Raw genomic sequence first — 56781 nt, forward strand, 5'->3', positions numbered from 1 at the left:
TCTTATTGGGTGCAGTAGTTGTTTGTGCGATTGTTACGATGGTTGCTGCTGGGAAAACAGCAGAAGGTGTCGAAGCAGCAATCAACTATTTACAAGAGCGGAAAATTCAAAAAAATGAAGTGGAGGATAACCAAGTTGAGTGAGTTTCTTAAAAACCCATTGTTTGGTCTTAGCCTAACTTTAGGTGTGTATGTATTATCAGATAAATTTTTGCGGAAATACAAATTGCCGATTATCAATCCTTTAGTGCTATCAATAGTTGTTATTATTTTCTTTTTACATTTTACAGGAATTAGTTATGCAGACTATAATGTCGGCGGGAATTTTTTAACGATGTTAATTACTCCTGCAACAGTTGCATTAGCGATTCCTTTATACAAGAATCTACATTTACTCAAAGAAAATTTCTTTCCGGTCATTTCAGCGATTTTGGCTGGAATTTTGGCGAATTGTTTAGTTAGTGTTGGAATTGGCTCTCTTTTTTTGTTGAAGAAGGAAATGGTCATCTCTTTATTACCAAAATCTGTGACAACAGCAATCTCCGTTGATCTTTCTCATACAATGGGTGGCGTTAACGCAGTTACTTTAGCAATTGTTGTATCAACGGGTATTTTTGGTTCATTGATTGCAACACACATCTTTCGTTTGTTTAAAATCAAAAGTCCAGTTGCACGAGGTGTCGCTTTAGGTAGTACCTCACATGCCATTGGGACTGCAAAAGCGATTGAGATTGGTGAAGTGGAAGGGATTATTTCTGGGCTTGCTATTTGTGTTAACGGGATGCTCACAGTTTTCTTACTACCGTTGATTTTCCAACCCTTTGCTAGTTGGTTTTAATGCGGGAAATGGCGTTTTGTGCTACAATAACCAAAAAGTTCTAGCACAAAGGAGCATAGCAAATGTATTTGTCATCAGATTATCTCAAGACGTTTGATAAAGACTTATATTATCAGATTCTCCTGCTGGAAAGCTTCGAGGATCATGAGTGGCACACTGCGGCTCAGCTTGCACAAAGTGTACAGCTTGACGCGCGGAGTGTCACAAAATATTTAAGTGAATTAACAAAAAGTTATCAGCGCTTCAGCGGAAAAACACAAGCGCTCTTTCGTAAAAATCGGCGATCAGGTTACAACTTTTCAACGACGTTGGATCCGATAGAACATGAACGATTTTTAATCTATCTCGTGCAAAGTACGCTGAAGTTTCAGTTATTGCACGACATTTTTTTTGAAGAGTTTCGGACGATGTACCAGTTTGCTCAAAAAAATTATATCAGTGAGTCAACAGCGCACCGAAAAATCAATGAATGGAAACAAGAGTTACATTCATATGGAATCACGTTACAACGGAGAAGTTATGTCGCAAAAGGGGAAGAAGAAATCATCCGCTTATATTTACATATGACTTTTTGGCAATTGTTTCGCGGAAAAATCTGGCCATTTGAGACCATTTCACAAACAGATGTCAAAAAAATCGCAGATCAAATTATTGATTTTTTCCACGTTCAACTTAATGAAATCAAAAAAAGAAGACTCGAATACATGCTAGGTGCATTCTTTTTACGGAAATCACAAAAACATTTTGTTATTTTAAATCGCAAGAAGCGCGAGCTTATTTCTAACAATTTGTTATTTAAACGTTTTTGTCAAGCAATGGCACCAGTGTTCCCAAATTATTTTCAAGTTGAGGATGAATTAGGTGCATTGTTTTTAGTGTTGATGACTAGGGAAGAGTACTACTGTAATCCTCAAATCAGAGAAATGATCTACTCGTTTCATCATTCAGCAGAAACCCCGCCATTTAAAGCTTTGCGGGAAGCGGAGCGTGCTTTGCTACTTTATCAAAAAGAGCAGCATCTACCTGAGGAACCTTTGTCATTGGAAGCAGAGAATTATTTATTTAGTAGCCATATCTTTACTTTTTTATTTCCAGATGCAAAGGCGACGATTGATGGCAACAGTAGCGATTTTCATAATCATCTGATTGTGAGAAATCCTAAATTAAACCAATGGCTGCTCTCTTTTTTTGAAGACGCAAGAGAAACGGAAGCTAGTTTAGCGTTTCAAAATCAGGGGTTTTTGATGGCTCGTTATCTAACGGTCATGAAAACGTTAGGTGCGTTTATGACACAATTACCAGAAATTACTGTTTTGTTAATGACTGATTTCCCCGTTTTTGAAGAAGAATTGTTGATGGCAAGTCTTCATAATTTTTTCCGTAATGATTATCGACTGGTTTTTCTACCGGCGAATTATCGTGGGCGAGAAGCTGATTTACTGATTTCGACGAGCAAGGTGCATAAAAAACCTTGGGCAGACCTAGATTATTTTATTGTTGCTCAAGAGTTACAGTTGACAGATTATATTCAGTTGACTCAAAAATTACAGACAATTCAAAAAGAAAAAAGTGAGAAGGGGTACAACAATGACATTTGAAGAAATTTTACCAAAAGTGAAACAAGGTGCGAAAATGATTCGCAAAGGCTGGAGCGGCTTTGAGCTGTATGTCGTTTTAGTCACAGATGATGAATTTGATGGTTGTCCAGTAACGCCTTATTTTCTAATCAAGACAAGTGATGAAGGATTCTCAAGTTTTGCACCGACTGTGTGTGATATTTTAGCAGATGATTGGGAAATAGTTGAATGAGCAACCAGTATCCGGACTTAGCAAGACAAGTCGTTTTTGTCACCGGTGCGGCTTCAGGGATTGGTGAAGCACAAGCGCACGCTTTTTTAGCGCAGGACGCTTTTGTGTTTGGGTTTGATCGACAAGCAGGGAAAATGGCAACAGTAGCGCAACATTTCCCTGATCAGTTTGATTTTTTTGTAGGTGATATAAGAGAACAAGCTTCAGTAGAACAAGCAGTTAAACAATGTCATGAGCATTTTGGCACTGTGACTATTTTGTTAAATACTGCCGGCATTCTGGACGACTATAAACCACTACTTGAAACAAGTGAAGAATTGTGGGAAAACATCTATGAAACAAATGTAAAAAGCATGTTTCGCGTGACGAAGGTATTGTTACCTGAAATGCTCGCCCAGCAAGCTGGTGTGATTATCAACATGGCTTCCATTGCCGGCTTAGTAGCTGGCGGCGGTGGAATTGCTTATACGAGTGCCAAACATGCAATCGTTGGTTTTACGAAACAGCTTGCTTTAGATTATGCTGCAAAAGGGATTCGGATAAAGGCGATTGCGCCAGGTGCAATCGAAACACCTATGAACGCAGCTGATTTCGCAGGAACAGGAGAAATGGCTCAGTGGGTAGCAGATGAAACACCAGTTAAACGTTGGGCGAAACCAGAAGAAGTGGCAGAACTGACTTTGTTCTTGGCGACGCCCCAAGCGAGTTATATCCAAGGAGCAGTTGTGCCAATCGATGGTGGCTGGCTGCTAAAATAATCTTGAGTTTTTTCTTGATTCCTGTATGATAAATGTAGCGGAATTTCCGCACTACGGCACTTCAGTTGGAAGAAGATTCCCATCCTTTGGCCGTAGTTATTACCAAGATGTTGATCTTGCAAAGGAGAACAATTATGGAACAGAAAAATAGCCAGACTGCTAGTCGCTGGACGACGACAGAAGTGGCAACAATGGCGTTAGTTACTGGACTTTATGTGGCAGTGACCGTCTTTTTAGCTGTCATTAGTTTTGGTGCAATCCAAATTCGTTTATCAGAAATGTTTAATTATTTATCGTTGTACAATAAGAAATATATTATTTCAGTAACTCTTGGTGTTGCCTTGGCCAATCTGGCTTCGCCATTGGGACTCGTCGATGTCGTCGTTGGAAGTGTCAGTACATTGATTGTTTTGCTAATTAATTATCAAGTAACCAAATGTGTCAAGAATATGAAAATAAAAATGGTTATTACTGCATTGATTTTTGCTTTTTCAATGTTTACGGTGGCAGGTCAGTTGACTTTTTTCTATCAAGCTCCCTTTTTCTTTAACTGGGCAATCATTGCTTTAGGAGAGTTGGTGTCAATGGCAGTCGGCGGTGTGATTATCTATTGGATGAGTAAAAAAATTGATTTAACAAAATAAATGATTCGTCTATTGTGAGTTTGATGGGAACTTGCAGTGGGGACGATTACGTGAAGAGCTTACGGGAGTGTCTTAAGCTCTTTTTTTATTTTGGAGTTAAAGTTATACTAAATAGAACGACAGGATAAAAATGAAAGAAGTTTTGTGTATGGAAAAAAATCAGACGAAAGATAATTTCAATGAATACATAGAGAAAAGAATCAAACAACCAATTATTCATCTACGCAAAAAAAGAAAACGATTGAAGAAAGTCATCTTTGTTAGCAATGCATCGAAATTGATTTTGTCTTCCTGTATACCCGTTCTAGCATCAATGGTGCCTGAGCACATGTATCTATTAACGGTCATCTCGATTATCAGTGCAATCGTGGCTGTACTTCAGGGGTTGCAAACGTGGAAAAATTTTGAGGAGCAGACGTTAGCCATCTCTAAGTTTATCAACGAGTTGGAAAAAGAATATTTTCTCTTTTATGTAAAGTGGGAAGAGGGAACAAGTACGAAAGCTGAGGTTGAAAAATTTGTCGAAAGCGTTGAAAACTTATACGACGAACAAATTAATGAAATGCTTGATTCTAGTTCAAATTAAACACAGAAAAAGAGTGGAACGAAACGCTAAGCCGTTTTGTTCCACTCTTTTTTCTGCTGAAAGTTGCTCTGCTTTGAACTTTTTTGAGTCAATGATATGAAGCAAAACCTCTATTTTATGACTGTGGCTGTTCAAATGAAAAATATTTTGGTAAACGATGACGAATGACTGTTCCTAGGTAACCGGCAGCAACTGCTTTGATGATTCCTGGTAAAATAAATGGAATGAATCCGCTAACTATGGCTGTATTCCATGATAAATCGCCACTAGCTTTTAGCCAAATGACACCAAAAATGAGTGTGACAAATGAACCAATCACGTTAGCAAAGATTACCCAAGTATAACTAGAAACATTTTTTTCAACGAGGTAACCAGTAAGCCATGCTTGAAAAATGAAACCAATCAGATAGCCACCAGTGGGTCCAAAAACAATACTCAATCCACCTGATAGTCCTGCGAAAACAGGTAGTCCAATAGTTCCTAATAATAAATAAATTAAGACAGAAAGTGTCCCACTACGTCGCCCCAATAAAGTAGCCGTTAGTCCAATCGCGAAAGTTTGCCCAGTCAATGGAACAATACCTAATGGAATCGTAAATTGAGATAAGATAGCAATAATAGCTGAAAATTCTGCAGCAATAATAAGTGGCTTCAATGACGTTTTCATAATTCCCTCTTTTCGTTAACTTCGTTTTTTATATTGGTTAACGATAGTTTAGAAGAAAAAATTTAATTTGTAAAGTGTTTTTTGCAAAAAAAAACCAAAGCCAACCATCCGAAGATAGTTGCTTTGGTTTTGAAGCCATGAATTATAGGCTTTGGTTGTAGTATTCAACGACAAGAGCTTCGTCGATTTCTGGATATAGTTCGTCACGTTCTGGTAAACGAGTTAATGAACCTTCCAATTTTTCAGCGTCAAAGCTTACAAATGCTGGACGTCCAACAGTAGCTTCTACAGCTTCTTTAACAGTTACGATGTTTTGTGATTTTTCACGAACACCGATTACTTGACCGATTTCTACGTGGTATGAAGGAATATCAACACGTTTGCCATCAACAGTAATGTGGCCATGGTTAACTAATTGACGTGCTTGACGACGAGTAGTTGCAAGACCTAGACGATAAACAACATTGTCTAAACGTTGTTCTAGTAAGATCATGAAGTTAACACCGTGTTTACCTTCTTTGATTTTGCTAGCTTTAACGAACAAGTTACGGAATTGACGTTCGTTCATTCCGTACATGTGACGAAGTTTTTGTTTTTCAGTTAATTGCATACCGTATTCAGATTGTTTGCCACGGCTGTTAGGTCCATGTTGACCTGGTGCGTAAGGGCGACGTGCTAATTCTTTACCTGTGCCTGATAATGAAATACCTAAGCGACGAGAAATTTTCCATGATGGTCCAGTATAACGAGACATTGAGATTTCCTCCAATAAATTAAATTTAGTTTTTGGAGTAAAATAATCCGTTAAAAAATTCATATTCGTTTAGTTTGTTCTTCAATCTTCACCTTTGCAGCCGCGGTTACACAATTGAACCCGAATCGGGGCAACAAACTAGGGACGAGCTATTATTTTCCTGCTGCATTATTTTACACAAACTACAGTATAGTTGATTTAAATGGCAAGTGTCAAGTAGATAAACACGTAAAAACGCTTTACAAACAATCATATGCTCTATAAAATGAGAAGGTGTCTGTTAAATCAATTTAGCTGACAGTAAAGAAAATTTTTAAAATAAGCATAAATCATGAAATGGTAAGGGAACGGTAAAGGAAAATCGCTTATTATTTTGAGCGGAGGAGCTAACTTGGAAGAACTTATTTTTCCTAGGAATGAAGAACAAGCTGTGCCTATGGCAAAGTATATGAAAAATCATTTTCCGTTTGCGGGCGTGCCAAAGCCGGAACGTGCGCGTTTACAAAAAAAGTTTTTGGTACAAAGCAAACAACTAGAAGTGACAGAAGTTTTGTCACTTGCAAAAAAATATTATCAAAAAGCAGAAAGAGAATATCAATATGTAGCAATTGAGTTGATTCAGCTCAATGTAAGGCGTCTGGCATTCTCTGACTTGGTAATGCTGTTATCACTCGTGCAAGAAAAAGAGTGGTGGGACAGTATTGATTCTTGGCGTAAAGTATACACGACGTGGTGTAAAGCTCACCCAGATCAGCTAGAGCAAGTATTTAACTTGTTCATTCAACAAGAAGATTTTTGGCTGCGAAGGATCGCAATTACTTTACAGTTGGGATTAAAAGAAAAGGTAAACCAGTCGCTATTGAAAAAAGCAATCCTGCAAGATCGAGAAACAACAGAATTTTTTATTCAAAAAGGGATTGGCTGGGCATTACGCGATTATAGCAAAACGAATCCTGGTTGGGTAAAAGATTTATTAGAACAAGAAGCATTAAGTAAGTTAGCAGTAAGAGAAGCCAGTAAATACTTATAAGAAAGCGAGACGATCAGACATGAAACGAGGCTTATTTGCCTTTGATATTGACGGAACGTTATTGGACACGAACAAGCAAGCATTGGATAGTACAAAAGAGGCATTGCAACAATTGCGTCGAGCAGGACATTTAGTGACAATTGCAACAGGGCGTAGTCGTTTTCATGCGCAAGAAATTATTCGTGAGTTAGAATTTGAAAATTATATTTTATGTAATGGTGCAGCTGGGTTCTTGGATCACGAACAAGTTTACAAAAATCTGTTGGATCGTGACCAGCTAGATACGTTTGTTGAAGAAGCGCAGACAAAAGAAATTGATACAGCCTTTGTTAGTTTGGACAATATGAAACGATCTTCTTCTAATGATGTTCAAATCATGGAAGAGGCGATGCATTCATTTGGCGCTGTGTTGCCTGAGTTGGATCAATTTTTTGTTGAAGACCAAGACATTTATCAAGCTTTAGCATTCTTCAATAAAAGCTACGACACACAATTTCAAAAATATGACAAACTTCGTTTTGTTCGTTGGCATGAAAACAGTGTAGATGTTGTACCACACGATGGTTCAAAAGCTGCAACGATTCTTCATTTGGCAGACCAAGTTGGAATTCCTCGCGAATCTATCATCAGTTTTGGTGATGGACTGAATGATCGAGAAATGTTACGTGAATCGGGGATTGGTGTGGCAATGGGAAATGCGTCAGCAGAAGTTCAAGCTACAGCTAATTTGGTAACTGACACGAATGACCAAGATGGCATTTGGAAAGCACTGAAAAAATTAGCTGTAATTTAAACACAAATAGTCAATTCGTGATTGTTGACCCTTGATAAAAAAGTTCGAGACTTTCTTTCGTCTCGGCCTTTTTTTGTTCAATCGTTTGTCTTACGCCTCATAGTTACAACCTTCTCAGAGAGCTTTTCTTTCTTAAAAAAAACTACTATAATAATAGAATGATGTTAAAAGAGAAGAGGAATCAATGTGCGGGTATTGTTTATTGGTGATGTAGTGGGTTCGATGGGGAGAGAAATGATTACGGAATATGTCCCTCGTTTAAAGAAAAAATATCGTCCACAAGTAACCATCGTGAATGGTGAAAATGCAGCTTCTGGAAGAGGTATCACTGAAAAAATCTATAAAAAACTTTTACAAGATGGTGTGGATGTTGTGACTATGGGAAACCATACATGGGACAATCGCGATATTTTTGAATTTATTGATGACGCGAAAAAAATGGTTCGTCCAGCAAACTTTCCAGAAGGAACACCAGGTCAAGGAATGGTATTTGTCAAAGTCAATCAAGTGGAACTTGCTGTTATCAATATGCAAGCTCGTTCATTTATGACGGATTTGGATGACCCATTTCGTAAAATGCAAGCATTAGTTGCTGAAGCAAGAAAAAGAACGCCAATCATTTTTGTCGATTTCCATGGAGAAACGACTAGCGAAAAACAAGCAATGGGCTGGTTTTTAGATGGTGAAGTGTCAGCTGTTGTTGGAACACATACACATGTCCAGACCAACGATGCACGGATTTTGCCAAAAGGAACCGCGTACTTAACGGATGTCGGTATGACAGGACCATATGATGGTATTTTAGGTATGCGTCGGGATGTAATTATCGAAAAATTTTTAACGGCAATGCCAAAACGTTTTGAAGTTGTGGAAGAAGGTCGCGCTATTTTATGTGGTTGTTTGTTAGAAATTGATGATGCAACTGGAAAAGCAAAAGATATCCAATTGATCCAAATCAATGACGACCGACCATTTATGGAATGAGGCAGATCAATGGCTTTTTTAGAAAATGAACCAGAGATACAAGAAACAGTTGAGCAACTGACCAAACTTCTAAGCAACAATGAAATTATTATCCGCTATAAAGAGTTAGAAGAAAAGGTCCATCAAAATAATTACTTAAAAGAATTGACCGAAGAGATCAAAGTGGCGCAAAAAGAGGCAGTCCAATTTGGTCACTATGGAAAAGTGATTGCTGAGCAAACAGCAATCACTCGGGCGAATCAATTGACGAAAACATTTGAACAGCACCCTTTAGTGGTTGCCTATCGTCGCCAATTGCTCGAGGCAAATGATCTCTTGCACCATTTAACTGGGTTGATTCAAGATGAAATCAATGAATTATTAGAGGAGGAAAACGATGCCTCAAAAAACGAAGAACACACCAATGATGGAACAATATCTAAGCATTAAGGCGCAATACCAAGATGCTTTTTTGTTTTATCGTCTTGGTGATTTTTATGAACTATTTTATGAAGATGCAATCCAAGTTTCACAGCTATTAGAGCTAACACTAACGAGTCGAAATCGTAACGCAGATGATCCGATCCCAATGTGTGGCGTTCCGCATCATGCAGCCCAAGGGTATATCGACAGTTTAGTGGAAAAAGGTCATAAAGTGGCGATTTGCGAGCAAGTTGAAGATCCGAAAACAACGAAAGGTATGGTCAAACGTGAAGTTGTTCAGTTAATTACACCAGGAACAGTCATGGACAGTAAGGGACTTTCTGCAAAAGATAATAATTACTTGACTGCTGTTGTACAAGAAGACAATGAATTTGGTTTTGCTTATGTTGATTTAAGCACAGGTGAGTTAAAAACAGCGCATCTTTTTGATGAAGAAGGCGTTTTAAATGAAACTTCTGCATTACAGACAAAAGAATTAGTTCTGGGTACAGAAATTTCTGCTAGCCTACGTGAACAACTAAGTATTCGTCTGGGCTTAGTTTTTTCTTCTCAAGAAACACTAGAGGAAAATGCCGAATTTAATTTTTTGACTCGCGAAATAACGGATGGTCTTGAAAAAGAAGCTACAGGTAAGTTATTAACTTACTTGGCAGTGACGCAAAAGCGGAGCTTAGCGCATATTCAAAATGCGGTGGAATATCAACCAGATCACTATTTAAAAATGGATTATTATTCCAAATTCAATTTGGAATTAAGCCAGTCGATCCGAACGGGTAAAAAACATGGCACTTTATTGTGGCTATTAGATGAAACAAAGACCGCAATGGGCGGCCGAATGCTAAAACAATGGCTTGATCGACCATTGATTCAATCGCATGCGATTAACGCTCGCCAAGAGATGGTGGCCTCCTTAGTTGATAGCTACTTTGAACGAATTGATTTACAAAGTGCTTTGACCAAAGTTTATGATTTGGAGCGCTTAGCTGGCCGAGTGGCATTTGGAAATGTTAATGGTCGTGATTTGATTCAGTTGAAGACGTCACTTGAACAAGTGCCGATGATCCGTCAACTGATTGAAGGAATCGACCAAGGACAATGGCAATCGCTATTAGAAAAAATGCAACCAATGGAAGGGCTAGTTCAACTAATCAGCCATGCAATTAAAGAAGACCCTCCATTACAAATCACAGAAGGTAACGTGATTCGTGATGGGTTCAATGAACAATTAGATGCCTATCGTTCAGCCATGAAAAACGGGAAACAATGGTTAGCCGAACTAGAAGCCCGTGAACGAAAAGAGACCGGCATCAAAAATTTAAAAGTTGGTTTCAACCGTGTGTTTGGGTATTATATCGAAATTACAAAATCAAATTTAGCAAACTTAGAAGAAGGAAAGTACGAGCGTAAACAAACGTTAGCAAATGCAGAACGCTTTATTACGCCAGAGTTGAAAGAACTAGAAACTCAAATCCTTGAAGCAGAAGAAAAATCTGTTGATTTAGAATATCAACTATTTTTAGCTGTTCGCGAAGAGGTCAAAAAAGCCATTCAACCTTTACAAACGTTGGCAAAATCAATCAGTGCGGTGGACGTGTTGCAAAGCTTTGCAACAATCAGTGAACGTTACCAATATGTTCGTCCAATCTTAACGAATAATAGCCAACAATTATGCATTCAAGATGGCAGACACCCAGTCGTTGAAAAAGTACTGGGACATCAAGAATATATTCCAAATAGTGTTGAGATGGATGAACAAGAGATGATTTTATTAATCACAGGACCGAATATGTCAGGGAAAAGCACGTATATGCGCCAACTTGCATTAACCGTCATTATGGCACAAATGGGTTGCTTTGTTCCGGCACAAAAAGCCATTTTGCCGATTTTTGATCGAATCTTCACTCGTATTGGGGCAAGTGATGACTTGATTGCTGGCCAAAGTACCTTCATGGTTGAAATGATGGAAGCCAATCAAGCATTGCGAAATGCTACACCCAATAGTTTGATTCTATTTGATGAGCTTGGTCGTGGGACAGCGACATATGATGGGATGGCGTTAGCACAAGCAATCATTGAATATATTCATCAAAATGTTCAGGCAAAAACACTTTTCTCGACGCATTATCATGAACTAACAGTCTTAGACCAAGAATTATCTCAATTAAAAAATGTTCATGTAGGAGCAGTCGAAAAAGATGGAGAAGTCGTCTTTCTTCATAAGATGATGGAAGGACCAGCAGATAAAAGTTATGGGATTCATGTAGCGAAAATTGCGGGACTACCAATCGATTTGTTGAAACGAGCATCAACGATTTTAGCAACACTTGAATCTGGGGAAGAAAAACATCATCAAATCCCTGTTGAACCAATTAAATCTGTTGTGAAGGTACAGGAAGAGCCTGCACAGACTTCGAAAGCACAAGTGAATGAGGAAACACAGCAACTTTCTCTATTCTCTGAGCTGACTGATGAAGAACAAGGGGTTGTTACGTCATTAAAAGAACTTAATTTATTAGAAATGACGCCAATGGACGCACTGAATAAATTATATGAATTGCAAAAACAACTTTAGAAAGAAGGCGTAGACCCATGGCGAAAATCCAAGAACTATCAGAACGTTTAGCCAATCAGATTGCAGCCGGTGAAGTCGTCGAACGACCTGCATCGGTTGTGAAAGAATTGGTTGAAAATGCGATTGATGCAGGAAGCAGTCAGATTGATATCTTAGTGGAAGAAGCTGGTCTGCGAACAATTCAAGTGATAGATAATGGTGAGGGAATTTTGACCGATGACGTTGAAAGTGCATTTAAGCGTCATGCAACAAGTAAAATTCATAATCGAGATGATCTATTTCGGATTCGTACACTTGGCTTTCGTGGCGAAGCGCTTCCAAGTATTGCCTCTGTTTCTGAATTAACGATCGAAACAGCTAATCAAGAAGAAAGTCAAGGCACTTATGTAGCGCTAAAAGGTGGCGAGATTATGGAACATCGTCCAGCACCATTACGCCAAGGAACGAAGATTACGGTAAGCAATCTTTTTTTCAATACACCTGCTCGCCTCAAATATGTCAAAACGTTGCATACAGAACTCGCAAATATTGGAGATATTGTGAATCGCTTGGCGTTAAGCCATCCAAACATTGCTTTTCGCCTCGTTCATGATGGCAATAAAATGTTAGCAACAGCGGGAAATGGGGAACTCAAACAAACCATTGCTGGTATTTATGGTTTAGCTACTGCCAAAAAAATGCTAAAAATTGAAGCAAAAGATTTAGACTTTGAGCTGCTGGGTTATGTCTCGCTTCCAGAGGTAACTCGTGCCAGCCGAAACTATCTATCAACGATTATCAACGGACGTTATATCAAAAACTTTGCTTTGAATAAAGCAATTGTAGCTGGTTATGGCTCAAAATTGATGGTTGGTCGATATCCAATTGCTGTTTTAGAAATCAAAATGGATCCACTATTAGTTGATGTGAACGTTCACCCAACAAAGCAAGAAGTTCGCTTATCCAAAGAAAAAGAATTGACTGATTTGATAGCAAATGCAATACAAGAAGCACTGAGTCAAGAAAATTTGATTCCTAGTGCTGCAGATAATTTACGATTTAAAAAGAAAGTAACAGATCAGCCAAAAGTTGAACAAACAGAAATTGATTTATCTTATGCGTTTGAAGATGAAAAACCACAAAAACCACAAAGTTTAAATTTTGATCGAGAAACAAGTAGTTTTTACGTGAAAGAAACCGAACAAGCTAGTTTTGGAAAAGTTGTTGATAACTCTGTGGAAAATGTTGAAAACTTTGCTCCGTTTTCTGAAGAATCGACAAATTATCCAGAAAATAGTGGGAAAACGGTGGATAAACACGAAAACTCTGTGGAAAACTTTGTAGAAAAGTCTGTTGATAAAATTACAGAAGAGACATTATCCACTGTGGATAATGTTGAATTTCAAGAAGAACTATTCCCAACTGTTGAAATGAACGCCTCAGAACAAGTTTACGAAGACGAGCTTGCCTTGCATCCAGAATTTGGTCAAGGGAATAGCCGGGCATTGGATCAAGCCATTCAAAAATTAGAAACAGAAAAAGTAACTGAACGTTTTCCCCAACTGGAATATTTTGGACAGATGCATGGCACTTATCTATTTGCACAAAGTAGTACGGGCTTATACATTATCGATCAACATGCGGCACAAGAACGTATCAAGTACGAATATTTCCGTGAAAAAATCGGTGAAGTGTCAAATGACTTGCAAGAATTGTTGGTACCTTTTGTTTTGGACTATCCCAACAATGATGCATTGAAGCTAAAAGAAAAGAAACATTTACTTGAAGAATCCGGTATTTATTTGGAAGAATTTGGGCAAAATAGTTTCATTGTACGGGCTCATCCAACATGGTATCCAAATGGAGAAGAAGAATCAATCATCCGAGAAATGATTGATATGTTGCTGACGACAGGCAGTGTTAGCGTGAAAAAATTCCGTGAAGCAACGGCAATCATGATGAGCTGTAAACGTTCAATCAAAGCAAATCATTATTTGAATGAAGCACAAGCTCGCGTATTGCTAAAAGATTTAGCACAATGTGAAAATCCCTTCAATTGCCCACACGGCCGACCAGTATTGATCCATTTTACTAATTCGGATATGGAACGGATGTTTAAACGTATCCAAGATCCACATTAAAAAATAGGAAAGAGGCAGAAAATGAAAATAGTATTAGCTTCTCAATCTCCTAGAAGAAAGGAACTGCTTGGTCGTTTAGTTTCTGAGTTTGCAATTCAACCAGCTGCTATTGATGAGACGCCGATTAAGGGTGAAGATCCTGTCACGTATGTTCAGCGAATGGCATATGAAAAAGCACAAGCAGTCGTGGAACAGCAAACGGAACAAACATTAGTAATTGCTAGTGACACAACGGTTGTTCATCGACAACAAATTTTAGGGAAACCGGTAGATTTAGCGGATGCAAAAGCAACGCTTCAATCATTAAGTGGGGAAACACATCAGGTATATACTGCTGTTGTCTTAAAATCAAAAGAACGTGAAGAAAAGATTTTAGCACAAGCAGAAGTAACCTTTTATCCACTAACAGAACAAGAAATCGATACGTATTTGGCGACAGGAGATTATCAAGACAAAGCAGGTTCTTATGGCATTCAAAGTTTTGCGGGTGCATTTGTCAAAGAAATAAGAGGCGATTACTACAGCATTGTTGGTTTTCCAATTGGCGCAGTTAATCAGTCGCTGAAAAAATTTGTGTTTTAAAGAAATAAAAAAATAAGAGCCACGACAATTGTCGTGGCTCTTATTTTTTTACTATTTATGAATCAAAGAGCGAAAGACTTAGCGAACTTCAGCTTGACCAACTTGTTCTTCTGGGCGAACAAGTCCAGTTTTATCAAGTGAGAAGCTGTCAATTTTTTCGGTGTTTGTTAAGACAACAAGAATGTCTGTTTTCTTGCCTGCTTGTTCTACTTGTTCGACAGCCATTTCTGCAATCAGTGAACTTGGTGTTACTAACTCGCCTTCTTGAACATGAACAGTGAACGGAGTGCCTTTTAACTCAACTGTATCTAAGCCCATGTGTACTAAAACTTCAATACCTTCTTTAGAAAGAATACCAATGGCGTGTTTGGTTTCAAAAATGTTAGTGATTGTTCCAGTAACTGGTGAGAAAACTTTATTGTTAGCTGGTACGATAGCATAGCCGTCACCCATCATTTTTTGTGAGAAAACTGGATCATCTACGTGAGTGATTTCTTTTAGTTCACCTGCAGCAACTGCAAATAATTTTTCTGTTTTAAGCGCAGTAGTAGTAGCTTCAAATTGCGTTTTTTCTGGGACAGCTTTTGTACCGTTTGCCGTTTCAAATTGTGCACCGATAGCTTCAGTAGCTGGCGAAACAGGATCAATTTTGTTTAAGATTCCTTGGCGTCTGAAAATAACTGTTAAACCAAATGGAATAAAGATGGCGATAATCATTGCGATAATGAACGGTACCCAAGACTCTGCTTGAATTGCTAAAATTCCTGGTAAGCCACCGACACCAATTGCATTTGCGCGAACGCTCATCAATGTGGCAAACATGCCAGCTAAACCAGAACCAATCATTGCGGCAACAAATGGATAAACATATTTTAAATTGATACCAAACATAGCAGGTTCAGTAACTCCTAAGTAACAAGAGATCATAGCAGGAATCGAAATTTGTTCTTCTTTCTCGTTTCCACGATGCAAGAAAATAATTGCTAAGACGGCTGAACCTTGTGCAATGTTTGACAGAGCAATCATTGGCCAAAGATTTGTTGAGCCAAAGTCTGCAATCAATTGCATATCGATTGCATTCGTCATGTGGTGAAGTCCTGTAATTACGAGTGGTGCGTATAAGAAACCAAAGACAGCACTGAATAACCAGCTGATTGAAGAAGTTAAACCAGCATTAACGACAGTTGAGATCCAGCTTCCGATTGTCCAACCAATTGGCCCTAAAATTACATGAGCCGCTAAAACAGTTGGGACTAAAGAGAAAAGTGGAACAAAAATCATCGAAATCGATTGTGGAATAATTTTTCGGAAAAAGATTTCTAAGTATGCAAGCATGAATCCGGCCAACATTGCAGGAATAACTTGTGCTTGGTAACCAATCATATCGATTTGTGCAAACCCAAAATCCCAAAATGGAATATCTGCAGCTGCAGTAGAGGCAACGCCATAAGCATTTAATAATTGCGGAGAAACTAAGGTAATACCTAAAACAATTCCTAATATTTGCGTAGTGCCCATTTTTTTCGCGATGCTCCAGGTAATTCCGACTGGTAGGAAATGGAAGATTGCTTCACCAGGTAACCATAAAAACGCATTCACGCCACTCCAAAACTGTGAGTGCTCAACGATTGTTCCACCAAGGCTATCAAATTGGATTCCTTCTAATACATTTCGAAATCCTAAAATCAGTCCACCAACAATAATTGCAGGAATCAATGGAGTAAAAATTTCAGCTAAGACAGCGACTGCTCGTTGAATAGGATTCAGATTTTGTTTTGCATATGCTTTACTTTGTTCTTTTGAAACGCCTTCTACACCAGATACAGCAACAAAATCATTGTAGAAAGTTGCTACATCGTTCCCAATGATAACTTGAAACTGTCCAGCATTAGTAAACATTCCTTTTACGCTTGGAATATCTTCTATTGCTTCCTCATTTGCGACTGCTGGATCATTTAAAACAAAACGCATTCGAGTGGCACAATGGCTGACTGCAGCAATATTTTCTTTTCCGCCGATTTCTTTTAATAATTTCTCGGCATCTGCTTGGTACTTTGTCATAAGAAAAACTCCTTTCGTTCAACTTGTCTATGCAAGTTTCTTGAGTCAACTATACTGGAATCAAAAATAAAATGCAAGCGTTTTATTCCAAATGTTGTCATTGGTCGCCGGAATCGGTTTCTTTTCTGTTAAGATGCGTCTTTTTTCGTCTTTTTTGAACGTTGAAATGAAAACAAAGCTATAGTATAGTGAAGCAATAATCGAAAAAATAATTGGGTGGAGGAATCAAAACAATGAATAAATTTAATGAAATTTTTTTGGATCTGGAGAAAAAAATTTTAGCAAAGCAGTATCCTCCGCACACACTTTTACCAAGTGAAAATCAATTAATCAAAATTTATGGCGTCTCTCGAGAAACAATTCGAAAAGCATTACAATTATTGACAACAGAAGGTTATATTCAAAAAAAACAGGGAAAAGGATCGATTGTCTTAGAGCGAAGTCGTTTTGATTTTCCAATTTCTGGTTTGACGAGTTATAAAGAATTGCAAGAAACCCAGAATATTCCAAGTGAAACGATTGTTCAAGAACTAAGTGAAACAAAAGTGGATAAGGAGTTAAGTGAAATTACTGGGTGGAAAATTGGGACACCAGTTTGGCATTTAGTTCGGCAACGAAAAATTGCAGGTGAAGTTGTCATTTTAGATCGTGATTACTTGCTAAAGGAAGTCGTACCAACTTTGTCAATTGAACAAGCAAAGGCATCTATCTATGATTATTTTGAAAATGAACTTGGATTGACGATTGCTTATGCCCAAAAAGAAATCACAGTAGAACCTGTGACACCAGAAATCCATGAAGCCATGACCTTAAAAGACGATCCGTATGTGGTAATTGTCCGAGGATTAGTGCATCTGGAAGACACGCGTTGCTTTGAATACACAGAATCAATTCATCGATTAGATAAATTTCGTTTTGTTGAATTTGCTCGTCGCCGCAAAGTTTAATTCTTAGCAAGAAGTGAGCAGATTAGTTGCCTCTTCTCGTTGTTAGTCAGTAAGATTGACAAAAAAGGGGATGACATCAATGTCAAAAGAAACAAATCCAGTACCTGATGAAGAATTAAAACAAAAATTATCACCAATTGCTTACGCAGTGACGCAAGAAAATGCGACTGAACGTCCATTTAGCGGAAAATATGATGACTTTTATGAAAAGGGAATTTATGTTGATATCGTGAGTGGTAAACCTTTATTCAGTTCAACAGAAAAATATGACGCAGGTTGTGGCTGGCCTTCTTTTAGTAAGCCAATTAGTGAAGAGGAAATTACTGAAAAAACCGATCGCTCACATGGAATGCACAGAGTAGAAGTTAGAAGTCAAAGTGCCGATTCACATCTCGGTCATGTTTTTGATGATGGTCCGGTAGAAAAAGGTGGATTGCGTTACTGCATTAACTCGGCTGCATTAAAATTTATTCCATATGATGAAATGGCTGAAAATGGTTACGAAAAATATAAATCACTTGTTGAATGATTCAACTAACGAAAGAAGGAGAAACCTCGGAATAGGTAAGACCAAACGAGGTTTCTTTTTTATTCGCATTTTTCAGTTTTTTGTTTGAACTCGCTTAAGAGGAAGCTACTTTTTTCAGCCGTTGAAATGTGCTACAATAAAGCGAACGTATGTGTGTGAAAGAAAGAGGAAAATGGAATGTATGAATATCTAAAAGGGACGGTTACATTTATCAGCCCTTATTATATTGTGGTAGAAAATCAAGGAATTGGTTACCAAATCGCTTTAGGAAATCCTTATCGTTATAGTAGTAAGATGAACCAAGAAATCACTATTTATATCCAGCAGGTTATTCGTGAAGATGGCCATCTACTTTATGGCTTTTCTAGTTTAGAAGAGAAGCAACTTTTCTTAAGACTGGTGAGTGTTTCAGGAATTGGCCCAAAAAGTGCGTTAGCAATCATGGCAAGCGATGATCATTCAGGTTTGATTCATGCAATTGAGTCTGGTGATGTCACTTATTTAACGAAGTTTCCCGGTGTGGGTAAAAAGACTGCACAACAAATGATTCTGGATCTAAAAGGAAAACTAGGTGAAATCAGTATTGAAGCACCAATCAATTTATTTGATGAAGCAAACACGCAAGATACAACGGCATTAGCTGAAGCAATGGAAGCTTTAAATGCGTTGGGGTATAGTGCCAAAGAAGTGAAACGTGTAGAAAAACAATTACAAGCACAAGATAACTTGACTACCGATGAATACTTACGCCAAGCACTGAAATTGATGATGAAAAAATAGGAGGGAACTATGATGACAGACGAACATATTCTATCACCAGAAACTGGCGAGAATGAACTTAGTTTGGAAAAATCTCTCCGACCACATTTATTATCACAATACATTGGACAGGATAAGGTGAAGCAGGAACTCCAAATTTATATCGAAGCTGCTCGTAACCGCGAGGAACCACTCGATCATGTTCTATTGTATGGTCCGCCGGGTTTAGGAAAAACGACAATGGCAATGGTGATTGCAAATGAGATGTCTGTAAACATTCGTACCACAAGCGGGCCAGCGATTGAACGACCGGGTGACTTGGTCGCGATTTTGAACGAACTGGAAGCAGGGGATGTATTGTTTATTGATGAAATCCATCGCCTACCACGAGTAGCAGAAGAAACGCTCTATTCAGCAATGGAAGACTTTTACGTGGATATCATGGTTGGGCAGGGACCAACAGCACACCCCGTACATTTTCCTTTACCCCCATTTACATTGATTGGGGCAACGACGCGTGCAGGAATGCTTTCGGCACCGTTACGTGACCGCTTTGGAATTATTTCACACATGGAATACTACGATGAAGGTGATTTACGAGAAATCGTTCAGCGTTCTGCTTCTATTTTTCAAACGGACATTGTCGAAGACGGGGCAATTGAAATTGCACGTCGTTCGCGAGGAACCCCACGAATTGCGAACCGTTTATTAAAAAGAGTACGTGATTTTGCACAAGTCCAAGCAGATGGAAAAATTGACCGAAATATCGCCGATCAAGCACTGACTCTTTTACAAGTCGATCATGCCGGGTTAGATTACGTTGACCAAAAATTATTACGAACGATGATTGAATTGTATGGCGGTGGACCAGTTGGCTTGAGCACGTTGTCTGTAAATATTGGAGAAGAGCGTGAAACGGTTGAAGATATGTATGAACCATTCTTGATTCAAAAAGGTTTTTTGAAGCGAACACCTCGTGGAAGAATTGCTACTGCATATGCCTATGAGCACTTTGGTTATCCGTATAATAATTAATCGAAGTAACAAGTTTATTGAGATGGGAGGAGAAAAAATGGGTGACTCCATTCACACAAAACAAGTAATCAAACAGGCATTGATTCACCTATGCCAACAAAAAACATTTCGTAAAATAAGTGTTCAGGAAATCGCGCATGAAGCGAACATCAACCGTCAAACATTTTATTATCATTTTACAGACAAGTATGACTTACTTCGTTGGGTGTACTTTGAAGATGCCTTTCACTTTTTAGATCCTCATAATTTATCATTAGATAATTGGGAAGAACAGGCACTAAAAATGCTGAAAGTTATTGCTGATGACAAAGAATTTTATAGCAATACGGTGGCGTCAGACCAAGAAGTATTGCAACAAGAATTTTCGACAATCATCCAGCAATCGTTTATCAGCATTTTTAACCAAATGGACCAAGAAAGACAATTGTCGCAACAAGATAAACTTTTTTATGCCCGCTTTTTCTCTTACGGTTGCAGCGGTGTTTTAGTCAATTGGATAACGCATGATTACCAGGAAACACCGATGGAAATCGCGATGCAACTATTTCGCTTAGCAAAAGACACGGAACTCTATTCTTACCGTCTATATGCACAGGAAGAATCAGAGTCGGATGAGTAAAGAAATAGTTGTCTTTTTATAAAATGGAGGGGAAAAAATGACCAAAGTTTTATTTGTTTGTTTAGGAAATATTTGTCGCTCGCCAATGGCAGAAGGTTTGTTGCAAAAACGAGTACAGAAAACAAAACAGGCTGCTGAATTTTTGATCGATTCTGCTGCTACCAGTTCTTATGAAATTGGTTCTGCACCGCATCCAGGAACGCAAAGAATCCTTGACGAAGAAGCGATTGATACAAGTAATATGATTGCTCGCCAAATTACGCCAAAAGATTTTGAAACGTTTGATTGGATTATCGGTATGGATCAAGAAAATGTACGAGAATTACAACGAATCGCACCTGAAAATGCACAAGATAAAATCAAATTATTTATGAGTGTTGTCCCTGGAAAAGAAATGGAAGATGTTCCTGATCCTTACTTTACAAATAACTTTGAGGAAACATTTCAGTTGATTAATGAGGGATTAGATCATTGGAACTTCACATCAAAAGCAAACATAAAATAACAAGTTGTATATTAAAAAATGAACGAGAAGGTTTTAATCAGAAAGCTTATTTTCTTGTTTTTTCCATTAGATTTAGGTAAAATAAAATTACTTAATTCATTACTTTCTTAGCAAAAGGAGGAGTACATTCGATGGACGAGGAAACAGTATCACCAATGAAGAAACTTACCAAGTTAGTGACGCATACGTCGTATCAGTTTTTTGATTCTTTTGTCAATGATACAGAAGAAAAGGCCAAGAATGTACGTAAACAAGGAGAGTTTGTTCTTGAGCTTCAAAAAGCTGCGGTACAAAATAGTCTAGTTGTTTTGCAAGTGAGAGAAAATCGTTTAAGTAATAAGCATGAAACAGTATCTGGATGGGTAGCGACAAAAATCGTTGAAAAAGAACGTGTCATGATTCGTTTACGAAATGAAGAGCAACAAATTCGGATGATTCCCATTGAGCAAATTGAAAAAATCACGAGCTTATCGCCAAGTGGAGAGCAAGAACGTTTATCACGTTAAGATTGGTGTTTTATTTTAAGGAAACTAAAAGAGCTTTTCTATCAGCTGATAGAAAAGCTCTTTTTTGATTTGTTTTATAAAAAAAGATCCTGCTAGCTGGGGGGCTAGCAGGAAAGGAGTTAAAAATGAAAAAGTGTTGTTAGGGTTGTTTGTTGGTATGTCTATATAATAGAGTGAAGTTGTGAATATTTTGTGACGATTTTTTTCGAAAGTTGTTAAGTTTTAGCTATAAAAAAATGTCTTTCTAATTTCGCACGTAAAGTAATCAAAAAAGTGTTACTCATTTACTGATGTGACAGTTTCTTTTTTTATAAAGCTCCAGCCTAATCCAATAACGAAACCGATAATTGCTGGAACAATCCAGCCCATGCCAAAGGAAAAGAATGGCAAATAGCTTTCAGCAAATCGTAAAATCGTTTGAACAAACGGTGTATCCTTGATGACAGCAGGTGACGCATTTAATGCGTCAAGAACAGATGCGATCAAAGTAAAGTACGTAGTCATTCGATAAACACATGCTCGTTTTTTGAACAAAGACTCGCATAATACCAATAAAATCAATGTCATTGCTAAAGGATAAATAAACATTAAAACAGGTAAAGAAATCTGGATAATATTTGTCAAGCCGACATTAGCAACCAAGCAAGCAAGGACACTTGCTAGTGTTACGAAAAATAAATAGCTTCTCTTTGGAAAAAGTTCTGAAAAAGTTTCGGCAAATGCCGTGATTAAACCAATGCCAGTTTTTAAACAAGCAAGAATGACAATCAATGCTAGCAAGATACTTCCGTAAGTTCCTAAATAATAATCAGCGATTTGAGCTAGAGCGATTCCGCCATTTTCACTTAAAGGAAACATACCTAAACTCATCGTTCCTAAGTAAGAAAGCAGAGTATAAATGATTCCCATCAAAAGAACACTGATTGCACCCGATTTGATTGTACCTTTTGCAATATCTGATGATTTGGTAATGCCCATTCCACGAATCGTTGTGACGATAATGATTCCAAAAGCTAGAGAAGCAAGTGCATCTAACGTATTGTAGCCTTGAGTGAAACCAGTGAAGAAGGCATGTGTTTGATAATGGGGTTGGATTGGAGCATCAGCAACGGAACCAAGTGGATTCAAAAATCCTAATAAAAGTAAGATTCCTAGTAAAACTAAAAAGATTGGATTTAAAAACTTACCAACGTAATCTAAAATTTTGGTTGGTCTACGTGATAACCACCAAGCAGTAAAGAAGAATAAGATACTAAAAAGTGCTAGAAAAAGTGATTGCTGCTTTGGTGCAATGAAAGGTGCCAAGCCAATTTCAAACGAAGTGCTGGCTAACCGTGGTAAAGCAAAAAAGGGGCCAACTACTAAATAAAGTAAAATAGTAAAAATAATTGCATATTTCCGATTCACGCGTTGGGCCAGTTCATAAACACCAGAGCTTTTTGATACACCAATGGCAATAACACCCAAGAAAGGCAAACCGATTCCGGTAACTAGGAATCCAAGATTTGCCCAAAAAACGGCTGAGCCAGCCTCTTGTCCCATATGAACAGGAAATATTAAGTTTCCTGCTCCAAAAAATAATCCAAAAAGCATTGAACCAATAAATATACTTTCTTTAAATGACAGTTTTTTTGTCATAGACGAGTCTCCTTTAAAATTCATTTTTTTTAAGGTAACAGAAATTGTGTGTGTACGCAACAATTTTCTGAAAATTTATACAGTATTATTGGTAAGTATTTTTGCAGAACCAGTGCTAAAATGAAATCAGCGTTGAAGTAAAGGAGAAAAAAATGACAAAATCAAGGTTAGAGGCATTTACAGATGGTGTGGTAGCCATTGTTTTGACCGTATTGGTGTTAGATATTGAAATTCCTGATCCTGCTAATTTTCAATCATTGTGGGGAATTAGAAATACTTTGCTTGCGTATTCAATCAGTTTTCTCTTTGTTGCAGTGATTTGGGTTAATCATCATCGCATCTTTCAAATGGCAGATAAAATTAATTATCGAGTAGTGTGGGCAAATATCTTTTGGCTGTTTTGGCTGACGCTTTGTCCGTCAGTTACAAGTTGGGTCGGGAGAAATCCGACAGCATTTTGGCCTGAGATGTCTTATGTCATTGTTTACACAATGTGGAGTCTATCTTTCGGCATTTTAATCAAACAAGTTTTGAAAGCAAATAGCAAAGATTCTCATGTAGTCAAAACAGTTTCTAAGGATCATCGAAGTATGATTTCGATGATTATCAATATTGGTTTAATTATTGGGGTCTTTTTTCAACCATTGATTGGCTTGTTTGGACGTTTCCTTGTATCTGGTTTATGGGTATTGTCCTATAAAAAATCAGACTATTACTATCAGAAAATCTTTTTACACAAAAGAAAAGAAGTGAGCAAATAAAGAAACTCTTTTTCCAAATCTAATTTCTTTTGGAAAAAGAGTTTCTTTATTTTTTTCGTTCATATTTCAAATGATAAATGGTTAATAAAGCAATAAACCAAATTGGAGTTAAGAAAAATGCCAGTCGAGTATCTTCACCTAAGATCAATACACCGCAGACGAATAACATGTAGAGAAAGACAAGATAGTTACTAATCGGATAAAAAGGCATCTTGAATGAATGTGACTTCTTCCCTAAGATACTCCGACGATATTTTAAATGAGTATACACAAGCATGCTCCAGATAAATAAGAAACAAGTGGTTGCAATACTACTGACTAAAGTAAAGACCTCACTAGGCATAATGTAATTAAGAACAACTGAAATAAAAATAATAATTGTCGAAAAGACCAATGCTTGTCCTGGCACATGATGAGTGGTTAATTTTTTAAATCGTTTAGGTGCGCTCCCTTCTTGTGAAAGAGAACGAAGCATTCGTCCAGTGCTATAAATTGCACTATTACAGGCAGATGCCGCAGCACTTAAAACGACCAAATTGATGATTGAAGCAGCCATCGTAATACCAATTTCAGAAAATACTTCCACAAACGGACTTTCATTTGCGTTTAGACTGTTCCAAGGGTAGATTGACATGATGACAAATAGAGAACCTAAATAAAATAAAATGATGCGAATTGGAATATTATTGATTGCTTCTGGCAAGACTTTTTCCGGATTCTTTGTTTCACCAGCAACCAAACCAACTAATTCGATACCAGCGAAGGCAAAAGTAACCATTTGAAAGGAAAGAATAAATCCTTTTGCACCTTTTGGAAAAAATCCTCCATGTGACCACAGAGTTGAAATAGCAGCAGGGCCAGTACTTGTTTGATAATGGGTGAGAATCATGTAGACACCAACAAGAATGAAGGCAATAATGGCAACCACTTTGATTAGTGCAAACCAAAATTCTAGTTCACCAAAAAGTGAGACAGCGACCATGTTCAAAGCAAGCAGTAAAATGAGAGCAATTAGTTCTGGAAGCCATTGAGGAACACCAGGTGCCCAATACCGAACGTACATCCCAATTGCGGTTAAATCTGCCATAGCAATTGCAATCCAACAAAACCAATAAGTCCATCCTGTAACAAACGCCGCTTTTTTTCCAAGATACTCTGCAATAAAATCTAGGAAAGAGTGATTGTTTGTGTTGGATAAAAGCAACTCACCTAGCGCACGCATAATGAAAAAACAAATACAACCAGTAATCAAGTAAGCGAGTAAAATGGAAGGCCCCGCTAACTGAATCGTCTTTCCGGAACCTAAGAAAAGGCCAGTCCCAATTGCTCCCCCAATTGAAATCAGTTGGACATGCCGATTCTTAAGTCCCCGCTGTAGTTCTTGTTCATTTTCGTCCATAAAATAATCATCCTAACTAAAAAGTAATTATCTTAAGTTTAAGAGAGTTTTCAGAAAATGACAACTTTGTTTTCTAAATAGGTGGAAAAAAGTTCCTAAAATAAACAAATAAGCTCCGTCAAAATAGGGTATAGCTATTCAAAAAAGTTTTCTGATTGTTAGAAATGAAAACGCAGGTTAATCAACTATCTTTGGACTTCAATGAAGGATGACAACAAAAAAACTAGGATCTTGCTTGATCCTAGTTTTTTGTTTGAAGATTTATTTGTTTAAAATGCGTGATAAAAATTCTTTTGTTCGATCTTCTTTTGGATGAACAAAGATATCTTCAGGCGAGCCTTCTTCTGCGATGATCCCTTTATCCATGAAGATGACGCGATCCGAAACATCTTTTGCGAATTCCATTTCATGTGTCACGATAATCATTGTTAACCCAGTGTGAGCTAAATCTTTCATTGTGTTTAGAACTTCACCAACCATTTCTGGATCTAATGCTGAAGTTGGTTCATCGAATAATAAAACATCCGGATCCATAGATAACGCGCGTGCGATAGCGACACGTTGTTTTTGACCACCAGATAGTTGAGAAGGTCTCGCTTCGATGTAGCGATCCATGCCAACTTTTTCTAAATTTTCAATGGCGATTTTTCGTGCAGATTCTTTATCTCGTTTTAAAACGGTCACTTGACCGGACATACAGTTTTCTAAAACATTCATATTATTGAATAAATTGAACGATTGGAACACCATACCTAAGTGTGTACGGTATTTCGGCAAATTATATTTAGGGGCTAAGACATTTTCACCTTCGTAAATAATTTCGCCACCGGTTGGTTTTTCTAGAAGATTGATACAGCGTAAGAAGGTTGATTTACCTGAACCAGAAGATCCGATAATCGTTACAACTTCACCTTTATTAACCGTCACGTTAATGTCTTTTAGTACTTCGTTTTCACCAAAACTTTTTCTTAAATGATTGATTTCAATAATTGTTTCGCTCATGTTTCTTCCTCCTTATTCTTGCAAGTTTGAATTTTCGACTTCTTCAATTTTTGTGTAAGCTGAAGGGCCATCGATTTTCTTTTCAACAAAACGCAAGATTCTCGTAATTGTAAAGGTCATAACTAAGTAAATAATCCCTACAATCGTAAAGGTTTGGAAGAATTGGAAGTTTGCCCCGGAAGCAGAGTTCCCTTGGAAGAACAAGTCTGCTACACCAATTACACTCAATACAGCTGTGTCTTTAATGTTGATTACAAATTCATTACCTGTTGCTGGTAAGATGTTTCGTAGGACTTGAGGAATCACAACTTTACGCATCGTTTGTCCATGTGTCATCCCGATTGCTTGTGCGGCTTCAAACTGGCCTTCATCTACGGCGAAAATACCACCACGAACGATTTCTGTCATATAAGCACCTGTGTTGATTGAAACAATAAATAATGCTGCAATTGTCCGGTTCAATGAAATACCAAATGCTAAAGCTAATCCATAGAAGATAACCATTGCTTGTACCATCATCGGTGTCCCGCGGAAAACTTCGATATAAATTGAAAGCAGACCGTTTGCGATTTTTTGGAAAAACTGCGTAACTTTATTATCTGATTCAGGGATTGTACGGAAAACACCAATCAATAAACCAAGGGTTGTTCCGACAATTGTACCAATCAATGCGATGAATAATGTAAGACCTGCACCGCGAAGAAACATTTCCCCATATTGGTTCCAAATATTTTTGAAATCGGTAAAGATTCCTGATTGTTCTTCTTCATCAGTTGAAGCAGGCTGGTCCTTGATTGCTTGATCCATCATTACAGTACGCTCATCTTGTGAGATACCTGAAAGAATTTCATTGACTTTTTGAATATCAGTATCATTTTTGCGCATCCCGATGGCAATTTGAACATCTTCTGCATTTGTTTCAAAATCATTTTCGCCTGTGAATTCCAACATTTTTAGGTCTTTATTCACGCTAGTAGCTGTGACACCTTCAGGTCGCTCGCTGACGTAACCATCAATCATTCCAGAAGCTAAGGCAGTCCTCATAGCAGAGAAATTATCCATTGCTTGTTGCTTTTGAACATTTGGAATTTGGTCGATGACACTATAGTGGAAGGTATTTAATTGTGCAGTGATTTTCGCATTTTCTAAGTCAGCTAGTTTTTTTGCATTCGCAAAGTTGCCGTCTTTTTTAACTACCACAACTAATTGAGACTCATAGTAAGGGTCGGTGAAATCAATTTCTTTTTTTCTTTCCGCAGTCGGGCTCATCCCTGCGATGATTGCATCAATTTTTCCTGATTGAAGAGCAGGGGCTAAACCATCCCATTTTGTTTGGACGATAACTAAATTTTTTCCTAAGCCGTCAGCAACTTTTTTTGCGATTTGAACATCATAGCCACCAGCGTAACTTTTTTGTCCGTCAATTGGTAATGCGTTGTTCTTATCCGTTTGTTGAGACCAGTTGAATGGAGCGTAACCTGCCTCCATCCCAACGCGAAATTCGTTGTCGGGTGTTTTTTCATCGGCAAAAGCAGATGTGCTTACGCTAAATAATGAAAAGATAAATGCAAATAATACGGTAACTGAAACAAAATTTTTATTCATGTTCTTTCTCCTCTTCTTTCTGATACATCTTGAACGAGCGGTCTGATTGAACAATGAGTTGCAGCTGCTTATCTAAAAAAACAAAAAACGACCATCAAGCTTGTAAATACAAAATGGTCGTTAAAATTATCGGTCGATAAACCCCACACAAACCATAGCGCAACTTAGCATCACTGCTAAGACAGTCCGCAAGCTGTTAACTTGCGTCCCAACGTAAACTTTAAGCAAAAAAGAGTACATTTCGGCGATCCTCCCTAGTCCTGTTTCAACATGTTTGCTTCACTCCACAGGGGTAATGATTCTCGCGACCTCTACCTCATTGATTGAGGTAATCCCGTATTCAGTTATTTATACAAAAAGAAGTTTACGTTATTCTGGGGGCTTTGTCAATCAATTACCATTATTTTTCTGAAAATTGTTGATAAATATAGGGAATATAGGATGAATTTAAATGTTTTATGAAAAGAGGAGGAGAAATGTATGTTGTTGAAAGAGAATAAATATGCAATGAGTGAATAGGAAGAGACAAAAAAAGAAACTACGGCAATCATCAAAAAACGAAAATTGCTGTAGTTAGTCAAACTAAATTGATCGTTTATCAATTGTTAGGCTGCGGCTTTTGGTTCGCGACCTAAGATTGCTTGTAAAATAACTGTTACACCATAAATTGCTAACACTAAATAAATCAGGCTAGAATACTGAGTGATTCCCCAACCCCATGTGCGATAAACAGCTAATGTAATGGCTAAAACAATTGCAGCGATAACGTTAAATAACGCGAATGCCCATAGATTGCCGTTTTCTTTACGTACGAAATAGAAGATAGAGAAAAAGACGCTTAAGGCTAACCAAGCGATGCACGCTAAAATAACGCCCCAGTAAATGAAAAATGGTACCATATTGATTCACCTCTCTTTTATACAGCCTGTATTGTAGCACGTTTTCATTTCTTTGTCAGTTGTCATTGTGATAAAATTCGCAAGAAATGGAATCGTTTTACTTTTAGTACGTGTTTTCATGTTAAAATTTAATTGTTTACCAATCAAAAAATGGTAGGTGAAATGTAGCAAATTGTAAATAAAAGAAGCACACATTTTTGAAAACGGGTGTGTATCGATAAAAAGATGATTGTTGGTATAAGTATTCAACAAATTTTTTAATCATTCTTTTCTCGTGCTTTCTTTTTTGTTGAATTCAGTATAATAAAGATGAGGTGAGGAACATGAATGACCAAATAATGGATAAAATAGTTCAAGAAGTCTTATCTAGTCAGTCGATTACTTTTTTAACAGGAGCAGGCGTTTCGACACCTTCGGGAGTTCCAGATTACCGTTCGTTAAAAGGTGTGTATGCAGGAATGGAACAGCCAGAGTATTTATTAAGTACTCAAGCGCTAGAACATGAACCAGAAAAATTTTATTCGTTTGTAAAAAAATTATATCATCCTCAGGCAGAACCTAATATTATTCATTTGGAAATGGCACAGCTAGCGACGAATAAGCAAGTTGCTGTTGTATCACAAAATATTGATGGTTTGCACGAGCGAGCAGGAAGCAAGCAGCTAGTCAATTTTCATGGGAGCTTGTATCATTGTCATTGTCGAAAGTGTGGTAAGAATGTGGCATGGCAAGCTTATTTAGAAAGTGATAGACATCAAGCGTGCGGTGGGCAAGTTCGCCCAACTATCGTTTTATATGGTGAAGGATTCCAGCAAGCGACGATTGACGCAGCCGTTTTTGCTGTGGAGCAAGCTGATTTAATCGTTATTGTAGGAACAAGTTTTCAAGTACATCCTTTTTGTGATTTGATTCAATACCGAAAAAAAGGTGCTCAGATAATCGTCATCAACCAGACACCAATTTTACTTTCCGCAGAACATTCGTTTATCCAAGAAGATGGCGCAAAAGTATTTCAAAAAATTCATGAAGCGAGGATTAATAATGACAGAGTTTAAAACAGAAAAAGAAAAAATGATTGCGGGTGAACTTTATTTTGCAGGTGATCCTGAATTAGTGGCAGATCGAAGTTTTGCACGAGAACAAGCAAAATTAATTAATCAAGCAGAAGACTCAGCGATCCGTTCACAATTAGTTAAGGAAACTTTTGGTAAAACAGGTGAAAATATCTACGTTGAACCAGCAGTCAACTTTGACTATGGATACAATATTTTTGTTGGCGAAAACTTTTATGCGAATTTTAATAATACATTTTTAGATGTAAGTACGATTGAAATTGGTGATAATTGTATGTTTGCACCGAATGTTCAACTGTATACGGCAACGCATCCGCTACACCCAGTCAAAAGAAATAGTGGATTAGAGTACGCAAAGCCAATCAAAATTGGGAACAACGTATGGCTTGGTGGAGGAGTTATCATTACACCTGGTGTTATTTTGGGGAACAATGTAGTCGTTGGTGCAGGTTCAGTTGTGACCAAGTCTTTTCCGGATGATGTTGTAATTGCGGGAAATCCTGCCCGTGTAATTAAAACGATCAGTATTGAAAAAGCAGCACCGTCATTAGCAAATTTACGTGAACAAGTGGATATTATCGACGAAAAATTAATTGAGTTGCTAGAAAAACGATTGGATGTAGTTACCGAAATCAGTCAGTTAAAACAAGAAACTCAGCAAGCCATTTTCGATGAGGGCCGTGAACGAGAAGTTTTAGCAAAGGTCAAAAAATGGGTAAAGAATCCAGATTATGAAGAAACAGCAGTAGCTATGTATACTGATTTGATGCAGCAATCCCGCGGATATCAAGCGAAATTACGTGGGGAGGAGTGAAAATGGTAGAAGGAGAATTACGGCGACAACAAATCATGCAGACATTAGCAAGTGCAGAAAAACCAGTTAGTGCAAGCAAATTTGCTAAAAAATTTGGGGTTAGCCGCCAAATCATCGTAGGAGATATTGCCTTGCTCCGCGCAGCAGGAGAAGAGGTGGTTGCAACAGCACGTGGGTACATTTTGGAATCAAATGAAACAAATACAGGCTTTGTTAGCAAGATTGCTGTACAACATGAGCGCCAACAAACGGAAGAGGAATTACAAATTATCATTGAACATGGTGGAGAAGTAGTGGATGTTATTGTAGAGCATCCTCTTTATGGTGAACTTGTAGGTATGTTGCACTTGAAAACGAAGCAAGACATAGCTTCTTTCATGAAACGTTATGAAAAAAGCCAAGCAACGTTACTATCAGAGCTAACCGCAGGCATTCATCTACACACCATTCGCTATCCTGATGAAGCCACGTTAAAAAAAATCAAACGTGCATTGTCAACTGCACATATTCTTTATGAGGATTAGTTAGAAATGAAAAAAGTTCGCTTAAACTCAACTATTTAAGTTGAGATTTTAAGCGAACTTTTTTGTTAATTACTTAAATAATTAGGTGAAGCCAATTGTTGCTTGATAATTTTGGTTGGAATCACAAATTCAGGTGTTCCCATGTAATAAGGAGCTATTTCGCCTTGCGCAAAAGTGATAATCAATTGGTGTTTGGTGTTGATATAGAAAGTTTGATTAGGCTTGATTTGTTTGAATGGTTGGACATCAGTTGGTTGGTCAGCTGCTTCAGACCAATAAATTTGATTCGGATCAGCTTTCATTTGCTCGTTCATCTGTTGCTTGATTTCCTCGCTGATTACAGAAAGGTAGTCTTCATTTTTAAAAATCAATGGTAAAGAAACCACGACATTCAACTTTTTATCAATCGTATCGTATTGGGTCGTTGTGGCAGAGCTTCCTTGAATCTGAGTCAACGTTCGTTTGACTACTAAGAAACGAGAGTCATCCACAACTTTTTCAAAGTCTCCAGTAACAGAAACACGTGAGCCATCAAAGAATTGTTTTTTGACTTGTTGAAATTCAGCTTGAGCTTCTTTCAAGTATTTTTTGTTTAAAGCAGTAGCAACTTTTGTTGGTGTAGCTGTTTCGATTTTTGGTACGTCAATTGCTATCTCACTAGCTTCTTTTTTTGCTGTTAATGTTTGCAATGTAACCAACTGAACTAACTTATCGAAGCCTGGAAGGACACTAGCAGCTTCACCAACGCCCGGAAATAAGTTGACAGCCAGTATAAATGTCAGGGCGAGCGCTAAGGCACTTTGAGTGGCACGATTTCGGAAACGTCTCCAGGAATATTTTTTCTTTTCTTTATGAAAGAGGTTGGTCACTTGTGTGTGTAAGTCTTCTGGTAATGTTTGTTGACGATATTGCTTGGAAAAATTTCTGATTACGGTTTTTACAAAATCCTTCATGAAAATCTTCTCCTTTGATTATTCTAGTTTGCTTCTTAATTCATTCAAGCTTCGATATAGTTTTGTTTTGATCGTGTTCTCATTCAGCGCTAAAATGACAGAAATCTCTTTGAGGGTAAAGCCTTCAAAAAATTTTAATAAAATAATTTCACGATTAGGGCTGCTGATTTGATTGATGATTTCTTCTATTTCGAGATAACTATGTTGCGAGTCGTTCAAGAAAGACCATGACTGTTCATTTTGATCGAGATATTCGGCTTCGCGTTTGTTTTTTCGCCAAAAATCAATAGAAACAGAAATGAGGATTCGAAAAAACCAAGCATTAAATTCTTCGATTTCATGGAAATTTTTCTTTTGAATAGCTTTCAATGCTTTTTCAAAACTTTCTTGGATAATATCTAGTGCATCTTCCTTTGAATGGGAATAGTTAAAAGCTAGACGATACATTTTTTCATATTGTGTGTCCGCCAGTTCTTCTAACGCTTTTATATATTTTCTTCTCTTCCAACCATCGAAAACCATGTGTCTGGGTCACCCTCCTTTCTCATCTACTTATATAGACGAATTAGATTGCTAAAAAGTTTCATATTTTTTCATTTTATTTAAGCTGAATTGATTCTATGTAACGGGCCAAGCAGCATTAGGACAGAAAGACTTGTTCTTTGATAATAAAAGACAAAAAAATAAACTCGTCAACCAAAAATGAGGTGAGGCGAGTTTATTTTTCGACGATAAATTTTTCTGTTGAAGCAAGAAGTGCTAGCTAAAATCTGCTATCTTAGTCGATAACAAGCACGCCTTCTTTAAGAGAAAATGGATTAGCTTCATTGATGTGGTCATAGAACATAACCCCGTTGATGTGATCAATTTCATGTTGAACAACAATAGCTTCGTAGTTTTTTAAACGAATTTTTTGTTTTTGTCCGTCTGCGTCATAATAAGAAATCGTTACTTTTGCGTGACGAACGACATAACCCGGAACTTCACGATCAACAGATAAGCATCCTTCACCTTCACCAAGACAAGCATCTTGAACAGAGTGGCTTAAAATTTTTGGATTATACATCACTGTACTTAAAGTGGGTTCGGCTACTTCTGGATCTGCACTAGGCACATGAACAGCGATGATCCGTTTTGAAATATCTAATTGTGGCGCAGCTAGACCAACACCTCCACGTAAGTTTAATTCTTCCGCTTTAATAGGATCTTGGCTGTTTTTTAGAAATTCCATCATTTCTTTTCCTAATGCGATGTCTTCCTCACTAAGTGGAAGAGAAACTTCGCTTGCTACTTCACGTAAAGTTGGATTGCCTTCACGAATAATATCATCCATTGTAATCATGGAAAATGACTCCTTTCATCTAAGACTTGAATATGACAAGTCACTTTTCGCACTATAGTGTAACATAAAATAAAAAAAGTAGTAGTTAGATTGTTTGAAAACTATTCTTTCTTAATGATTCTTTACTTGATTTATAGCATCATTTCAGGTAAAGTATAGCTGTGTGTTTAAGCACGCGTCCTGTCACTTGGTTAAGCGAATCACCAACGTTTTACTCAGTCACAGGGAAATATTCGAAAGAGGTGGAAACAATGGCAATTTCAAAAGAACGTAAAAACGAAATCATTAAAGACTATGCACGCCATGAAGGAGATACTGGTTCTCCAGAAGTACAAATCGCTGTATTAACTGAAGAAATCAATCACTTGAATGAACATGCACGTGTTCACAAAAAAGATCACCATTCATACCGTGGCTTGATGAAAAAAGTTGGTCACCGTCGTAACTTGTTAGCTTACTTACGTAAAACTGACGTTCAACGTTACCGCGAATTAATCCAACGTCTAGGTCTACGTCGTTAATTTAATTTAAAGAGAGTGAGGTTCACATGAATCTCACTTTTTTTACTGTGAAACCAAAAGAATCTGTGATTAAGCATGATGGACTCCTACTAACCAAATGAAAGTTGCTAACTCGCCAAAAAGGATTGGCGGTTTTCATTTGTTTAGTAGCGTCTTGCTTTCACGAAATGGAAAAGGAGAAGTTATGTCAGAAAAACAAGTATTTAAAATGACATGGGGAGGCCGTCCCTTAGAAGTAGAAGTCGGTCAATTAGCAAAACAAGCGAATGGAGCTGTTTTAGTTCGTTATGGTGACACTGTAGTATTAAGTGCAGCAGTTTCTTCTAAAGAAGCAAAAGATACAGATTTCTTCCCATTAACAATCAACTATGAAGAAAAAATGTATGCGGCTGGTAAAATCCCTGGTGGTTTCATCAAACGTGAAGGTCGTCCAAGCACAGAAGCAACATTGACTGCACGCTTGATTGATCGCCCAATCCGTCCAATGTTTGCGGAAGGCTTCCGTAATGAAGTTCAAGTGACAAACATCGTAATGAGTGTTGAAACAGATTGTTCACCAGCCATGGCTGCTATGCTAGGTTCATCTTTAGCATTATCAATTTCTGATATTCCTTTTGATGGCCCAATCGCAGGTGTTGAAGTTGGTCGTGTAAATGGCGAGTATGTCTTGAACCCAACTGTTGAACAAGCAGAACAAACGGATATCGAGCTATCTGTTGCAGGAACAAAACAAGCGATTAACATGGTTGAAAGTGGCGCTAAAGAAGTTTCTGAAGAAGATATGCTAGGTGCATTGCTTTTTGGATTTGATGCAATCAAAGAATTAGTTGCTTTCCAAGAAGAAATCGTTCAAGCTGTCGGCAAAGAAAAAATGGAAGTTACTTTATTGCAAGTAGATGCAGATCTTAAAAACGAAATTTTTGCTGCTTCATACGAAACAATGAAAACTGCCGTTATGACGGAAGAAAAACTTGCACGAGAAGACAATATCGAACAAGTAAAAATTGATATTCGTGAAGCATACGCTGAAAAATTTGCCGATCACGAAGATGAAGCACATCTAGCTAAAGAAGTGAAACAAATTACAGAAGATCTAGAAAAAGATGTTGTTCGTGAATTAATCACGATTGACAAAATTCGTCCAGATGGTCGTAAATTAGATGAAATTCGTCCACTTGCTTCAGAAGTTGGCTTATTACCACGTGTCCATGGTTCAGGTTTATTTACTCGTGGACAAACGCAAGCATTATCTGCTTGTACACTTGCGCCGTTAGGAGAACATCAAATCATTGATGGCTTAGGGGTTGAAGTGAGCAAACGATTCATTCATCATTATAATTTCCCACAATTTTCTGTTGGTTCAACTGGTCGCGCAGGCTCACCAGGTCGTCGCGAAATTGGACATGGGGCTTTAGGTGAACGTGCATTGGCACAAGTTATTCCTGCTGAGGAAGACTTCCCTTATACAATTCGTTTAGTAGCAGAAGTTTTAGAATCAAATGGTTCTTCTTCTCAAGCAAGTATCTGTGCAGGTACATTAGCATTGATGGATGCAGGTGTTCCAATTAAAGCGCCTGTTGCTGGTATTGCAATGGGACTTGTTTCTGATGGCGAAAACTACACAATCTTAACTGATATCCAAGGGCTAGAAGATCACCTTGGCGACATGGACTTTAAAGTTGCTGGAACAAAAGACGGAATCACTGCCTTACAAATGGATATCAAAATTCAAGGGATCACTGAACAAATCCTAAAAGAAGCATTGGCTCAAGCAAAACAAGCGCGTATGGAAATCTTAGAAGAATTGACTTCAACGATTGCGGCACCACGTGAAGAGTTAAGCCAATACGCACCGAAAATCGAAATGATCCAAATCGAACCTTCTAAGATCAAAGATGTGATTGGTAAAGGTGGCGACACGATTAACGGAATCATCGAAGAAACAGGTGTTAAAATTGATATTGATCAAGATGGTAAAGTAAGTATTGCTTCCGCTGATTCAGAAATGATCAAAAAAGCCATTAAGATCATCGAAGATCTTACAAAAGAAGTAAAAGTTGGCGAAGTTTACTTAGGTAAAGTTGTCCGAATTGAAAAATTTGGCGCATTCGTTAACTTGATTAAAGGAAAAGATGGCTTGGTTCATATTTCTCAATTAGCAAACGAACGTGTCAACAACGTTGAAGATGTCGTTAAACTTGGTGACGAAGTTCTTGTGAAAGTAACAGAAATCGACAAACAAGGTCGTGTAAACTTATCTAGAAAAGTTTTGTTGAACGACGATGAAGCTTCAAAAGAAACGAAATAAAAACTGATTCATTAAAAGCTGAAAGCGAGACATTATAAATGTTTCTGCTTTCAGCTTTTTTATGTGAGAAAACAGAAATCGCCGGTAGAATTTTTACTGAAAAAAGCTTATCCATTGGTAAGACTAACTAAATAAGCGTAAAATCAAGTATATAAAGACTGAAGGAGGACGCGACATGTTAAGCTTTTTGGGTGCGCTTGTTGTTGGTAGCGTATTAGGAATGATTGCCGGAGCGATTTTGGGAAAAGATGTTCCCGGTGGCTGTACAGGAAATATTGTCGTTGGTGCTCTGGGTAGCTGGTTGGGTGAATTGATTTTAGGTGAATTTGGTCCAGTAATTATAGACGTTTATTTAATTCCAGCTTTGCTTGGCGCAATTTTGTGCTTAGTCATTTATTACTTCATTATTGAGCGATTATTTCGCAGTTGAATCACTTACTAAAAGTGGTTGACACGTAGGATGTTTCCTAAGATAATGAGAAGAAGTTTAGGAAATAAACGATAAAAAATAATGATTTTAGGTTACTAGCGTAGCAAAGATATCGCTGGTTTGATGCTTTTTATCAGATTCAAGTGATAGTTGTTTTGGCTGTTGCTTGAATCTTTTTTTTATTTTGTTTTCTAAATGCTAATTTGGGGACAGAAATGAGGGAGAGAAGTTGACAACAAAAAAGAATGTCAAAAAATTGTCAGCTGCAGGTCTTTTGGTAGCAATGGGTGTGGTTTACGGTGATATCGGAACTAGTCCATTGTATGTAATGAAGGCAATTGTAGGTGATAACGGGGGACTGCAAGGAATAAATCCTGACTTTGTCATTGGCGCAGTTTCACTAATTTTTTGGACATTGACTTTATTAACAACGATTAAATACGTTGTGATTGCACTAAATGCGGATAACCATGGAGAAGGTGGTATCTTTTCTTTGTATACTTTAGTGAGAAAAGGTGGCAAGTATTTAATTATTCCAGCAATGATAGGTGGAGCGGCATTACTTGCTGACGGTGTCTTAACGCCAGCAGTAACAGTTACAACCGCAATTGAAGGATTAAGAGGTATACCGCTGTTTTTTGAACGGTTTGGAAATGATCAAACAATTATCGTAATCATTACTTTAGTGATCATCTTGACTTTATTTATGGTTCAGCGCTTTGGTTCTGAATTAGTTGGGAAAGCATTTGGCCCAATCATGTTCTTATGGTTTACTTTTTTGGGCGTGATGGGTGTCATGAACTTTAGTCAAGACTGGACAGTTGTGCGTGCAATCAATCCTTATTACGCAATTCAGTTATTACTTAGTCCAGATAATCGGCTAGGTTTATTTATTTTAGGAAATGTTTTCTTGGCAACAACTGGGGCAGAAGCATTGTATTCAGATTTAGGTCATGTTGGTAAACTAAATATTCGTTTGAGCTGGCCATATGTCAAGCTTTGCCTGATGTTGAATTATTTTGGACAAGCAGCTTGGTTAATCAACGTGTATCAAAATCCAGAAATTCAAAAAATTGAAAATCTGAATCCATTTTTCCAAATGATGCCAAATAGTTTAACTGGTTTTGGCGTTGTATTTGCTACAATTGCTGCGGTGATCGCTTCACAAGCATTGATTTCAGGTTCGTTTACGTTAGTCTCTGAAGCAATCAAATTGAAACTATTACCAAGATTGAAAATTATGTACCCCGGAAGCAGTATTGGTCAAATGTACATTCCAGCAGTGAACTTTATGCTATGGCTGGCTTGTTCGATTATCGTGATTACTTTTAGAACATCACATCGTATGGAAGCAGCATATGGGTTATCAATTACGGTTACGATGTTGATGACGACAGCACTACTTTATTTTTATTTGATTCAAAGTGGACATAGTCATTGGTTGGCGCATCTTGTAACATTTTTCTTTGGAGCGATTGAGATAGTTTTCTTTTTATCAAGTATTGTGAAATTTTTCCATGGTGGTTTTGTGGCAGTTTTGATTGCGTTACTTATTTTGACTGTCATGTTTATTTGGGAAAGAGGAAATATTATTCGAGAGTCAGTGGCTGAAGATGTTCCACTTCGCGAATATATTCCTCAGTTAGCACAATTGAGAAAAGATACGTCGTTACCTGTTTATCAAACAAACGTCGTCTTTTTGGTACCTAACATGGAAGACGATCAGATTGGGAAACAATTTGTTTATTCGATTTTAGATAAGCGACCAAAGCGTGCGGGTGTCTATTGGTTTGTGCATGTAGAAGTTACGGATGAGCCTTATACTAAAGAGTATCAAATCGAAATGATGGATACTGATTTCATTGTTCAAGTAAAACTGTTCCTTGGTTTTCGTGTAGAGCAGGAAATCAATGTTTATATTCGTCAAATCATTCACGATTTGATGAAGGAAGGCCGATTACCGAAACAACCACAACGTTATTCACTCACACCAGGCAGAGAAGTGGGCGATTTCCAATTTATTTTGATTGATGAAGTTTTGTCGAATGTCACATCATTAAGCAAGTGGGATCGACAAATTATGCAAGCAAAATTAGCTATCAAAAAATACACGACGTCACCAGAAACATGGTTTGGTTTAGAATATAGTGAAGTCAAACATGAAACAGTCCCATTATTTATTGGACATACACGTAAGACTTGGTTGAAAGAACGAAAAGAAAACGAGTAAAAAGGTTGGGACAAAATTTTGTCCCAACCTTTTTTGTTTCTATGCTTCTAAAGTACGCTTTAATTGTTGTTGCTCATCCAATTTTCGTAGCTTTTTGATTGCTTTGAAATAAGAATAAAGTAATACGGCAACAGAACCAATCCATGCTAAAGGTGAAGCCGCAGCAGCACCAGGATAGCCCCACAAAGCTGTTAGAAAAATGGCTGCGAATGAACGCATAATAAGCTCCATAATCCCAGCAATTGTTGGAATCTTACTTTGACCAAGTCCTTGCAACGTGTAGCGTAAAATAAATAAAATGGCTAGTATCCAGTAAAGCGAACCATTAATATTAAAATAAATTTGTGCTAACTCAAACACACGCGTCTCGCTGGCATCGACGAATAGGTGGACAAAAGAGTGACCAAAGATAATAACGACTGCTCCTGCAATGATACTAAAGCCACCACTCATCAGGAGACACTGCTTCACCCCTTTTAATATGCGGCCATATTCTTTGGCACCATAGTTTTGGGCAGTAAATGTCGCCATTGTGATTCCAAAAGACATCATTGGTTGCGTAGCGAATTGATCAATCCGACCTGCTGCGGCTTGAGCGGCAACAACATCTGTCCCTAAACTATTGAGAGCTGATTGTAAAATGATTGCCCCAATAGCGATGATTGATGCTTGAAAGGCCATGGGTAACGAAATATTTAAATGAGTACGAATTTCTTTTTTATCAAAAACAAAATCTTTTTTGCGTAATTGAAGTAACGGAATCTTTCTTTTGATATAAATCAAGCAAAGCAAGCTCGACGCAACTTGAGCAATCACTGTTGCAATCCCAGCACCTTCTACGCCCATGCCGAAGTGAATAATAAAAACTAAATCTAAAATCACATTGATAATCACAGCGATAATCAGGAAAAAGAGGGGTGTACGACTGTCACCCAATGCACGAATGACATTTGATAATAAATTGAAGCTCATGGATGCGAAAATCCCCATTAAGATGATTGAAATAAATGCTTGGGCTTGATCAATGATTTCTGGAGGAGTTTGCATGAGCTGTAACATCGGACGAATGAATAAGAGACTGAGAACGGTTAAAATGATTGTAACGACGAGACTAATGATGATGCTGGTAGCAAAACTTTTCTTTAGACCACGATAATCTTGGGCACCAAAACGTTGAGCCGTAATAATTGCTAAACCTGCTGTTAACCCTTGAGCAAAACCAATAATCAAAAAAGTTAAGCTTCCGGTTGAACCAACAGCAGCTAAGGCATTCTTTCCTAAAGTTTGACCTACAATGATCATGTCGACCATATTGTAAAATTGTTGGAAAATATTCCCAATCAAGAGGGGAATCGTAAAAATAAAAATTAGTTTCGCTGGATTCCCTTTGGTTAATTCACGCATCTGTACAACTCCTATTCGTAACATATTTAGTTAGTAGTATAGAGTTTTTATCGTGGAAATACTATAAAAAATTCGTGAAAATAAAAAAAGCTAAGGCTTGGAATTTTCTCCAAGTTCTCAGCTTTCTTTTTTCATTAAAACCTAAACTATTTTTAGACTAGTATTGTTTGATTTCGCTAGGTAAAAGAATCGTTTCTCTTGTACCATCATCATAAGCATAAACTTGTGTAGGAAACTGACTAGAATATGCAAAAGGCAAATCAATGTCCATCTCAACAGAACTTCCTGGTTGAGAAAAGTGCATAGTTACTTTTCCATGGTTGTTAACAATATCAAAGGCAAGGATATTGTCTAACGGAATAACTCCTTTGAGGTCTAAGTCAATAATAAACCAGATACTGTCGATCAATTCACCGGGCATACTCGATACTACACCGACAGAGGCATAACGATTGCGTTCGCTGTCAAAACTTTCAAACATCTGTTTAACCTCCTTTGTTTCTTCAATCCTTCTATTAAATAGTATAAGACAAATTGAAAAAACTTGCTTTTGTGAGGATTTATTCTAATAAAGATTAGTTAAAAATGCAACAATAAGTAGTCAGTTTGTCTTAAAGGATGTTTTTTTTAATGATTTTTAAAAAAGTAGAGGAGGTCGGACGTGTTACGTCGACCTCCTCCGAAATGTGTGTATTGTTCAAAGTAATCTTCAAAATAAGTCTAAATTTCACAAAAATTTGAGAAGTGATTTCTGGAAATTTATTTTTATTTATTGGAGTTGAACATTTCTTTTATAACCTTTTTCCCGGTGTTTTCCAAGTAGCTTCTTCGGCAACAAGTCCTCTTTTCATAAAAATATGAAAAATTATTTTTAGAAAAGCATCCTTATTGCTTGAAGCTAATCGCTTGGAACCACAATTTTATGCACGGTGTTCCCCAAACAACTCCTCGAGCTAGCTTGCATTCACTTCAAAATATGAAAAGCTATTTTGAGTGATTACTCACTAGCTTGTCGGAGCTGGCCGTTTGGAGCCACAACCTTTATTCTTCAGTTGAACCAATTACTTCTGGTTCGCTTGCTTCAGCTGGTTCAGCTTCTTCTTCCACTTGTGCTTCGATAACTGCTGCAATTTGTTCTTCTCCATCAGTAATCACTGCGTAGTCTTTGTTTGCAGGAAGGTCAGCAACTGTAATTGAGTCACCGATATTCAAATCAGTTACATCAACTTCGATGCGTTCTGGTAATTTATCTGGTGTAGCTGAAACAATTACTGTATACAAGTTTTGAGCTAATACACCACCAGATTTAACACCAGCAGATTCACCCACAAGAACAACTTCTGTTTCAACTTCGGTATCTTCTGTCATGTTGACAGATAAAAATTCAACGTGTTCAAAATGATTGTTGAATGTATTTGTTTGAACTTTATGAACTAAAGTGTTCACTTTTTTGCCGTCAACGTCCATGGTAATAACTGTGTTAGCACCATTTTCACGCAACATTTTGCTGAAAATTTGTCCATCAAATGAAATAGGGGTACTTTCCATTTGGTAGCCATAAACCACTGCAGGCACCTTTCCTTCGTGACGCAATTGATTTCTTAATGAACGGGGACGTACTGCTCTTTTACTTACTTCTAATGATACTGACATAACCTAAATTCCTCCTTAAAATGTGATTGTCTTAGGTCATAAGACAAGTTTTATTTAAGTGAATTTGCATGGCTAATCTCTTGCACATTATTGGGTTGTGCGTTTGAAAAACGCAAAAAGACAGATGCGTACATCTGTCTAAGGAAAGTTATGATTCAACTTTTCTCCACCAGGTCATTACGCTGTGTATGAGAAATCCGATTCACTTTACCTCTTAACCGTAGCGCGAATCAAAAGTTAAGTCAAGGGATAAGGTGTTTGTTCATTTGCAAGCGACTGATTTCAAGTTATAATGCTTTTTAGTAAGAAAGGAACTTGTATGCGATTAGATAAATTGATTGAGAAAGAATTACAAACAACGAGAAAAGAAATGAAACGCTTGTTTACGACGAAAAAAGTCAAGGTAGACGGCGTAGTCGAATTTCAAGAAAATCGGAATGTCGATAGTTTATTGCACGAAATTGAAGTAGCGGGCGAGCGATTGCAAACAAATGAAGTGTATTATCTTTTGAATAAACCAAGTGGTGTCGTAACTGCTGTGAAAGATCCAAATAAGGTAACAGTCATCGACTTGATTGCATCGGCAGATCAACAACCGTCACTTTATCCTGTTGGCAGGCTAGATCGAGACACGACAGGATTATTACTGCTGACATCCAATGGTCAACTGGGTTATGAATTACTTTTGCCTGATAAAAAAGTAGAAAAAACATATCAGGTTACGGTAAATGCTAAATTAGGTGTAGAAGATATTCGTGCTTTTGCTTCAGGAATTCGTTTTGCAGATGGAACAAAGTGTCAACCAGCGACATTAACAATTAGTTGTGTTACTTCAAAAGGAAGTCAGGCATTCCTGACGATTCAAGAAGGAAAATTTCACCAAGTGAAGAAAATGTTTTTGGCGCAAGGGAAAAAGGTGAGTGCATTGACCCGAATTTCAATGGGCCCTTTGACGTTAGATGAACAATTAGCACCAGGCGCTTACCGTGCGCTGACATTGACTGAGCTACGACAACTGAGCAATTATTTTAAATGAGAGAGGAAGTCAATCAAATGAAATATACCACTTTATTATTTGATGTAGATGATACTTTATTGGATTTTCAAAAAACAGAAGAACGTGCGCTCAATGAATTATTCGCTGAACAAGGCATTATGCTTACGCCAGAAGTAAAAACGAGTTATAAAGCATTGAACCATCATCTATGGCAAGAATTTGAAAAGGGAAACATGACGAGAGAAGAAGTAACAGGAAATCGTTTTGGCTTGTTGTTCCAACAATTTGGTCAAACGGTGGATGGTCCTCAAATGGAAGCAAGATATCGTCATTATTTGAATCAAGGTCATGATTTAGTAGCAGGCAGTCGAGAGCTGATTCATTCTTTGGCACCAAAAGCGGATCTTTATATTGTAACGAATGGCGTCTCACAAACGCAGTATCAACGTTTAACGGATGCTGAATTATTGCCTTATTTCAAAAAAATTTTTGTTTCTGAAGATGTAGGCGCACAAAAACCGATGAAAGAATTTTTTGATTATGTGTTTGATCGAATTCCAGAGTTGGATCGAGAAAAAACTGTAATTATTGGTGATTCACTAACCTCAGATATCCAAGGAGGTAATCAAGCTGGGATTGATACGATTTGGTTCAATAAAAATCAATTACCAGAAAGCGAGAAGATCACACCGACTTACCGAATTGATTCGTTAGCTGAAATTTATACTATTTTAGAGAATGGAAATGAATAATTTTCAGAAAAATCGTAGCATTTTCATATTTTTCCGCTATAATAGATAGGAATGAAAAATAGGATATGAAAGAGGTTTTAGTTAATGACAAAAAGCAAGCCAATTATCATTGGTGTGACGGGCGGATCAGGAAGTGGCAAAACGAGCGTCAGTCGTGCGATTTTTAGTAATTTCCCAGACCACTCGATCATGATGCTTGAACAAGATTCGTATTATAAAGATCAAAGTCATCTTAGTTTTGAAGAACGATTGAACACGAACTATGATCACCCATTTGCTTTTGATAACGACTTACTAATTGAGCATGTCGAAAAATTATTGAATTATGAAGCCATTGAAAAACCCGTGTACGACTACGTAGAACATACTAGAAGTCAAGTAACGATTGTTGAAGAGCCAAAAGAAGTCATTATTCTTGAAGGAATTTTGATTTTGGAAGATGAACGTTTACGTGAGTTGATGGATATAAAATTGTATGTTGATACGGATGATGACATTCGCATTATTCGCCGCATCAAACGAGACATGGAAGAACGAGGCCGCACGTTGGATTCTGTTATTGAACAATATTTAACGGTAGTGAAACCGATGTATCATCAATTCATTGAACCTACTAAACGGTATGCGGATATTATTGTTCCAGAAGGTGGCGAAAACCACGTAGCAATTGATTTAATCAATACAAAAGTAGCTAGCTTCTTAAACCATAATTAAGTAAGACTTTTTAATACACAGCAGTTGACTGAATCAACATTTCCGGTTGGGTTTTGACTAGAAGATTCAGCAGCTGCTTTTTTCTGTGGAACTTTTTTCTAAAAACGTAGGTATAGGAAAAAACAAAATTTAAAAGAGATGGAGACCTGCTATGGAAAATTATCGATCAACGATTCGGCGAATCTTTCAAATTTTACCTATAATTGGTTTTAGCTTATTTTTCATACTTGCCATCTATGCGTATCGCCATGGAATTTTTCAATCAACGGATTCGTTGCAAGTATTTATTCAACAATTTGGTCAATATGCGGTATTGATTTTTATTTTGTTACAGATTATCCAAGTAATCATTCCCATTTTGCCTGGTGGTATTTCATCTGTTGTAGGGATGCTGATGTTTGGCACTGGGTGGGGCTTAGTTTATAGCTACATTGGATTAGTAATCGGTGAAGCACTTGGCTTTTTACTTGTGCGTTACTACGGCGTAAGCTTCGTTCAATTGATTTTATCACCAAAAAAATATCAAAAATTTGATCAATTATTGACTGCACATACCCAAAACATCCGCCGTTTTTTGATTTGGACGTTGATTTTACCTTTTGCACCAGACGATCTCGTTTGCTTAGTAGCCGGCTTAACAAAAATGTCTTTTCGTGAATACATGCGAATTATTTTGATTTTAAAGCCGTGGTCAGTGGGAATATATGGACTTATGATGCTTTATTTATTTAGAAAAGCACAAGGTTTGTAGCATTTGTTTTTTCATGGAATAATAGCAACAACCTGTACGGAAAGGAAGTTAGTCAATGTTAGAAAAAAAGCGTGTGACAACAGAAGAAGAGCTTGATCAGCTTTTACCAATCATTCATGATGTTTGGCAAGAAGCGTTTGTGCCAATTATTGGTCAAGCACAAGTGGACTACATGCTAGCCACTTATCAATCAAAAGAACAAATTCAAAAAGAATTAGGCAATGATGTGTATTATTTTTTATTAATAAAAGATGATCAACCTGTTGGATACACAGCCTATGAAAAATTTGAGTCTAGCATTTACTTAAGCAAATTATATTTATTGGCGAGTGTGCGTGGTCAAGGGCTAACTTCAGCCGTTTTCGATTGGTACGAAGAACTTGCCAAAAAAGAAAAAGTCTCCGAAATTTTTTTGCGTGTGAATCAAGATAACCTTCATGCAATAGATGTTTATAAGCATCAAGGCTTTCAGTTGGAGGAAGAATTAATCTCAGATATTGGCGAAGGTTTTCAAATGGTTGACTATAAAATGAAAAAAGAACTCGCATAACAGTGTAACTTGTGATAAAGTAGTCACATGCGACGGGTCGAGAAGGTCTCTGGTTTACAGAGTACCTAATTGATTTTGGAGGCACGCGATGATTTTCATCACCTACCGGATGTAGGCAGTGTCGGGTAAGACTTTTGTGGAGAAGGGCTTATCTACTTGATTATTCAAGTACCAGTTGAGGCACGACATTTTGTCGTGCCTCTTTTTTTTAATCAAGATTATTTTGGGTGTGATCAGAGGTTGATAAGATTGGTTTGTCCACTCTTTAATGATAAACTTGAACTAACTAAAGGTCGACAAACTTGTCATTGACCATTCGAGGAGTTTTGATTATGTTAGACAGACTGAAACAATTTGGTCGTAATTTTACTGAGACAACCCCTTTTATTTTGAGTAATACGGTGATTTTTATTCCGTATCTTTTATTTTTGAGTTTGAATAACGGTTACAATTGGGCAACCGTTTTGCCATTTACTTTGTTTTACACGTTCCGAATGACTGGTTTGTTTTTGATTCGGGGAATTCATGCTGGTTTAGATAGTTACACTTTGCTGATGATCTCACTTTTGGTTGGAGGTGCAGGTTCACTGCTTGGCTTGTTCGGGTTATTGTCGTTCCCTTTGTTTTATCTTTCGGCGATTTGCCTAGGGCTTAGTGCTGCTTGGCTCGTTCCCGCAAATGTCACTGTTAACTTCCATGAAAAACAACAGGGATTCATCAATATTAAAGGTAAAAAATATATTTATGCGTTAATTATGCTGGCACTTCTTTATGAAGTTGTTCGCTTACCAATGCCTTTACAATTAGCAGCAACACTAGGTTTTTATACGTTGCTTTACGTGATGGCTTATCACACAGTCAAACATTACCCACGTTATGAGTTAGATTTTAAAGACGTGCAAAGAAATTTGATTGAAAAAAAGGAATTAATTTTATTTTTTGGCTTTTTTATTTCTCTTTTTTTGTTGCGAACTGCGCGACTATTGATGGATACGGTATTATTTGATGTTGCTCTTTTCAGTATCTTATTGTTGTATATTTTGATTACGTTCTACTTAAGCCGAAAGAAGCAGACATGGGTATTACCTAGTTGGCTGAATTTATTGACGTTTTTAGATGGAATGCTTGGCAATTTTTTATTTTTATTCGGCACTTTTTATCTAGGAATCATTGCTGGCTTTAATCAATTAGCTACGACGCTCTATTTTCCATATATCGTTGGGCTGATTTTGGCAAAGATAGTCAGACCAGTTGTAACAAAAAAATTACCTGAAGATTATTCGATTGCTAGTTATTGCTTAGGACTACTTGTTTCATTTGGCGTATTATTTAGCCCCAATGCTTTCTCAATTGGCATCCTTTTACTGAGTTTGGTACATACGTTACTTGGTAGTCACTTAAATCAATTGTATGAGCAGTTGGAAGAAATTTCGCCAGATCAACGTTTAATCGTGAAGTATACGACGCAAAATAAAGGGAGTTTGACCCATCAATTTTTCTTGATGGGTGTCCTACTTTTCTTAACGAAACAGTTGGGGCAGCCTATTCGTTTCTTACTACGAATGACAGGTACCATGAGGCAATCTGCTGAAAGTATTCAACTAGTAGAGCAGGCAAAGTGGTTTAACCTAAGTGTGCTGATTCTGCTGACAGTTATTGTTTATTATTTATGGAAGGAAGCGAAAAAGAATGCGACTATTCATTGATGGAGATGGTTCACCAGTCAAAGATGATGCGATTCAAGTAGCACGAGCTTTTAATCTAGAAGTCGTAATTGTAACGAGCGTGGATCACTATACGACGAAAGAATATCCGGAAAATGTGCGCTTTGTTTATGTTGATCGTGGTGCAGACAGTGCAGATTATAAAATTGTTGGCTTAATCCATGCAGGAGACTTTTTAGTGACACAAGATTATGGATTGGCTTCTCTAGTATTAGCTAAAGGTGTTCGTGTATTTCACCAAACAGGTAAAGAGTTTGATGAAACAAATATAGATACTTTATTAGAACAACGTTATCACAGTAGCAAATTAAGGAAGGCGGGTCTGCGAACAAAAGGACCAAAACCATTTACGCAAAAAGAACATGAAGCTTTTTTGTCCGCGTTAACTAATGCAATGAAAGAGCTACGCAAATAAAAATTTCTTTTTTGTACGATTTTTTTTAATGTTAATTGAATAAAATAAAAAAGATCAAGTTGAAAGATTACTTGGTCTTTTTCTTTTGCTTTAAGCAAGGAAGAAAAGAAAAAATTTTTTCAAAGGAGTTTACCGTGAAAAAAAGTTGTGAATGATTTTTGTCGCACTTTTTTACAAATAAGTTGGTCGATTATTTTCATTTTGTGCTAAAATATGGAGGTAAATCACTGAATGATTTGAAAATACAGGAGGACAATCTTTTGAAGATTACTTTACTATATGGTGGACGTAGTGCAGAACACGACGTATCTATTCTTTCGGCGTTTTCTGTTTTAAATGCCATTTATTACGCATATTATCAAGTTCAACTCGTTTTTATTAGCAAAGATGGACAGTGGGTCAAGGGCCCATTATTAACAGAAAAACCTGATAACAAAGAATTATTACATTTGACATGGGATCCAAGTGGAAAAGTAACAGAAGGATTCACTGGGAAAGTCATTAACCCAGGTGAAATCAAAGAAGAAGGAACAATCGTTTTTCCAGTCCTTCATGGTCCGAATGGAGAAGATGGAACGATTCAAGGATTTTTGGAAACGTTAAATCTGCCTTATGTTGGTGCAGGCGTACTGACAAGTGCTTGTGCAATGGATAAAATTATGACGAAGTACATTTTACAGGCTGCGGGTGTTCCACAAGTTCCTTATGTACCCGTATTAAAAAATCAATGGAAAGAAAATCCGAAAAAGATTTTTGATCAATGTGAAGGTTCCCTGTTGTATCCAATGTTTGTTAAACCAGCAAATATGGGTTCAAGTGTTGGAATTACAAAGGCTGAAAATCGTGAAGAGCTTCAAAATGCGTTGGAAACAGCTTATCAATTTGATTCTCGTGCAATCGTTGAACAAGGAATTGAAGCGCGTGAAATTGAAGTAGCTGTTTTAGGTAATGAAGATGTGCGAACAACTTTACCTGGAGAAATCGTGAAAGATGTTGCTTTTTATGACTATGATGCAAAATACATTGATAATAAAATAGAAATGAAAATTCCTGCTGAAGTACCTGAAGAAGTACATCAAAAAGCACAGGAATATGCAAAATTGGCTTACACAATGCTTGGTGGAAGTGGCTTAAGCCGTTGTGACTTCTTCTTGACAAGTAAAAATGAGTTGTTCTTAAACGAATTAAACTCAATGCCGGGATTCACTGAATTCAGTATGTATCCTTTATTATGGGAAAACATGGGATTAAAATATGGTGACTTAATTGAAGAACTGATTCAATTAGGAATGAACCGCTATGAACAAAGACAAGGCTTTTTTGAAGCACACGAATAAAAAAGAAGGGGTGTGACAATGATTGTCGCAACCCCTTTTTATGAATAGACAGGCATTTCAGAAAGGAGTAACTGGTTTGTTTTTTCTGGAGTGACCTCTTCTGAGGAGAGAAAATACATGAAGGTAACAAGTCAAGAAATTGCAGAGGCACTTTCAAGTCATTGCGAGAAGAGCGTTGAAATCACAAATGTTGAATTTGATAGTCGAAAAGTCACTGAAGGTAGTTTGTTCGTACCACTTGCGGGTGCGCGTGATGGCCATGAGTTTATTCAACAAGCCATTGAAAATGGAGCAACAGCCACTTTCTGGAGTTGGGACATGGCTCAAGCACCTACAGAAATTTCAGTGATTCCAGTCGAAGACACGTTGAAGGCAATGCAGGCACTTTCAAAATATTATTTAGCAAAAGTTGGCGCAGAAGTAATTGCAGTTACAGGAAGTAACGGAAAAACAACAACGAAAGATTTGACCGCTTCCGTTTTAGCACAACGATATCGGACGTATAAAACGCAAGGAAACTATAACAACAATATTGGTTTACCGTACACTATTTTGCATATGCCGGAAGAAACAGAAAAATTGGTCTTAGAAATGGGAATGGATCATGCTAATGAGATCACGGAGTTATCTCAAATGGCACAGCCAAAAGTTGCTGCAATCACTATGATTGGAGAAGCCCATATTGAAAATCTTGGTTCTCGTGAAGGGATTGCAAAAGCAAAAATGGAAATCGTTGATGGTTTGTCGAAGAAAGGTCTATTGATCATTCCAGCGAATGAGCCATTATTGAAACCACTAAGTCAGAATTTGTCACAAGAAGTAACAACATTTGGGCTTTCTGAGGGTGACGTGCGAGGCGAGGTAACAAGGGAAGAAAAAACAGCTACGACATTTACAGTTGCAGGCGAATCATTCACGATACCTTTACCAGGAAGTTACAATGTAACGAATGCGTTGATTGCTTATACCGTTGGTCGCTTCTTTGGTTTATCCATTGAAGAAATTCGTCAAGGCTTTGCGACAGTTGCAATAACGCAAAATCGAACGGAATGGTTAACAGCTGGAAATGGAGCAGCGATTTTGAGCGATGTTTATAATGCAAATCCAACAGCGATGGGATTAGTCTTAGAAACTTTCCAAAAATTACCAACGAATGGTCGCCGTTTTGCGGTTCTTGCTGACATGTTAGAACTTGGTCCGGACTCTCCAACAATGCATGCCCAAATGAGTGAGCATATCGATCCTGATAAATTCGCGGGAATCTTTTTATATGGTAGTCAAATGGAAAATTTACGTGATGCCCTACAAGTAAGTGGTGAACTACCTGTTTTTTATTTTGAAAAGGATAAGCAAGCTTTAATTCAAGAAATTGAAACACAATTGGAAGCAGAAGACAGTATTGTTTTAAAAGGAAGTAATGGAATGGGCTTGTATGAAGTAGTTGAAAGATTACAAAAGCTCAACTAAATTTAGTAATAGCAAGGGTACGAGAAATCGTACTCTTTTTTGTTTAAAATTTTATTGTTTTTCAATATGTACATATTGTTTTGCGATATAGAGAACGTTATACTATTTTTATCTTAAAGGTAGGGGAGATTGTATTTATGAAACCAAAAACAACTTTTTTAAAATTTATTTTAGCAGGTTTAGTGGCATTTATTCTGTTTCTCAGCTTTTTACTAACCATGGGACTACTGTTTTCAATCAATGAGCATTCCGTGTTTCCAGAGCAAGTACTTGCCAGCATCTCACTTTATTTGTCAGCGATTGCTTCCCTTTTAATCATTTATTACATGTATCGAATGTTAGGTTTAGTGGATAATGATCGTGCATTCTCGGCGATGAGCTTGATTTACGTTCGGGCAATTTTTCGTTTAACAATCATGGAATTTATCGTACTTATAGGGACTGTACCTTTTGTTTATTATATTGCAGACAATGATGATGCACCAGGCGTGATGATTATTGGCTTGGGTATGTTGATTATTCCGCTAGCAGTAGCGACCTTCGTTTCGATTATCGAAAAGCTTCTTAAAAATGCAATTGAGTTGAAGTTAGATTATGAGTTGACTATTTAACCAACAGAGAATGAGTATTCGATTTCTTAACCAGACTGAAGGGGTGAACAAAAATGATAAAAGTGAATCTTGATATTATGTTAGTCAAACGTAATATGAGTGTTACAGAATTGGCTGAGCGTGTCGGAATCACCCAAGCAAACATGTCCATTTTAAAAACAGGTAAAGCAAAAGCAATTCGATTTTCGACACTTGAAAAAATTTGTCAGGTATTGTCATGCCAACCTGCTGACTTATTGGAATATGTTGACGAAACATCGTAGAGATATTGCATGCCAATAAAAAAGCTTCTAGAAAATTCTAGAAGCCTGAGAGATAACCAAATTGGTTCAACAAAAAGATAACTAGCGCAGCTAAATTACCTAGAAAAGATAGAATAATCAGTGCAAAAGGAATCGTCCAAATCGTGTACCAGCCGCCATCATAACTTGGGTGAGAACGTCTACCTTTGTAACTAAGCAAAGGAATTAATGTTAAGCCAAAAAGAATTAATTGGAAAAAAATCGCTAAAGACAATGAATAAGTATGGTTCGTAATAGCAGAGTAATTGAAAAATGTACCAATACCTGTCAAAAGTGCGAGAACTAGCATAAATTAGATCTCCTTTCAGTTTTTTATGAATTATAACAAAAAAAGAAGTAAAGAAGTTTATTTCTCTTGTAGCAGAACTAGTTTTGTAAAAAGATTGTTCTTGCTTGAAATAAAAACTGGAAACTTGCAGAAAACAAGTTACTATGGTAGAATAACCTATTGCCGAAAGATGAAGATAAATTGGACTGACTTTGAATGTCGTTACATCCGGAGATCAGATGTCATAACAATGATAAAGCTGAACGTGACCCGTTTGGCTTTTCTAATGCCTAACTAAACTTCGCAAAGTGATTTTTCGGTGGTGTCACAGCGGCTCTGCGCATAAATAGTTATAGTGGCCACTGTCAAAAAGAGAACGACTTCACTTTGACCGAACAAATCGACGGGGTAGCAAAAAGAAGCTACATCCTCAGTTAACAACCACATAGGAGGATTCATTTGAAATTTAAAGAATTAGAATTATCACCAGAATTATTGAAATCAGTTGAACGTGCTGGTTTTGAAGAAGCAACACCGATCCAATCAGAAACAATTCCTTTAGCATTAGCTGGGAAAGACGTTATTGGTCAAGCACAAACAGGTACTGGTAAAACAGCTGCTTTTGGGCTACCAATGTTAGAAAAAATCGACCCTCAACGCCATGAATTACAAGGTTTAGTTATTTCACCAACACGTGAGTTAGCTATCCAAACACAAGAAGAACTTTATCGTTTAGGTCGCGATAAAAAAATTCGTGTACAAGCTGTTTACGGCGGAGCAGATATCGGTCGTCAAATCCGTGGCTTAAAAGATCGTCCACATATCGTTGTTGGGACACCGGGACGTATGTTAGATCACATTAACCGTCACACATTAAAATTAGGAACTGTTCAAACATTAGTTTTAGATGAAGCAGATGAAATGTTGAACATGGGCTTCTTGGAAGATATTGAAAAAATTATTTCAACTGTTCCAGAAGAACGCCAAACATTATTATTCTCTGCAACAATGCCACCAGCAATCAAAAACATTGGTGTCAAATTCATGAAAAATCCAACACACGTAAAAATCAAAGCAAAAGAAATGACAGCTGATTTGATTGATCAATATTATGTACGTGCAAAAGAATATGAAAAATTTGATATCATGACTCGTTTATTCGATGTTCAAAAACCTGAATTGACGATTGTATTTGGTCGCACAAAACGCCGTGTAGATGAATTAGCTCGTGGATTAGAAGCACGTGGCTATCGCGCAGAAGGAATTCACGGTGATTTATCACAACAAAAACGTATGAGCGTTTTACGTTCATTCAAGAGCGGTCATTTAGATATTTTAGTTGCAACCGATGTAGCTGCCCGTGGATTAGATATCTCTGGTGTGACACATGTTTACAACTACGATATCCCTCAAGATCCAGAAAGCTACGTTCACCGTATTGGACGTACAGGTCGTGCAGGTAAAGGCGGAATGTCAGTTACTTTTGTTACACCAAACGAAATGGGTTACTTACACGTAATTGAAAACTTAACGAAAAAACGTATGACTGCTTTGCGTCCACCAACCGAAAAAGAAGCATTTAAAGGCCAACTAGGCGCTGCTTTTGAAGAAGTTGAAGCAAAACTTGAAGAAAACGGTTTGGACAAATACTTGTCACCAGCAGATAAATTGTTGGAAAAATATTCAGCACAAGATTTGGCTGCACTATTATTAAAAACTGTTGCAAAAGATCCTTCAGATGCAATTCCAGTGAAAATCACACCAGAACGTCCATTACCATCTCAGAAAAAAGGGTTCAATAAAAATGGTAAACGTGGTGGCGGCAATAATCGTAATCGTCGAGGCGAAGGCGGAAATTACCGTGGAAATAAATCTAAAGGCGGATATAACAAAAACAACGGAAATCATAAAGACGGCGGTCGTCGTCAAAACGATAAAAAACGTGGATTTGTAATTCGCTCAAATAACGATTAAAAAACAAATGAAAGCTTCTCTTATTTTAAGAGGAGCTTTCATTTTTGTTATATATAGACTTAATTGTGGTAAATTGGCAGGAATTTGGTAGAATGAGATTGTTCGAAATTTGATGAAGAGAGAAGATAAATGATAAAAGGGATTGGAATCGACGCAGTTGAATTACCAAGGATTGCTAAAATTATTCAAGAAAAAACAAATTTTATTGATCGCGTACTAACAGTCAATGAGATTGAATTGTTTCGTGTATTGCCCTTCCATCGCCAAGTAGAATTTTTAGGTGGGCGTTATGCATGTAAAGAGGCTTTTTCAAAAGCTTGGGGAACAGGAATCGGTAAAGTAACATTTCAAGAAATTGAAATTTTAAAAGATGTGCTCGGTCAGCCTGTTGTCACACAGTCCCCACATCAAGGAACTGTTTGGGTAAGTATCACACACACAGATGAATTGGCTTTTGCACAAATTATTTTGGAAGAATAGAAAGAAGGAAAGAAAATGGTTGTCGCTTGGAATCGTCCGACAAAAGCAATTATACATACACAAGCTATTACAGAGAATGTGGCAAATGAATTAGCAAGACTTCCAAAAGGAAAAGAATTATTTGCAGTTGTGAAAGCAAATGGTTATGGACATGGTGCGATTGAAACGGCACATGCAGCGATTGCGGGAGGTGCTACAGGCTTTTGTGTAGCTAACTTAGATGAAGGTCTAGAATTAAGAGAAGCAGGTTTCACTCAGCCAATTTTAGTCTTAAATATGATTCCTTTTACCGCAATCGAATTGGCAATTGCCAATGATTTGGCAGTAACGGTGGGAACCAAAGAATGGTTAGATGACGCCAAAGAATATTTTTCAGAACATGCAATTGAAGGCCAGTTGAAAATTCATTTAAAAGCAGATACAGGAATGGGACGAATTGGTTTTTTAACACCAAAAGAAATCAGAGAAGCAGTTGAATTTGCTCAAGCAATATCGTATTTTGAATGGGAAGGGTTATTTACACATTTTTCTACTGCTGACCAAGAAGATGATACGTATTGGAATTTACAAAAAAATCGTTTTTTAGCTGTTCTTGAAGAATTACCAGAGTTACCTCGCTATGTGCATGTTAGTAACAGTGCAACAGCTTTGTGGCACGACGAATCAATTGGGAATATGATTCGTTACGGAATTGCGATGTATGGATTGAATCCATCTGGTCATGCGTTACCAGAAGTTTATCCATTACAACCAGCACTCGAACTTGTTTCTGAATTGATTCAAGTGAAAGAATTAGCTGCTAATGAAGGAATTGGCTATGGTGAAACATACATCACATCAAAACCAGAATGGATTGGAACCGTACCAATTGGTTACGCAGATGGCTGGTTGAGAAAGATGCAAGGATTTTCTTTATTAGTTGATGGAAAATTTTGTGAAATAGTGGGGCGAGTTTGTATGGATCAATTGATGGTTCGCTTACCTTATGAATTACCTGTAGGAACAACTGTGACTCTGATTGGGAAAAACCAGGATCAGGTGATTGCGATGCAAGATGTAGCCGATCAATTAGAAACGATTCATTATGAAGTAGCTTGTATACTAGGAACACGGATACCAAGAGAATATCAAAAATAAGGAGGATCCTATGGTAAAAAGAGGAGATATTTACTTTGCTGATCTTTCTCCAGTTGTGGGATCAGAGCAAGGCGGAACACGCCCTGTGCTGATTATTCAAAATAATTTAGGAAACCATTTTAGTCCAACGGTAATCGTGGCAGCAATTACTGCAAAAATGGCGAAACCTAAATTACCCACGCATATAGGGATCAAAGCAACGGGAACAGGAATAGACCGAGACTCCGTCATTTTATTAGAACAAATTCGGACCATTGATAAATCAAGATTGAAAGAAAAAGTGTGTCACTTAGATCGTGAAATTATGCAAGATGTCGATCGCGCATTAAAAATCAGTGTTGGTGTGGAGGCAATCGCTCCAGTATCAAAGTAACGATGATGTGACTTGCCTGAATGAAATTTAGTCGATATGTAGCAGCTCTGACTAACTTGATAAATTATATTTACATAGAAAAAGCAGTGTTCGCAAACAATTGTGATATGAAGGCAAAAAAAGGTGAGGGCAAACGAAATCTCGTTTGCCCTCACCTTTTTAATTAGTTCTTCAGTCAGTCTTGCTTGCAAAGTATACGAAAAAGAGATTGGGACAAAAGTAGTCACCCGCAAGTTTTGAAGCGCAAAACTTTTGAACCGCATTTTTTCCGTGAAAGGAAATTCTTCAACTTATTCAAAGCAGAACTCTGTAATAATTACCAGCTAGCTTTTTTAACGCCGGGAATCAATCCCTTATGAGCTAATTCACGGAATTTCACGCGAGACATTCCGAATTTACGCATGTATCCGCGTGGACGACCATCAATTAAGTCGCGATTTTTCAAACGTTCTGGGCGCGCATCTAAAGGGAGCTTACGCAAGCCTTCATAATCATGGTTCGCTTTTAATTCTTGTCGTACTGCCGCATAACGTTCAATCGTTGCTTGCTGTTTCTTTGCTTTTGCAATTTTTGATTTTTTTGCCATTGTGTTTCCTCCAATTGTTTAAAATTTATTTTTTATTTTGATATAAATCGTAATTGTTACGATTATGAGATGTCCGTTCATAATTTAGCACGTCTGATTAAAAAAGACAACTATTTTTACTCATACACTTTTTTTGTAAAAAATAGCACTTCCACGTAAACTAATAAAGAGGAGTGTGACAAGTATGAAAAGATTTGCGATAAAAGAGTATGGTTTAGCACAGGATGTATTTGAAGAAATCGATGCGAGTCCACGTGAAGTAAAGGA

61 protein-coding genes and 1 riboswitch (2 of these 62 running past the window's edge) are annotated in these 56781 nt (G+C 37.4%); of the genes, 45 read left to right on the forward strand and 16 right to left on the reverse strand.

What is annotated here, in order from left to right:
* From IGJ66_RS00605 to IGJ66_RS00635, 7 genes are all read left to right on the forward strand, one after another.
* A protein-coding gene (locus IGJ66_RS00605; protein WP_067483459.1) for a CidA/LrgA family protein crosses the window boundary here: on the forward strand, positions 1-143 show its final stretch. Its footprint begins 259 nt before the window's first position; 143 of the gene's 402 nt are visible here — the last part of the coding sequence; the start codon falls outside the window, past its left edge; its stop codon occupies positions 141-143.
* Positions 136-837, forward strand: a complete 702-nt coding sequence (locus tag IGJ66_RS00610) for an LrgB family protein (protein ID WP_095803346.1) — start codon at positions 136-138, stop codon at positions 835-837. The genes IGJ66_RS00605 and IGJ66_RS00610 overlap by 8 nt, the downstream gene beginning before the upstream one ends.
* A gap of 62 nt (positions 838-899) precedes the next feature.
* Positions 900-2435 (forward strand): helix-turn-helix domain-containing protein, encoded by a 1536-nt coding sequence (locus tag IGJ66_RS00615; RefSeq protein ID WP_067483455.1) that lies wholly within the window; start codon positions 900-902, stop codon positions 2433-2435.
* Positions 2425-2646: a DUF2829 domain-containing protein gene (locus IGJ66_RS00620; RefSeq protein WP_067483453.1), complete on the forward strand. Its 222-nt coding sequence runs from the start codon at positions 2425-2427 to the stop codon at positions 2644-2646. Before IGJ66_RS00615 ends, IGJ66_RS00620 begins: the two co-directional genes overlap by 11 nt.
* Positions 2643-3404 (forward strand): 3-oxoacyl-ACP reductase, encoded by a 762-nt coding sequence (locus IGJ66_RS00625; RefSeq protein WP_430616674.1) that lies wholly within the window; start codon positions 2643-2645, stop codon positions 3402-3404. Before IGJ66_RS00620 ends, IGJ66_RS00625 begins: the two co-directional genes overlap by 4 nt.
* A gap of 134 nt (positions 3405-3538) precedes the next feature.
* Positions 3539-4048 carry a QueT transporter family protein gene (locus tag IGJ66_RS00630; RefSeq protein ID WP_430616675.1) on the forward strand — a complete coding sequence of 170 codons (510 nt, stop codon included), beginning with the start codon at positions 3539-3541 and terminating at the stop codon, positions 4046-4048.
* Positions 4049-4196: 148 nt separating this feature from the next.
* On the forward strand, positions 4197-4634 hold the full coding sequence (locus tag IGJ66_RS00635) for an SLATT domain-containing protein (RefSeq protein WP_067483449.1): 438 nt from the start codon (positions 4197-4199) through the stop codon (positions 4632-4634).
* Positions 4635-4749: 115 nt separating this feature from the next.
* On the opposite strand, the gene IGJ66_RS00640 is transcribed toward IGJ66_RS00635, so the two are convergent.
* Both IGJ66_RS00640 and rpsD read right to left on the reverse strand, forming a co-directional pair.
* On the reverse strand, positions 4750-5301 hold the full coding sequence (locus IGJ66_RS00640) for a biotin transporter BioY (RefSeq protein ID WP_075491312.1): 552 nt from the start codon (positions 5299-5301) through the stop codon (positions 4750-4752).
* Positions 5302-5443: 142 nt separating this feature from the next.
* On the reverse strand, positions 5444-6055 hold the full coding sequence (rpsD, locus tag IGJ66_RS00645; RefSeq protein ID WP_067483447.1) for a 30S ribosomal protein S4: 612 nt from the start codon (positions 6053-6055) through the stop codon (positions 5444-5446).
* A 391-nt stretch (positions 6056-6446) separates the two neighbouring features.
* Here rpsD and IGJ66_RS00650 point away from each other — a divergent pair, with 391 nt between their 5' ends.
* The 7 genes from IGJ66_RS00650 (at position 6447) to IGJ66_RS00680 (ending at position 14559) form a co-directional block, all read left to right on the forward strand.
* A complete protein-coding gene (locus IGJ66_RS00650; RefSeq protein ID WP_067483446.1) occupies positions 6447-7085 on the forward strand; it encodes a DNA alkylation repair protein in 639 nt (212 codons plus the stop codon).
* A 19-nt stretch (positions 7086-7104) separates the two neighbouring features.
* Positions 7105-7878 carry a Cof-type HAD-IIB family hydrolase gene (locus IGJ66_RS00655; RefSeq protein ID WP_067483445.1) on the forward strand — a complete coding sequence of 258 codons (774 nt, stop codon included), beginning with the start codon at positions 7105-7107 and terminating at the stop codon, positions 7876-7878.
* A 186-nt stretch (positions 7879-8064) separates the two neighbouring features.
* Positions 8065-8862 (forward strand): TIGR00282 family metallophosphoesterase, encoded by a 798-nt coding sequence (locus IGJ66_RS00660; RefSeq protein ID WP_270492878.1) that lies wholly within the window; start codon positions 8065-8067, stop codon positions 8860-8862.
* 9 nt (positions 8863-8871) lie between these two features.
* The gene (locus IGJ66_RS00665; RefSeq protein ID WP_067483441.1) at positions 8872-9291 is read left to right on the forward strand and encodes a YlbF family regulator; all 420 of its coding nucleotides are present in this window, start codon (positions 8872-8874) and stop codon (positions 9289-9291) included.
* Entirely contained in the window at positions 9239-11857 is a 2619-nt protein-coding gene (gene mutS, locus IGJ66_RS00670; protein ID WP_430616676.1) for a DNA mismatch repair protein MutS, read from the forward strand. Before IGJ66_RS00665 ends, mutS begins: the two co-directional genes overlap by 53 nt.
* Positions 11858-11874: 17 nt before the next feature.
* Positions 11875-13977: a DNA mismatch repair endonuclease MutL gene (mutL, locus tag IGJ66_RS00675; protein WP_430616677.1), complete on the forward strand. Its 2103-nt coding sequence runs from the start codon at positions 11875-11877 to the stop codon at positions 13975-13977.
* Between the two features lie 21 nt (positions 13978-13998).
* Positions 13999-14559 carry a Maf family protein gene (locus IGJ66_RS00680; protein WP_368027164.1) on the forward strand — a complete coding sequence of 187 codons (561 nt, stop codon included), beginning with the start codon at positions 13999-14001 and terminating at the stop codon, positions 14557-14559.
* A 78-nt stretch (positions 14560-14637) separates the two neighbouring features.
* Here the strand turns inward: IGJ66_RS00680 and treP are convergent, their stop codons facing one another.
* Positions 14638-16620 carry a PTS system trehalose-specific EIIBC component gene (treP, locus tag IGJ66_RS00685; protein ID WP_430616678.1) on the reverse strand — a complete coding sequence of 661 codons (1983 nt, stop codon included), beginning with the start codon at positions 16618-16620 and terminating at the stop codon, positions 14638-14640.
* A gap of 233 nt (positions 16621-16853) precedes the next feature.
* Here treP and treR point away from each other — a divergent pair, with 233 nt between their 5' ends.
* The 7 genes from treR (at position 16854) to IGJ66_RS00720 (ending at position 21520) form a co-directional block, all read left to right on the forward strand.
* Positions 16854-17567: a trehalose operon repressor gene (treR, locus tag IGJ66_RS00690; protein WP_067483432.1), complete on the forward strand. Its 714-nt coding sequence runs from the start codon at positions 16854-16856 to the stop codon at positions 17565-17567.
* Positions 17568-17646: 79 nt separating this feature from the next.
* Positions 17647-18096 (forward strand): peptide-methionine (R)-S-oxide reductase MsrB, encoded by a 450-nt coding sequence (gene msrB / locus IGJ66_RS00695; protein WP_067483430.1) that lies wholly within the window; start codon positions 17647-17649, stop codon positions 18094-18096.
* 177 nt (positions 18097-18273) lie between these two features.
* Positions 18274-18876, forward strand: a complete 603-nt coding sequence (ruvA, locus tag IGJ66_RS00700) for a Holliday junction branch migration protein RuvA (protein ID WP_067483428.1) — start codon at positions 18274-18276, stop codon at positions 18874-18876.
* A 12-nt stretch (positions 18877-18888) separates the two neighbouring features.
* Positions 18889-19890, forward strand: a complete 1002-nt coding sequence (gene ruvB, locus IGJ66_RS00705; protein WP_067483426.1) for a Holliday junction branch migration DNA helicase RuvB — start codon at positions 18889-18891, stop codon at positions 19888-19890.
* A gap of 37 nt (positions 19891-19927) precedes the next feature.
* Positions 19928-20509 carry a TetR/AcrR family transcriptional regulator gene (locus IGJ66_RS00710; RefSeq protein WP_218658025.1) on the forward strand — a complete coding sequence of 194 codons (582 nt, stop codon included), beginning with the start codon at positions 19928-19930 and terminating at the stop codon, positions 20507-20509.
* 37 nt (positions 20510-20546) lie between these two features.
* On the forward strand, positions 20547-21014 hold the full coding sequence (locus IGJ66_RS00715) for a low molecular weight protein-tyrosine-phosphatase (RefSeq protein WP_067483424.1): 468 nt from the start codon (positions 20547-20549) through the stop codon (positions 21012-21014).
* A 131-nt stretch (positions 21015-21145) separates the two neighbouring features.
* A complete protein-coding gene (locus IGJ66_RS00720) occupies positions 21146-21520 on the forward strand; it encodes a hypothetical protein (protein ID WP_071868736.1) in 375 nt (124 codons plus the stop codon).
* A 276-nt stretch (positions 21521-21796) separates the two neighbouring features.
* On the opposite strand, the gene brnQ is transcribed toward IGJ66_RS00720, so the two are convergent.
* Complete coding sequence (gene brnQ, locus IGJ66_RS00725; protein WP_075491317.1) at positions 21797-23158, reverse strand: branched-chain amino acid transport system II carrier protein; 1362 nt, start codon at positions 23156-23158, stop codon at positions 21797-21799.
* A gap of 152 nt (positions 23159-23310) precedes the next feature.
* Here brnQ and IGJ66_RS00730 point away from each other — a divergent pair, with 152 nt between their 5' ends.
* Entirely contained in the window at positions 23311-23919 is a 609-nt protein-coding gene (locus IGJ66_RS00730; protein ID WP_071868734.1) for a TMEM175 family protein, read from the forward strand.
* A gap of 46 nt (positions 23920-23965) precedes the next feature.
* On the opposite strand, the gene IGJ66_RS00735 is transcribed toward IGJ66_RS00730, so the two are convergent.
* From IGJ66_RS00735 to IGJ66_RS00750, 4 genes are all read right to left on the reverse strand, one after another.
* Positions 23966-25318 carry an amino acid permease gene (locus IGJ66_RS00735; protein ID WP_430616679.1) on the reverse strand — a complete coding sequence of 451 codons (1353 nt, stop codon included), beginning with the start codon at positions 25316-25318 and terminating at the stop codon, positions 23966-23968.
* A gap of 261 nt (positions 25319-25579) precedes the next feature.
* Complete coding sequence (locus tag IGJ66_RS00740; protein ID WP_067483419.1) at positions 25580-26320, reverse strand: amino acid ABC transporter ATP-binding protein; 741 nt, start codon at positions 26318-26320, stop codon at positions 25580-25582.
* Between the two features lie 12 nt (positions 26321-26332).
* Entirely contained in the window at positions 26333-27925 is a 1593-nt protein-coding gene (locus IGJ66_RS00745) for an ABC transporter permease subunit (RefSeq protein ID WP_430616680.1), read from the reverse strand.
* A 147-nt stretch (positions 27926-28072) separates the two neighbouring features.
* A riboswitch (Lysine riboswitch) is annotated at positions 28073-28247 on the reverse strand.
* A gap of 283 nt (positions 28248-28530) precedes the next feature.
* A complete protein-coding gene (locus IGJ66_RS00750; RefSeq protein WP_067483415.1) occupies positions 28531-28824 on the reverse strand; it encodes a hypothetical protein in 294 nt (97 codons plus the stop codon).
* Positions 28825-29147: 323 nt separating this feature from the next.
* Here IGJ66_RS00750 and IGJ66_RS00755 point away from each other — a divergent pair, with 323 nt between their 5' ends.
* The 3 genes from IGJ66_RS00755 to IGJ66_RS00765 are packed head-to-tail and all read left to right on the forward strand — an operon-like array spanning position 29148 to position 31235.
* Positions 29148-29879 carry an NAD-dependent protein deacylase gene (locus tag IGJ66_RS00755; protein ID WP_067483413.1) on the forward strand — a complete coding sequence of 244 codons (732 nt, stop codon included), beginning with the start codon at positions 29148-29150 and terminating at the stop codon, positions 29877-29879.
* Positions 29866-30711, forward strand: a complete 846-nt coding sequence (locus IGJ66_RS00760) for a chorismate mutase (protein ID WP_430616681.1) — start codon at positions 29866-29868, stop codon at positions 30709-30711. Before IGJ66_RS00755 ends, IGJ66_RS00760 begins: the two co-directional genes overlap by 14 nt.
* 2 nt (positions 30712-30713) lie before the next feature.
* Positions 30714-31235, forward strand: coding sequence for a transcription repressor NadR (locus IGJ66_RS00765; protein WP_067483408.1), 522 nt, complete (start codon positions 30714-30716; stop codon positions 31233-31235).
* 65 nt (positions 31236-31300) lie between these two features.
* On the opposite strand, the gene IGJ66_RS00770 is transcribed toward IGJ66_RS00765, so the two are convergent.
* The 3 genes from IGJ66_RS00770 to def form a co-directional block, all read right to left on the reverse strand.
* Positions 31301-32188 carry an RsiV family protein gene (locus IGJ66_RS00770; protein WP_071868730.1) on the reverse strand — a complete coding sequence of 296 codons (888 nt, stop codon included), beginning with the start codon at positions 32186-32188 and terminating at the stop codon, positions 31301-31303.
* An 18-nt stretch (positions 32189-32206) separates the two neighbouring features.
* Positions 32207-32710, reverse strand: a complete 504-nt coding sequence (locus tag IGJ66_RS00775; protein ID WP_067483404.1) for an RNA polymerase sigma factor — start codon at positions 32708-32710, stop codon at positions 32207-32209.
* A 256-nt stretch (positions 32711-32966) separates the two neighbouring features.
* Positions 32967-33530, reverse strand: a complete 564-nt coding sequence (gene def, locus IGJ66_RS00780; protein ID WP_067483402.1) for a peptide deformylase — start codon at positions 33528-33530, stop codon at positions 32967-32969.
* A 251-nt stretch (positions 33531-33781) separates the two neighbouring features.
* Here def and rpsO point away from each other — a divergent pair, with 251 nt between their 5' ends.
* From rpsO to IGJ66_RS00800, 4 genes are all read left to right on the forward strand, one after another.
* Positions 33782-34051, forward strand: coding sequence for a 30S ribosomal protein S15 (rpsO, locus tag IGJ66_RS00785; protein ID WP_010734375.1), 270 nt, complete (start codon positions 33782-33784; stop codon positions 34049-34051).
* A gap of 184 nt (positions 34052-34235) precedes the next feature.
* Positions 34236-36359 carry a polyribonucleotide nucleotidyltransferase gene (gene pnp / locus IGJ66_RS00790; RefSeq protein WP_067483400.1) on the forward strand — a complete coding sequence of 708 codons (2124 nt, stop codon included), beginning with the start codon at positions 34236-34238 and terminating at the stop codon, positions 36357-36359.
* Positions 36360-36534: 175 nt separating this feature from the next.
* On the forward strand, positions 36535-36789 hold the full coding sequence (locus tag IGJ66_RS00795; protein WP_067483398.1) for a GlsB/YeaQ/YmgE family stress response membrane protein: 255 nt from the start codon (positions 36535-36537) through the stop codon (positions 36787-36789).
* Positions 36790-37072: 283 nt separating this feature from the next.
* Complete coding sequence (locus IGJ66_RS00800; protein WP_086271069.1) at positions 37073-39019, forward strand: KUP/HAK/KT family potassium transporter; 1947 nt, start codon at positions 37073-37075, stop codon at positions 39017-39019.
* Between the two features lie 39 nt (positions 39020-39058).
* Here IGJ66_RS00800 and IGJ66_RS00805 read toward each other — a convergent pair whose 3' ends face one another.
* The 3 genes from IGJ66_RS00805 to IGJ66_RS00815 all read right to left on the reverse strand — a co-directional run bounded on the left by IGJ66_RS00805 (position 39059) and on the right by IGJ66_RS00815 (position 42076).
* Entirely contained in the window at positions 39059-40423 is a 1365-nt protein-coding gene (locus IGJ66_RS00805) for an MATE family efflux transporter (RefSeq protein ID WP_430616682.1), read from the reverse strand.
* Positions 40424-40580: 157 nt separating this feature from the next.
* Complete coding sequence (locus IGJ66_RS00810; protein ID WP_067483392.1) at positions 40581-40904, reverse strand: DUF960 domain-containing protein; 324 nt, start codon at positions 40902-40904, stop codon at positions 40581-40583.
* A 560-nt stretch (positions 40905-41464) separates the two neighbouring features.
* Positions 41465-42076 carry a 50S ribosomal protein L25/general stress protein Ctc gene (locus IGJ66_RS00815; RefSeq protein WP_368027170.1) on the reverse strand — a complete coding sequence of 204 codons (612 nt, stop codon included), beginning with the start codon at positions 42074-42076 and terminating at the stop codon, positions 41465-41467.
* A 319-nt stretch (positions 42077-42395) separates the two neighbouring features.
* On the opposite strand from IGJ66_RS00815, the gene IGJ66_RS00820 reads away from it, so the two are divergent.
* The 11 genes from IGJ66_RS00820 to IGJ66_RS00870 all read left to right on the forward strand — a co-directional run bounded on the left by IGJ66_RS00820 (position 42396) and on the right by IGJ66_RS00870 (position 51657).
* Positions 42396-43112: a 16S rRNA pseudouridine(516) synthase gene (locus IGJ66_RS00820; protein ID WP_430616683.1), complete on the forward strand. Its 717-nt coding sequence runs from the start codon at positions 42396-42398 to the stop codon at positions 43110-43112.
* Between the two features lie 17 nt (positions 43113-43129).
* Positions 43130-43825, forward strand: coding sequence for a YjjG family noncanonical pyrimidine nucleotidase (locus tag IGJ66_RS00825; RefSeq protein WP_271026961.1), 696 nt, complete (start codon positions 43130-43132; stop codon positions 43823-43825).
* A gap of 84 nt (positions 43826-43909) precedes the next feature.
* Positions 43910-44539, forward strand: a complete 630-nt coding sequence (gene udk / locus IGJ66_RS00830) for a uridine kinase (RefSeq protein ID WP_067483384.1) — start codon at positions 43910-43912, stop codon at positions 44537-44539.
* Positions 44540-44690: 151 nt separating this feature from the next.
* Entirely contained in the window at positions 44691-45290 is a 600-nt protein-coding gene (locus tag IGJ66_RS00835; RefSeq protein ID WP_075491322.1) for a TVP38/TMEM64 family protein, read from the forward strand.
* A 55-nt stretch (positions 45291-45345) separates the two neighbouring features.
* A complete protein-coding gene (locus IGJ66_RS00840; protein WP_071868727.1) occupies positions 45346-45840 on the forward strand; it encodes a GNAT family N-acetyltransferase in 495 nt (164 codons plus the stop codon).
* Between the two features lie 332 nt (positions 45841-46172).
* A complete protein-coding gene (locus IGJ66_RS00845) occupies positions 46173-47546 on the forward strand; it encodes a hypothetical protein (RefSeq protein WP_218658031.1) in 1374 nt (457 codons plus the stop codon).
* Positions 47530-47979: a YaiI/YqxD family protein gene (locus tag IGJ66_RS00850; protein WP_430616684.1), complete on the forward strand. Its 450-nt coding sequence runs from the start codon at positions 47530-47532 to the stop codon at positions 47977-47979. Before IGJ66_RS00845 ends, IGJ66_RS00850 begins: the two co-directional genes overlap by 17 nt.
* 260 nt (positions 47980-48239) lie before the next feature.
* Positions 48240-49316: a D-alanine--D-alanine ligase gene (locus tag IGJ66_RS00855; RefSeq protein WP_067483374.1), complete on the forward strand. Its 1077-nt coding sequence runs from the start codon at positions 48240-48242 to the stop codon at positions 49314-49316.
* A gap of 117 nt (positions 49317-49433) precedes the next feature.
* The gene (locus IGJ66_RS00860) at positions 49434-50783 is read left to right on the forward strand and encodes a UDP-N-acetylmuramoyl-tripeptide--D-alanyl-D-alanine ligase (RefSeq protein ID WP_075491324.1); all 1350 of its coding nucleotides are present in this window, start codon (positions 49434-49436) and stop codon (positions 50781-50783) included.
* A gap of 137 nt (positions 50784-50920) precedes the next feature.
* A complete protein-coding gene (locus tag IGJ66_RS00865) occupies positions 50921-51394 on the forward strand; it encodes a DUF2975 domain-containing protein (protein WP_067483370.1) in 474 nt (157 codons plus the stop codon).
* 53 nt (positions 51395-51447) lie between these two features.
* On the forward strand, positions 51448-51657 hold the full coding sequence (locus IGJ66_RS00870) for a helix-turn-helix domain-containing protein (protein WP_067483366.1): 210 nt from the start codon (positions 51448-51450) through the stop codon (positions 51655-51657).
* A 37-nt stretch (positions 51658-51694) separates the two neighbouring features.
* Here the strand turns inward: IGJ66_RS00870 and IGJ66_RS00875 are convergent, their stop codons facing one another.
* Positions 51695-51985, reverse strand: a complete 291-nt coding sequence (locus IGJ66_RS00875; RefSeq protein ID WP_075491326.1) for a hypothetical protein — start codon at positions 51983-51985, stop codon at positions 51695-51697.
* Between the two features lie 438 nt (positions 51986-52423).
* Between IGJ66_RS00875 and cshA the strand changes: the two genes are divergently transcribed.
* The 4 genes from cshA (at position 52424) to IGJ66_RS00895 (ending at position 55928) form a co-directional block, all read left to right on the forward strand.
* Positions 52424-53938 (forward strand): degradosome RNA helicase CshA, encoded by a 1515-nt coding sequence (gene cshA / locus IGJ66_RS00880; RefSeq protein ID WP_067483362.1) that lies wholly within the window; start codon positions 52424-52426, stop codon positions 53936-53938.
* 129 nt (positions 53939-54067) lie between these two features.
* Positions 54068-54418: a holo-ACP synthase gene (gene acpS / locus IGJ66_RS00885; protein ID WP_067483359.1), complete on the forward strand. Its 351-nt coding sequence runs from the start codon at positions 54068-54070 to the stop codon at positions 54416-54418.
* 15 nt (positions 54419-54433) lie between these two features.
* Positions 54434-55555 (forward strand): alanine racemase, encoded by a 1122-nt coding sequence (gene alr / locus IGJ66_RS00890; RefSeq protein WP_270346071.1) that lies wholly within the window; start codon positions 54434-54436, stop codon positions 55553-55555.
* Positions 55556-55565: 10 nt separating this feature from the next.
* Positions 55566-55928, forward strand: a complete 363-nt coding sequence (locus tag IGJ66_RS00895; protein WP_067483355.1) for a type II toxin-antitoxin system PemK/MazF family toxin — start codon at positions 55566-55568, stop codon at positions 55926-55928.
* Positions 55929-56244: 316 nt separating this feature from the next.
* Here the strand turns inward: IGJ66_RS00895 and rpsN are convergent, their stop codons facing one another.
* Positions 56245-56514: a 30S ribosomal protein S14 gene (gene rpsN, locus IGJ66_RS00900; RefSeq protein WP_067483353.1), complete on the reverse strand. Its 270-nt coding sequence runs from the start codon at positions 56512-56514 to the stop codon at positions 56245-56247.
* A 184-nt stretch (positions 56515-56698) separates the two neighbouring features.
* Here rpsN and IGJ66_RS00905 point away from each other — a divergent pair, with 184 nt between their 5' ends.
* A protein-coding gene (locus IGJ66_RS00905) for an NADP-dependent oxidoreductase (protein ID WP_430616685.1) crosses the window boundary here: on the forward strand, positions 56699-56781 show its beginning. 862 nt of this gene lie beyond the right edge of the window; 83 of the gene's 945 nt are visible here — the first part of the coding sequence; it begins with the start codon at positions 56699-56701; its stop codon lies beyond the right edge, outside the window.

It is taken from the genome of Enterococcus sp. DIV0176, from assembly GCF_050528535.1.
Lineage (GTDB): Bacteria > Bacillota > Bacilli > Lactobacillales > Enterococcaceae > Enterococcus_B > Enterococcus_B thailandicus.

What these genes read in the sequence shown, in the direction of transcription:
- IGJ66_RS00615 (WP_067483455.1), top strand. Translation starts at nt 900, where the DNA reads ATGTATTTGTCATCAGATTATCTCAAGACGTTTGATAAAGACTTATAT.
- brnQ (WP_075491317.1), bottom strand. Translation starts at nt 23,158, where the DNA reads ATGACAAAAAAACTGTCATTTAAAGAAAGTATATTTATTGGTTCAATG.
- IGJ66_RS00805 (WP_430616682.1), bottom strand. Translation starts at nt 40,423, where the DNA reads ATGCGTGAATTAACCAAAGGGAATCCAGCGAAACTAATTTTTATTTTT.
- IGJ66_RS00810 (WP_067483392.1), bottom strand. Translation starts at nt 40,904, where the DNA reads ATGTTTGAAAGTTTTGACAGCGAACGCAATCGTTATGCCTCTGTCGGT.
- IGJ66_RS00800 (WP_086271069.1), top strand. Translation starts at nt 37,073, where the DNA reads ATGGGTGTGGTTTACGGTGATATCGGAACTAGTCCATTGTATGTAATG.
- IGJ66_RS00620 (WP_067483453.1), top strand. Translation starts at nt 2,425, where the DNA reads ATGACATTTGAAGAAATTTTACCAAAAGTGAAACAAGGTGCGAAAATG.
- IGJ66_RS00680 (WP_368027164.1), top strand. Translation starts at nt 13,999, where the DNA reads ATGAAAATAGTATTAGCTTCTCAATCTCCTAGAAGAAAGGAACTGCTT.
- IGJ66_RS00870 (WP_067483366.1), top strand. Translation starts at nt 51,448, where the DNA reads ATGATAAAAGTGAATCTTGATATTATGTTAGTCAAACGTAATATGAGT.
- IGJ66_RS00635 (WP_067483449.1), top strand. Translation starts at nt 4,197, where the DNA reads ATGGAAAAAAATCAGACGAAAGATAATTTCAATGAATACATAGAGAAA.
- udk (WP_067483384.1), top strand. Translation starts at nt 43,910, where the DNA reads ATGACAAAAAGCAAGCCAATTATCATTGGTGTGACGGGCGGATCAGGA.
- IGJ66_RS00760 (WP_430616681.1), top strand. Translation starts at nt 29,866, where the DNA reads ATGACAGAGTTTAAAACAGAAAAAGAAAAAATGATTGCGGGTGAACTT.
- rpsN (WP_067483353.1), bottom strand. Translation starts at nt 56,514, where the DNA reads ATGGCAAAAAAATCAAAAATTGCAAAAGCAAAGAAACAGCAAGCAACG.
- ruvB (WP_067483426.1), top strand. Translation starts at nt 18,889, where the DNA reads ATGACAGACGAACATATTCTATCACCAGAAACTGGCGAGAATGAACTT.
- IGJ66_RS00895 (WP_067483355.1), top strand. Translation starts at nt 55,566, where the DNA reads ATGGTAAAAAGAGGAGATATTTACTTTGCTGATCTTTCTCCAGTTGTG.
- IGJ66_RS00850 (WP_430616684.1), top strand. Translation starts at nt 47,530, where the DNA reads ATGCGACTATTCATTGATGGAGATGGTTCACCAGTCAAAGATGATGCG.
- IGJ66_RS00745 (WP_430616680.1), bottom strand. Translation starts at nt 27,925, where the DNA reads ATGAATAAAAATTTTGTTTCAGTTACCGTATTATTTGCATTTATCTTT.
- IGJ66_RS00735 (WP_430616679.1), bottom strand. Translation starts at nt 25,318, where the DNA reads ATGGACGAAAATGAACAAGAACTACAGCGGGGACTTAAGAATCGGCAT.
- mutL (WP_430616677.1), top strand. Translation starts at nt 11,875, where the DNA reads ATGGCGAAAATCCAAGAACTATCAGAACGTTTAGCCAATCAGATTGCA.
- IGJ66_RS00845 (WP_218658031.1), top strand. Translation starts at nt 46,173, where the DNA reads ATGTTAGACAGACTGAAACAATTTGGTCGTAATTTTACTGAGACAACC.
- IGJ66_RS00835 (WP_075491322.1), top strand. Translation starts at nt 44,691, where the DNA reads ATGGAAAATTATCGATCAACGATTCGGCGAATCTTTCAAATTTTACCT.
- IGJ66_RS00825 (WP_271026961.1), top strand. Translation starts at nt 43,130, where the DNA reads ATGAAATATACCACTTTATTATTTGATGTAGATGATACTTTATTGGAT.
- IGJ66_RS00775 (WP_067483404.1), bottom strand. Translation starts at nt 32,710, where the DNA reads ATGGTTTTCGATGGTTGGAAGAGAAGAAAATATATAAAAGCGTTAGAA.
- IGJ66_RS00755 (WP_067483413.1), top strand. Translation starts at nt 29,148, where the DNA reads ATGAATGACCAAATAATGGATAAAATAGTTCAAGAAGTCTTATCTAGT.
- IGJ66_RS00750 (WP_067483415.1), bottom strand. Translation starts at nt 28,824, where the DNA reads ATGGTACCATTTTTCATTTACTGGGGCGTTATTTTAGCGTGCATCGCT.
- IGJ66_RS00860 (WP_075491324.1), top strand. Translation starts at nt 49,434, where the DNA reads ATGAAGGTAACAAGTCAAGAAATTGCAGAGGCACTTTCAAGTCATTGC.
- IGJ66_RS00765 (WP_067483408.1), top strand. Translation starts at nt 30,714, where the DNA reads ATGGTAGAAGGAGAATTACGGCGACAACAAATCATGCAGACATTAGCA.
- IGJ66_RS00715 (WP_067483424.1), top strand. Translation starts at nt 20,547, where the DNA reads ATGACCAAAGTTTTATTTGTTTGTTTAGGAAATATTTGTCGCTCGCCA.
- IGJ66_RS00640 (WP_075491312.1), bottom strand. Translation starts at nt 5,301, where the DNA reads ATGAAAACGTCATTGAAGCCACTTATTATTGCTGCAGAATTTTCAGCT.
- IGJ66_RS00630 (WP_430616675.1), top strand. Translation starts at nt 3,539, where the DNA reads ATGGAACAGAAAAATAGCCAGACTGCTAGTCGCTGGACGACGACAGAA.
- msrB (WP_067483430.1), top strand. Translation starts at nt 17,647, where the DNA reads ATGTCAAAAGAAACAAATCCAGTACCTGATGAAGAATTAAAACAAAAA.
- IGJ66_RS00710 (WP_218658025.1), top strand. Translation starts at nt 19,928, where the DNA reads ATGGGTGACTCCATTCACACAAAACAAGTAATCAAACAGGCATTGATT.
- def (WP_067483402.1), bottom strand. Translation starts at nt 33,530, where the DNA reads ATGATTACAATGGATGATATTATTCGTGAAGGCAATCCAACTTTACGT.
- treR (WP_067483432.1), top strand. Translation starts at nt 16,854, where the DNA reads ATGAATAAATTTAATGAAATTTTTTTGGATCTGGAGAAAAAAATTTTA.
- rpsD (WP_067483447.1), bottom strand. Translation starts at nt 6,055, where the DNA reads ATGTCTCGTTATACTGGACCATCATGGAAAATTTCTCGTCGCTTAGGT.
- IGJ66_RS00625 (WP_430616674.1), top strand. Translation starts at nt 2,643, where the DNA reads ATGAGCAACCAGTATCCGGACTTAGCAAGACAAGTCGTTTTTGTCACC.
- IGJ66_RS00730 (WP_071868734.1), top strand. Translation starts at nt 23,311, where the DNA reads ATGACAAAATCAAGGTTAGAGGCATTTACAGATGGTGTGGTAGCCATT.
- treP (WP_430616678.1), bottom strand. Translation starts at nt 16,620, where the DNA reads ATGACAAAGTACCAAGCAGATGCCGAGAAATTATTAAAAGAAATCGGC.
- IGJ66_RS00875 (WP_075491326.1), bottom strand. Translation starts at nt 51,985, where the DNA reads ATGCTAGTTCTCGCACTTTTGACAGGTATTGGTACATTTTTCAATTAC.
- IGJ66_RS00655 (WP_067483445.1), top strand. Translation starts at nt 7,105, where the DNA reads ATGAAACGAGGCTTATTTGCCTTTGATATTGACGGAACGTTATTGGAC.
- IGJ66_RS00840 (WP_071868727.1), top strand. Translation starts at nt 45,346, where the DNA reads ATGTTAGAAAAAAAGCGTGTGACAACAGAAGAAGAGCTTGATCAGCTT.
- IGJ66_RS00720 (WP_071868736.1), top strand. Translation starts at nt 21,146, where the DNA reads ATGGACGAGGAAACAGTATCACCAATGAAGAAACTTACCAAGTTAGTG.
- rpsO (WP_010734375.1), top strand. Translation starts at nt 33,782, where the DNA reads ATGGCAATTTCAAAAGAACGTAAAAACGAAATCATTAAAGACTATGCA.
- IGJ66_RS00795 (WP_067483398.1), top strand. Translation starts at nt 36,535, where the DNA reads ATGTTAAGCTTTTTGGGTGCGCTTGTTGTTGGTAGCGTATTAGGAATG.
- IGJ66_RS00665 (WP_067483441.1), top strand. Translation starts at nt 8,872, where the DNA reads ATGGCTTTTTTAGAAAATGAACCAGAGATACAAGAAACAGTTGAGCAA.
- acpS (WP_067483359.1), top strand. Translation starts at nt 54,068, where the DNA reads ATGATAAAAGGGATTGGAATCGACGCAGTTGAATTACCAAGGATTGCT.
- IGJ66_RS00740 (WP_067483419.1), bottom strand. Translation starts at nt 26,320, where the DNA reads ATGAGCGAAACAATTATTGAAATCAATCATTTAAGAAAAAGTTTTGGT.
- IGJ66_RS00815 (WP_368027170.1), bottom strand. Translation starts at nt 42,076, where the DNA reads ATGTCAGTATCATTAGAAGTAAGTAAAAGAGCAGTACGTCCCCGTTCA.
- ruvA (WP_067483428.1), top strand. Translation starts at nt 18,274, where the DNA reads ATGTATGAATATCTAAAAGGGACGGTTACATTTATCAGCCCTTATTAT.
- mutS (WP_430616676.1), top strand. Translation starts at nt 9,239, where the DNA reads ATGCCTCAAAAAACGAAGAACACACCAATGATGGAACAATATCTAAGC.
- IGJ66_RS00865 (WP_067483370.1), top strand. Translation starts at nt 50,921, where the DNA reads ATGAAACCAAAAACAACTTTTTTAAAATTTATTTTAGCAGGTTTAGTG.
- IGJ66_RS00770 (WP_071868730.1), bottom strand. Translation starts at nt 32,188, where the DNA reads ATGAAGGATTTTGTAAAAACCGTAATCAGAAATTTTTCCAAGCAATAT.
- pnp (WP_067483400.1), top strand. Translation starts at nt 34,236, where the DNA reads ATGTCAGAAAAACAAGTATTTAAAATGACATGGGGAGGCCGTCCCTTA.
- IGJ66_RS00820 (WP_430616683.1), top strand. Translation starts at nt 42,396, where the DNA reads ATGCGATTAGATAAATTGATTGAGAAAGAATTACAAACAACGAGAAAA.
- alr (WP_270346071.1), top strand. Translation starts at nt 54,434, where the DNA reads ATGGTTGTCGCTTGGAATCGTCCGACAAAAGCAATTATACATACACAA.